55 protein-coding genes (2 of these 55 only partly in view) are annotated in these 57,671 nt (G+C 34.1%); 25 read left to right on the forward strand and 30 right to left on the reverse strand.

Going from position 1 to position 57,671, the window contains the following annotated elements; genetic code table 11:
• From CELAL_RS11310 to pepE, 4 genes are all read right to left on the reverse strand, one after another.
• A protein-coding gene (locus tag CELAL_RS11310; protein ID WP_041557706.1) for a beta strand repeat-containing protein crosses the window boundary here: on the reverse strand, positions 1-4,248 show its 5' portion. The gene continues 2,508 nt to the left of window position 1, outside the view; only the first 4,248 of its 6,756 coding nucleotides appear in the window; the start codon lies at positions 4,246-4,248; the stop codon falls past the left edge of the window.
• Positions 4,249-4,496: 248 nt separating this feature from the next.
• On the reverse strand, positions 4,497-5,654 hold the full coding sequence (locus CELAL_RS11315) for a gliding motility-associated C-terminal domain-containing protein (RefSeq protein WP_013551045.1): 1,158 nt from the start codon (positions 5,652-5,654) through the stop codon (positions 4,497-4,499).
• Between the two features lies 1 nt (position 5,655).
• Positions 5,656-9,252: a beta strand repeat-containing protein gene (locus CELAL_RS11320; RefSeq protein WP_013551046.1), complete on the reverse strand. Its 3,597-nt coding sequence runs from the start codon at positions 9,250-9,252 to the stop codon at positions 5,656-5,658.
• A gap of 157 nt (positions 9,253-9,409) precedes the next feature.
• On the reverse strand, positions 9,410-10,102 hold the full coding sequence (gene pepE / locus CELAL_RS11325) for a dipeptidase PepE (RefSeq protein ID WP_013551047.1): 693 nt from the start codon (positions 10,100-10,102) through the stop codon (positions 9,410-9,412).
• Between the two features lie 178 nt (positions 10,103-10,280).
• Here pepE and CELAL_RS11330 point away from each other — a divergent pair, with 178 nt between their 5' ends.
• The 8 genes from CELAL_RS11330 (at position 10,281) to CELAL_RS11365 (ending at position 17,439) form a co-directional block, all read left to right on the forward strand.
• The gene (locus CELAL_RS11330) at positions 10,281-11,042 is read left to right on the forward strand and encodes a carboxypeptidase-like regulatory domain-containing protein (protein WP_013551048.1); all 762 of its coding nucleotides are present in this window, start codon (positions 10,281-10,283) and stop codon (positions 11,040-11,042) included.
• Between the two features lie 37 nt (positions 11,043-11,079).
• Positions 11,080-11,805: a hypothetical protein gene (locus CELAL_RS11335; protein WP_148229672.1), complete on the forward strand. Its 726-nt coding sequence runs from the start codon at positions 11,080-11,082 to the stop codon at positions 11,803-11,805.
• Between the two features lie 34 nt (positions 11,806-11,839).
• Complete coding sequence (locus tag CELAL_RS11340; protein ID WP_013551050.1) at positions 11,840-12,631, forward strand: carboxypeptidase-like regulatory domain-containing protein; 792 nt, start codon at positions 11,840-11,842, stop codon at positions 12,629-12,631.
• Between the two features lie 20 nt (positions 12,632-12,651).
• Positions 12,652-13,455, forward strand: a complete 804-nt coding sequence (locus CELAL_RS11345) for a carboxypeptidase-like regulatory domain-containing protein (protein WP_013551051.1) — start codon at positions 12,652-12,654, stop codon at positions 13,453-13,455.
• Positions 13,456-13,511: 56 nt separating this feature from the next.
• On the forward strand, positions 13,512-14,021 hold the full coding sequence (locus CELAL_RS11350; protein ID WP_013551052.1) for a DUF6702 family protein: 510 nt from the start codon (positions 13,512-13,514) through the stop codon (positions 14,019-14,021).
• Positions 14,022-14,082: 61 nt separating this feature from the next.
• Positions 14,083-16,389, forward strand: coding sequence for a M1 family metallopeptidase (locus tag CELAL_RS11355; protein ID WP_013551053.1), 2,307 nt, complete (start codon positions 14,083-14,085; stop codon positions 16,387-16,389).
• 196 nt (positions 16,390-16,585) lie between these two features.
• On the forward strand, positions 16,586-16,861 hold the full coding sequence (locus CELAL_RS11360; RefSeq protein ID WP_013551054.1) for a Sec-independent protein translocase subunit TatA/TatB: 276 nt from the start codon (positions 16,586-16,588) through the stop codon (positions 16,859-16,861).
• A gap of 2 nt (positions 16,862-16,863) precedes the next feature.
• Entirely contained in the window at positions 16,864-17,439 is a 576-nt protein-coding gene (locus CELAL_RS11365) for a phosphatase PAP2 family protein (protein ID WP_013551055.1), read from the forward strand.
• Here the strand turns inward: CELAL_RS11365 and CELAL_RS11370 are convergent.
• Entirely contained in the window at positions 17,402-18,043 is a 642-nt protein-coding gene (locus tag CELAL_RS11370; RefSeq protein WP_013551056.1) for an O-methyltransferase, read from the reverse strand. The genes CELAL_RS11365 and CELAL_RS11370 overlap by 38 nt on opposite strands.
• Before the next feature lie 58 nt (positions 18,044-18,101).
• Here CELAL_RS11370 and CELAL_RS11375 point away from each other — a divergent pair, with 58 nt between their 5' ends.
• The 4 genes from CELAL_RS11375 (at position 18,102) to CELAL_RS11390 (ending at position 22,532) form a co-directional block, all read left to right on the forward strand.
• Positions 18,102-18,560 carry a GNAT family N-acetyltransferase gene (locus tag CELAL_RS11375; RefSeq protein ID WP_013551057.1) on the forward strand — a complete coding sequence of 153 codons (459 nt, stop codon included), beginning with the start codon at positions 18,102-18,104 and terminating at the stop codon, positions 18,558-18,560.
• A gap of 67 nt (positions 18,561-18,627) precedes the next feature.
• On the forward strand, positions 18,628-19,896 hold the full coding sequence (kynU, locus tag CELAL_RS11380; protein ID WP_013551058.1) for a kynureninase: 1,269 nt from the start codon (positions 18,628-18,630) through the stop codon (positions 19,894-19,896).
• A 117-nt stretch (positions 19,897-20,013) separates the two neighbouring features.
• On the forward strand, positions 20,014-21,165 hold the full coding sequence (locus CELAL_RS11385; protein WP_013551059.1) for an MFS transporter: 1,152 nt from the start codon (positions 20,014-20,016) through the stop codon (positions 21,163-21,165).
• 335 nt (positions 21,166-21,500) lie between these two features.
• On the forward strand, positions 21,501-22,532 hold the full coding sequence (locus tag CELAL_RS11390) for a M12 family metallopeptidase (protein ID WP_169311404.1): 1,032 nt from the start codon (positions 21,501-21,503) through the stop codon (positions 22,530-22,532).
• Positions 22,533-22,633: 101 nt separating this feature from the next.
• Here CELAL_RS11390 and CELAL_RS11395 read toward each other — a convergent pair whose 3' ends face one another.
• A complete protein-coding gene (locus CELAL_RS11395) occupies positions 22,634-23,797 on the reverse strand; it encodes a carboxypeptidase-like regulatory domain-containing protein (protein WP_013551061.1) in 1,164 nt (387 codons plus the stop codon).
• Between the two features lie 11 nt (positions 23,798-23,808).
• Positions 23,809-24,486 (reverse strand): hypothetical protein, encoded by a 678-nt coding sequence (locus tag CELAL_RS11400; RefSeq protein WP_013551062.1) that lies wholly within the window; start codon positions 24,484-24,486, stop codon positions 23,809-23,811.
• A 121-nt stretch (positions 24,487-24,607) separates the two neighbouring features.
• Here CELAL_RS11400 and CELAL_RS11405 point away from each other — a divergent pair, with 121 nt between their 5' ends.
• Together CELAL_RS11405 and CELAL_RS11410 are read left to right on the forward strand one after the other, a co-directional pair.
• Positions 24,608-25,156 (forward strand): ClpP family protease, encoded by a 549-nt coding sequence (locus tag CELAL_RS11405; protein ID WP_013551063.1) that lies wholly within the window; start codon positions 24,608-24,610, stop codon positions 25,154-25,156.
• Positions 25,157-25,263: 107 nt separating this feature from the next.
• Positions 25,264-26,604, forward strand: coding sequence for an FAD-dependent oxidoreductase (locus tag CELAL_RS11410; protein ID WP_013551064.1), 1,341 nt, complete (start codon positions 25,264-25,266; stop codon positions 26,602-26,604).
• Here CELAL_RS11410 and CELAL_RS21515 read toward each other — a convergent pair.
• The 3 genes from CELAL_RS21515 to CELAL_RS11425 all read right to left on the reverse strand — a co-directional run bounded on the left by CELAL_RS21515 (position 26,596) and on the right by CELAL_RS11425 (position 29,017).
• Positions 26,596-27,036: a DUF4174 domain-containing protein gene (locus CELAL_RS21515; protein ID WP_013551065.1), complete on the reverse strand. Its 441-nt coding sequence runs from the start codon at positions 27,034-27,036 to the stop codon at positions 26,596-26,598. The genes CELAL_RS11410 and CELAL_RS21515 overlap by 9 nt on opposite strands.
• Positions 27,037-27,139: 103 nt before the next feature.
• Positions 27,140-27,919, reverse strand: coding sequence for a zinc ribbon domain-containing protein (locus CELAL_RS11420; protein ID WP_013551066.1), 780 nt, complete (start codon positions 27,917-27,919; stop codon positions 27,140-27,142).
• Positions 27,920-27,922: 3 nt separating this feature from the next.
• Positions 27,923-29,017, reverse strand: coding sequence for a Nif3-like dinuclear metal center hexameric protein (locus CELAL_RS11425; protein WP_013551067.1), 1,095 nt, complete (start codon positions 29,015-29,017; stop codon positions 27,923-27,925).
• Between the two features lie 51 nt (positions 29,018-29,068).
• On the opposite strand from CELAL_RS11425, the gene lpxK reads away from it, so the two are divergent.
• Positions 29,069-30,070 (forward strand): tetraacyldisaccharide 4'-kinase, encoded by a 1,002-nt coding sequence (gene lpxK / locus CELAL_RS11430; protein WP_013551068.1) that lies wholly within the window; start codon positions 29,069-29,071, stop codon positions 30,068-30,070.
• On the opposite strand, the gene CELAL_RS11435 is transcribed toward lpxK, so the two are convergent.
• From CELAL_RS11435 to CELAL_RS11475, 9 genes are all read right to left on the reverse strand, one after another.
• The gene (locus tag CELAL_RS11435; RefSeq protein ID WP_013551069.1) at positions 30,063-32,237 is read right to left on the reverse strand and encodes a tetratricopeptide repeat-containing hybrid sensor histidine kinase/response regulator; all 2,175 of its coding nucleotides are present in this window, start codon (positions 32,235-32,237) and stop codon (positions 30,063-30,065) included. The two genes, lpxK and CELAL_RS11435, sit on opposite strands and share 8 nt — an antisense overlap.
• A gap of 35 nt (positions 32,238-32,272) precedes the next feature.
• Complete coding sequence (gene gap / locus CELAL_RS11440; protein ID WP_013551070.1) at positions 32,273-33,286, reverse strand: type I glyceraldehyde-3-phosphate dehydrogenase; 1,014 nt, start codon at positions 33,284-33,286, stop codon at positions 32,273-32,275.
• 76 nt (positions 33,287-33,362) lie between these two features.
• Positions 33,363-34,238 carry a lipoyl synthase gene (gene lipA, locus CELAL_RS11445; protein WP_013551071.1) on the reverse strand — a complete coding sequence of 292 codons (876 nt, stop codon included), beginning with the start codon at positions 34,236-34,238 and terminating at the stop codon, positions 33,363-33,365.
• Between the two features lie 99 nt (positions 34,239-34,337).
• The gene (locus CELAL_RS11450) at positions 34,338-34,904 is read right to left on the reverse strand and encodes an RNA polymerase sigma factor (RefSeq protein ID WP_013551072.1); all 567 of its coding nucleotides are present in this window, start codon (positions 34,902-34,904) and stop codon (positions 34,338-34,340) included.
• A gap of 27 nt (positions 34,905-34,931) precedes the next feature.
• On the reverse strand, positions 34,932-35,144 hold the full coding sequence (locus CELAL_RS11455; RefSeq protein ID WP_013551073.1) for a hypothetical protein: 213 nt from the start codon (positions 35,142-35,144) through the stop codon (positions 34,932-34,934).
• Positions 35,145-35,215: 71 nt separating this feature from the next.
• Complete coding sequence (locus CELAL_RS11460; protein ID WP_013551074.1) at positions 35,216-35,974, reverse strand: anti-sigma factor; 759 nt, start codon at positions 35,972-35,974, stop codon at positions 35,216-35,218.
• A 4-nt stretch (positions 35,975-35,978) separates the two neighbouring features.
• Positions 35,979-36,545, reverse strand: a complete 567-nt coding sequence (locus CELAL_RS11465; protein WP_013551075.1) for an RNA polymerase sigma factor — start codon at positions 36,543-36,545, stop codon at positions 35,979-35,981.
• A gap of 209 nt (positions 36,546-36,754) precedes the next feature.
• On the reverse strand, positions 36,755-37,768 hold the full coding sequence (gene murB / locus CELAL_RS11470) for a UDP-N-acetylmuramate dehydrogenase (RefSeq protein WP_013551076.1): 1,014 nt from the start codon (positions 37,766-37,768) through the stop codon (positions 36,755-36,757).
• On the reverse strand, positions 37,758-38,957 hold the full coding sequence (locus tag CELAL_RS11475) for a pyridoxal phosphate-dependent aminotransferase (protein ID WP_013551077.1): 1,200 nt from the start codon (positions 38,955-38,957) through the stop codon (positions 37,758-37,760). Before CELAL_RS11475 ends, murB begins: the two co-directional genes overlap by 11 nt.
• Before the next feature lie 149 nt (positions 38,958-39,106).
• Between CELAL_RS11475 and CELAL_RS11480 the strand changes: the two genes are divergently transcribed.
• The gene (locus CELAL_RS11480) at positions 39,107-40,450 is read left to right on the forward strand and encodes an aspartyl protease family protein (RefSeq protein WP_041558110.1); all 1,344 of its coding nucleotides are present in this window, start codon (positions 39,107-39,109) and stop codon (positions 40,448-40,450) included.
• A 50-nt stretch (positions 40,451-40,500) separates the two neighbouring features.
• Here CELAL_RS11480 and CELAL_RS11485 read toward each other — a convergent pair whose 3' ends face one another.
• The gene (locus CELAL_RS11485; protein WP_013551079.1) at positions 40,501-40,890 is read right to left on the reverse strand and encodes a DUF1573 domain-containing protein; all 390 of its coding nucleotides are present in this window, start codon (positions 40,888-40,890) and stop codon (positions 40,501-40,503) included.
• Between the two features lie 181 nt (positions 40,891-41,071).
• On the opposite strand from CELAL_RS11485, the gene CELAL_RS11490 reads away from it, so the two are divergent.
• The 4 genes from CELAL_RS11490 to CELAL_RS11505 all read left to right on the forward strand — a co-directional run bounded on the left by CELAL_RS11490 (position 41,072) and on the right by CELAL_RS11505 (position 46,518).
• Complete coding sequence (locus CELAL_RS11490; RefSeq protein WP_013551080.1) at positions 41,072-43,702, forward strand: valine--tRNA ligase; 2,631 nt, start codon at positions 41,072-41,074, stop codon at positions 43,700-43,702.
• A 19-nt stretch (positions 43,703-43,721) separates the two neighbouring features.
• On the forward strand, positions 43,722-44,333 hold the full coding sequence (locus CELAL_RS11495) for a fumarylacetoacetate hydrolase family protein (RefSeq protein ID WP_013551081.1): 612 nt from the start codon (positions 43,722-43,724) through the stop codon (positions 44,331-44,333).
• Positions 44,334-44,436: 103 nt separating this feature from the next.
• Positions 44,437-44,715: a hypothetical protein gene (locus CELAL_RS11500; RefSeq protein ID WP_013551082.1), complete on the forward strand. Its 279-nt coding sequence runs from the start codon at positions 44,437-44,439 to the stop codon at positions 44,713-44,715.
• 231 nt (positions 44,716-44,946) lie between these two features.
• Positions 44,947-46,518, forward strand: coding sequence for an SDR family NAD(P)-dependent oxidoreductase (locus CELAL_RS11505; RefSeq protein WP_041557709.1), 1,572 nt, complete (start codon positions 44,947-44,949; stop codon positions 46,516-46,518).
• On the opposite strand, the gene CELAL_RS11510 is transcribed toward CELAL_RS11505, so the two are convergent.
• Complete coding sequence (locus tag CELAL_RS11510; RefSeq protein WP_013551084.1) at positions 46,505-46,963, reverse strand: hypothetical protein; 459 nt, start codon at positions 46,961-46,963, stop codon at positions 46,505-46,507. The genes CELAL_RS11505 and CELAL_RS11510 overlap by 14 nt on opposite strands.
• A gap of 219 nt (positions 46,964-47,182) precedes the next feature.
• Here CELAL_RS11510 and CELAL_RS22610 point away from each other — a divergent pair, with 219 nt between their 5' ends.
• Genes CELAL_RS22610 through CELAL_RS11520 form a run of 3 tightly spaced genes read left to right on the forward strand, consistent with a single transcriptional unit; the run spans position 47,183 to position 49,158 of the window.
• The gene (locus CELAL_RS22610) at positions 47,183-47,794 is read left to right on the forward strand and encodes a hypothetical protein (RefSeq protein ID WP_245529619.1); all 612 of its coding nucleotides are present in this window, start codon (positions 47,183-47,185) and stop codon (positions 47,792-47,794) included.
• Positions 47,715-48,458 (forward strand): sensor histidine kinase, encoded by a 744-nt coding sequence (locus CELAL_RS22615; RefSeq protein WP_245529621.1) that lies wholly within the window; start codon positions 47,715-47,717, stop codon positions 48,456-48,458. Before CELAL_RS22610 ends, CELAL_RS22615 begins: the two co-directional genes overlap by 80 nt.
• The gene (locus CELAL_RS11520; RefSeq protein ID WP_013551085.1) at positions 48,451-49,158 is read left to right on the forward strand and encodes a response regulator transcription factor; all 708 of its coding nucleotides are present in this window, start codon (positions 48,451-48,453) and stop codon (positions 49,156-49,158) included. Before CELAL_RS22615 ends, CELAL_RS11520 begins: the two co-directional genes overlap by 8 nt.
• Positions 49,159-49,207: 49 nt before the next feature.
• On the opposite strand, the gene CELAL_RS11525 is transcribed toward CELAL_RS11520, so the two are convergent.
• From CELAL_RS11525 to rsfS, 6 genes are all read right to left on the reverse strand, one after another.
• Positions 49,208-49,471, reverse strand: coding sequence for an acyl-CoA-binding protein (locus tag CELAL_RS11525; protein ID WP_013551086.1), 264 nt, complete (start codon positions 49,469-49,471; stop codon positions 49,208-49,210).
• Positions 49,458-50,129, reverse strand: coding sequence for a phosphatidylserine decarboxylase family protein (locus tag CELAL_RS11530; RefSeq protein WP_013551087.1), 672 nt, complete (start codon positions 50,127-50,129; stop codon positions 49,458-49,460). The genes CELAL_RS11525 and CELAL_RS11530 overlap by 14 nt, the downstream gene beginning before the upstream one ends.
• Positions 50,119-50,934 carry a phosphatidate cytidylyltransferase gene (locus tag CELAL_RS11535; protein WP_013551088.1) on the reverse strand — a complete coding sequence of 272 codons (816 nt, stop codon included), beginning with the start codon at positions 50,932-50,934 and terminating at the stop codon, positions 50,119-50,121. Before CELAL_RS11535 ends, CELAL_RS11530 begins: the two co-directional genes overlap by 11 nt.
• Before the next feature lies 1 nt (position 50,935).
• Positions 50,936-51,547 (reverse strand): LUD domain-containing protein, encoded by a 612-nt coding sequence (locus CELAL_RS11540; RefSeq protein ID WP_013551089.1) that lies wholly within the window; start codon positions 51,545-51,547, stop codon positions 50,936-50,938.
• 83 nt (positions 51,548-51,630) lie between these two features.
• Entirely contained in the window at positions 51,631-53,631 is a 2,001-nt protein-coding gene (gene ftsH / locus CELAL_RS11545; RefSeq protein ID WP_013551090.1) for an ATP-dependent zinc metalloprotease FtsH, read from the reverse strand.
• A gap of 9 nt (positions 53,632-53,640) precedes the next feature.
• Positions 53,641-54,015, reverse strand: a complete 375-nt coding sequence (rsfS, locus tag CELAL_RS11550) for a ribosome silencing factor (protein ID WP_013551091.1) — start codon at positions 54,013-54,015, stop codon at positions 53,641-53,643.
• Positions 54,016-54,109: 94 nt separating this feature from the next.
• Here rsfS and CELAL_RS11555 point away from each other — a divergent pair, with 94 nt between their 5' ends.
• Positions 54,110-54,841 carry a biotin--[acetyl-CoA-carboxylase] ligase gene (locus CELAL_RS11555; protein ID WP_013551092.1) on the forward strand — a complete coding sequence of 244 codons (732 nt, stop codon included), beginning with the start codon at positions 54,110-54,112 and terminating at the stop codon, positions 54,839-54,841.
• On the opposite strand, the gene CELAL_RS11560 is transcribed toward CELAL_RS11555, so the two are convergent.
• Positions 54,838-55,230 carry an orotate phosphoribosyltransferase gene (locus CELAL_RS11560; RefSeq protein ID WP_041557710.1) on the reverse strand — a complete coding sequence of 131 codons (393 nt, stop codon included), beginning with the start codon at positions 55,228-55,230 and terminating at the stop codon, positions 54,838-54,840. The genes CELAL_RS11555 and CELAL_RS11560 overlap by 4 nt on opposite strands.
• A gap of 4 nt (positions 55,231-55,234) precedes the next feature.
• A complete protein-coding gene (gene pyrE, locus CELAL_RS11565) occupies positions 55,235-55,876 on the reverse strand; it encodes an orotate phosphoribosyltransferase (RefSeq protein ID WP_013551094.1) in 642 nt (213 codons plus the stop codon).
• A 7-nt stretch (positions 55,877-55,883) separates the two neighbouring features.
• On the opposite strand from pyrE, the gene CELAL_RS11570 reads away from it, so the two are divergent.
• Entirely contained in the window at positions 55,884-56,471 is a 588-nt protein-coding gene (locus tag CELAL_RS11570) for an NUDIX hydrolase (RefSeq protein ID WP_013551095.1), read from the forward strand.
• Positions 56,472-56,474: 3 nt separating this feature from the next.
• Here CELAL_RS11570 and CELAL_RS11575 read toward each other — a convergent pair whose 3' ends face one another.
• Positions 56,475-57,671, reverse strand: partial view of a M14 family metallopeptidase gene (locus CELAL_RS11575; RefSeq protein WP_013551096.1) — the 3' portion only. It continues 567 nt past the right edge of the window; 1,197 of the gene's 1,764 nt are visible here — the last part of the coding sequence; the start codon falls outside the window, past its right edge; its stop codon occupies positions 56,475-56,477.

The raw sequence follows: 57,671 nt of genomic DNA on the forward strand, positions 1-57,671 counted from the left end.
TTCTTCTAAACTTGAAAGGTTGACATCTATAGAAGTTGCTGTACCTTCTTCAATAGTTAAGATATTTGTTGCAGCATCTAAAGTGGCAGCGGTGATATCATCATCTTGATTGACGCTTCCTATTTGATTGTCTACATAAGTTTTTACGGCCAATTCTGTTGGGAACAATACGTTAGTAGCATCAGCTAAGGTGATGTCAGTAGATTTGTTAGCCGTGTCTTCCTTGTCGTTTTGTAAATCTGTAATATCATCTGCATTAGCTGTTTCTGCTAAGATTGCTCTTGCTTCTTCATCGCTAATGGCTGTTGCATTAGCTGTTTCTGCATTTGTTGCTCTAGTAACTTCGTTAGTTATGAGTGTCGTGTTTGCGGTAATGTCTGCCGATTCTTCTAAACTTGATAGGTTGACATCTATTGAAGTTGCTGTGCCTTCTTCAATAGTTAAGATGTTTGTTGCAGCATCTAAAGTAGCGGCGGTTATATCATCATCTTGATTGACGCTTCCTATTTGATTATCAACATACGTCTTTACAGCTAGTTCTGTTGGGAACAATACGTTGGTAGCATCAGCTAAAGTTATGTCTGTAGATTTATTAGCTGTGTCCTCTTTATCGTTTTGTAAATCTGTAATATCATCTGCATTAGCCGTTTCTGCTAAGATTGCTCTTGCTTCTTCATCATTAATCGCTGTTGCGTTTGCTGTTTCTGCATTCGTTGCTCTAGTAACTTCGTTAGTTATGAGTGTCGTGTTTGCAGTGATGTCTGCTGATTCTTCTAAACTTGAAAGATCTACATCAACACTTGTTGTTCCTTCATTTATAGTTAATAGGTTTGAAGTTGTATTTAGTGTTGCCGCAGTAATATCATCATCTTGATTGACGCTTCCTATTTGATTATCAACATACGTCTTTACAGCTAGTTCTGTTGGGAACAATACGTTGGTCGCATCAGCTAAAGTGATGTCTGTAGATTTGTTGGCCGTGTTCTCTTTATCGTTTTGTAAATCTGTAATGTCGTCTGCGTTTGCAGTTTCTGCAGCAGTCGCTCTAGTCTCTTCATCGCTAATCGCTGTTGCATTTGCAGTTTCTGCATTTGTTGCTCTAGTAACTTCGTTAGTTATGAGTGTCGTGTTTGCGGTAATGTCTGCCGATTCTTCTAAACTTGAAAGGTTGACATCTATAGACGTTGCTGTACCTTCTTCAATAGTTAAGATGTTTGTTGCAGCATCTAAAGTAGCGGCAGTAATATCATCATCTTGATTTACGCTTCCTATTTGATTGTCTACATACGTCTTTACAGCTAGTTCTGTTGGGAACAATACGTTAGTAGCATCAGCTAAGGTGATGTCAGTAGATTTATTAGCCGTATCCTCTTTATCGTTTTGTAAATCTGTAATATCATCTGCATTAGCTGTTTCTGCTAAGATTGCTCTTGCTTCTTCATCGCTAATCGCTGTTGCGTTTGCAGTTTCGGCATTCGTTGCTCTGGTAACTTCGTTAGTTATGAGTGTCGTGTTTGCAGTGATGTCTGCTGATTCTTCTAAACTTGAAAGGTTGACATCTATAGACGTTGCTGTACCTTCTTCAATAGTTAAGATGTTTGTTCCAGCATCTAAAGTAGCGGCGGTGATGTCATCATCTTGATTGACGCTTCCTATTTGGTTGTCTACATACGTCTTTACAGCCAGTTCTGTTGGGAACAATACGTTGGTAGCATCAGCTAGAGTGATGTCAGTAGATTTGTTAGCCGTGTCCTCTTTATCGTTTTGTAAATCTGTAATATCATCTGCATTAGCTGTTTCTGCTAAGATTGCTCTCGCTTCTTCATCGCTAATGGCTGTTGCGTTTGCAGTTTCTGCATTCGTTGCTCTAGTAACTTCATTAGTTATGAGTGTCGTGTTTGCGGTAATGTCTGCTGATTCTTCTAAACTTGATAGGTTGACATCTATAGACGTTGCTGTACCTTCTTCAATAGTTAAGATGTTTGTTGCGGCATCTAAAGTAGCGGCAGTAATATCATCATCTTGATTGACGCTACCTACTTGATTGTCTACATAAGTTTTTACGGCCAATTCTGTAGGGAACAATACGTTGGTAGCATCAGCTAAAGTGATGTCTGTAGATTTGTTGGCGGTATCCTCTTTATCGTTTTGTAAATCTGTAATATCATCTGCATTAGCCGTTTCTGCTAAGATTGCTCTTGCTTCTTCATCGCTAATGGCTGTTGCGTTTGCAGTTTCTGCATTCGTTGCTCTAGTAACTTCGTTAGTTATGAGTGTCGTGTTTGCAGTGATGTCTGCTGATTCTTCTAAACTTGAAAGGTTGACATCTATTGACGTTGCTGTACCTTCTTCAATAGTTAAGATGTTTGTAGCAGCATCTAAAGTAGCGGCAGTGATATCATCATCTTGTTCAATAGCTAATAGTTCTGTATCTACATAATTTTTTGTTGCTGCATCTTGCGCATTTGCTGGATCGCTTAGATTGGTAATGTTGTAGTTACCCATTGCTAAGGGCCCTACCATAGCATCTCCATTAGCATTTACATAACGGGCATCACTGGTAGATAAATCAGTAGTAACCTCTTGCCAGCCATTTACATCATCATAAATAAATGCGACGCCATTCCGGTCTGCATTTGGTGCCACTTCTCCCGATACAATATAGATATCAGAATCTACTGCGGTTGCAGGTCTGTCTAATTCTATACCTGTAGAAGTACTTGAAAGAATTACGGCTACATTACCGTTAGAAGCAGGGCTTACCCCATTAACGCTACGAACAATATTAGGGATGTCATTAAAACCACCAGCTTCATTGGTAAAACGTAAGGTAGATTCGGCTCCTGCCTGAACAGAGAGTGACGTTATGCTTTCATCGATTTCTACAGAGGTACCATTTGTTTCTGTAATCGTTGCAATTCTATTTCCTGCAATAACATCAGTTACTTCTAAAGCATCTACTTCAAGAGCTCCGGTTGTCGCATTTTGAGAAAGACCAGTTCCTGCAACATCAGGATTTAAATTAGCTGCGTTTACTACGTCATCAGAAATAGTAAGGATTCCTGTATTGGCAATAGTAGCATCACCACTTATAATTACCTCTTGTGCTGTGTTGGTCCCATCGCCTAGGTAAATAGCGCCATCTGCTAATGTATTAACTGCCGCTACTTGAGTGTCTACGTATGTTTTTACTGCTAGTTCTGTTGGGAATTCAACATTGGTAGGATCAGATAAGGTTATATCTGTAGATTTGTTAGCCGTGTTTTCTTTGTCAGTTTGTAAATCTGTAATGTCATCTGCGTTTGCTGTTTCTGCCAAGATTGCTCTTGCTTCTTCATCGCTAATCGCTGTTGCATTAGCTGTTTCTGCATTCGTTGCTCTAGTAACTTCGTTAGTTATGAGTGTTGTATTTGCAGTGATGTCTGCTGATTCTTCTAAACTTGATAGGTTGACATCTATTGAAGTTGCTGTACCTTCTTCAATGGTTAAGATATTTGTTGCAGCATCTAAAGTAGCAGCAGTAATATCATCATCTTGACTTACACTACCTACTTGCGCATCTACATAGGTCTTTACGGCTTGTTCCGTTGGGAAGTCTACATCAGAATTATCGGCTAGGGTGCCGTCTGTAGATTTGTTAGCCGTGTCTTCTTTATCATCTAATAAGGTAGTAAAGTTTGTGGTGTTTGCGTTAATATCATTTTGTAATGCAGTAAAAGCGGTATCCGTATCCGCTTTAATAAAATCTATAGCATCCTGTACATTGGTTGCGGTGATTCCTGAAATACTATTGTTGTAACTGTTGCTGTCTGCAGCAGTATCTATTAAAAGTGTGGTAGTGCTATTACTAAAGGTGTAGGTGCCATCACTATTATCTGTTAAGTTCGCCTTTTCTACGACCACATCAATACCAGCTTCATTGGTATAGGTGAATGTACCATTGTTATTATCGGTAATAGTGGTGATGGTTTGACCGCCAGTTACATCAACACATAAGCTAGTCCATGTGTTATTTCTGTATTGATACAGGCAATCTTCATCGGTGTTGTAAGCCAACGCTCCGTTGATAGGGGTTATAGCATTCATCTGCGCGTTTGTGATACGAGTGACTACTAATACTTTAGAATTGCTTTCTAATTCAAGGATAGAATTGGAGTCTATACTATTAATATTATCTCCTACTTTTACTTGGCCGTAAGACATGCCAATGGTGAGTAGCAATACAGCTAGGGGGAATGTGATTTTCATAACAATAATGGTGTGTGTTTCCGTAAAGTTAGAAACCACAGCGCATTAAGTCAAACAAATTGTTGTGAAACTTAGAAAATACACGGTATAGGCGTGAGAATAAAGATTACTTATGTTGTAAGAATAAACTTATATAAATATAGTATTCTCTTTGTTGGAGTGCATTCCGAAGCCTTAAGTGTTCTTTAAAATCAGTAAGAATTTATATGTTAAATTTTCGCAATTAACGGTTTATTCCTTCCAAAATCCTAATAAGTGGGTTGTGCTAAGTATAAAAAGCCTTGAAACTCATATCCTAAATCATACATATTTACAATATAAAAGTAGATGCCTGAAGGTAAACCGGCGTCTCTCTGAATAACATTATTATCTATATTAGAAATTCCGGCAAATTCATTCGTGTAATTTTCTTGTCTAAAGACTAAGAGCCCATTACGATCGTACAATTTTAATTCATTCTGACTAGATAATGCTAACTCTTCAATGACTAATACATCATTAATACCATCACCGTTAGGGGATAAATAAAAATTATCAATGGTCAAACGGTCTTGTGGTACCAGTAAACTACCGATGGTAATAATCTCATAGTCGTCCGGGAGAAATTCTTCAGAAGTAATAATCCCATTTTCAGCATCGCCACTTACGGCACTATTTCCTAAAATATGCCATTTCTGTTCTGCTTTACTCCAGCCCACTACCAATAAATTCTCTGTAACTTCTGTCAAGGCATCAATAGCACTTCTGTTATTCCAAGAAATAGTTACGGTAGAAAGTACACTACCTTCCAAGCGCCAAAATTCGTGGGTATTGATTAAACTTAATTGTCGGTCTTTATCTTCGGTATCAAAAGTTTGAGTGAACGATAAAGGAGCATTTGGGTTTTCAAAGAAATAAGCACATTTAGCCGTTAAGTTTACGCTATTGCTATTTAAAATTAAAGGACGCAATTGAAACTCGTCTCCAATAGGAAACTGATACGTTTGCTGATTGGTCATTAAAGCATACCCATTTACTTTAGACATATTACTTTCGCCATTGTGCATGGCATTGTCTAAAAGTCCAAAATAGATGTCTTCTAATGATTTTTGAGTCATGATATCACCAGCAACAAAATTTACGTTATTGGTGGCGTTTGCTGCAATATTTAAGGTAACGCCACTGCTTGCAAATATTTCAAAATCATAAAAGATAGGAGAGACTGTTCCTTGAATGTTTAAAAAACGGGAACCGTAAAAACCTACCAAACCTAAGTTTTGATCAAAGGGCGCATTATTGATAAAGTTGGTATGAAAACCGACTTCGGCACCGTCATGCAATTGCATGCCACCGGTATGGTTCAATGCCGTTTGTGCATTACTTGCCAGACCAAATAATATAAATAGGATGTAGTGTAGGTACTTCATATTAAAAGTCTGTTACGGTATAGTACCATGATGAATCTACTCTTGCTCCAGCACTGTTCAATGTTTCTACTTCAAATTGTGTTGTTGTAGGTGCAGTTGCTAAACTTGCAGCGTATACTCTAATTGTAGAAGCTGTGCCTGTGGAACCTAATAATGTTAATTGAATGGTATAAAGACGATCTGCTCTTGTGTTTCCAGTAATAAAAGTTACTCTATAATAGCCAGTACTTATTTTAGAAGTTACCGCGCCATTCTCCTTCGTAGGTGAGCTAGCTAAAGGAGGAGTTGTTGAGCCATTAGCAGCTTGGTTCACCATTCCCATAGCAACAACAGCAGGAGCTTTCCACTCTGTTCCTGTAGCGGTAGAGGTTAGTACCTGTCCTGCAGTGCCTACAGATGAATTTGCGTCTTCAAGAGTGCCTTCTAGTTTTAATTTTTCACGAACAATAACACTTGTGTTTCCAGATGTTTCATCAATGTTTAAAGCTTCTATACCACCAACACTAAAACCTATTTCGTCTGCAGCGGGTCTACTCATACCAGTATTGGTGTCATCGCCAAAGCGATAAGAAGGTTCAGTTGTTGATCCATTAGAATTCAAAAAACCTTGAGATCTAATAGCTCCAGTTACTTGAAATTTATTAGTTGGGGCATTAGTTCCAATACCAAATCTATTGTTTGTACTGTCCCAAAAAAGCTCTGTATTATTTTCTACTAATCCACTAGCCCCATCAGAGAAAAAGATAGAACCTGCAGTACCCATAGGTATACTGGTCGCAGGATCTTGCCAAGTAGCAGCGCCTGCGCCATCTGTTGTTAAGATCTGGCCAACTGTACCGTCTACATTGGTAATTGTATTTGCACCAATAGTTGCTGTACCTGTTGTGGATAATGTTCCTGTAGTAGAAACATTATCGGTAAATACTGGGTTAATTTTTGAACCGTCTATTGCAGCTCCTGCATTTACATCAGCATCAACAATAGAATTGTCTTCAATTTTACTAGTTCCAATACTGTTATCGATTACCTGTAATCCATTTGTAGCATCAATTTCAATAGTTGTATTGTCAACTAAAACATTCAAAGCATTTGTCGTAGCATCATTCTCTAGACCAGCTCCAGCAACATCTGCATTTAAATTAGTAGCGGTGATCACGTTGTCTTCAATTTCAAGAAAACCAGTGTTTGTTAATGTAGCATCACCAGTAATGGTATTTGGTTGTGCAATACCTGAGCCATCACCAATAAAAATAGTTGCATCTGCTAAAGCATTAGAACCTGTAATTTGAGTATCTACATATATTTTAGTTGCCGCATCTTGATCTAAAGTTGGGTCAGCAACATCAGTAAGTTTAAAAGTTCCTACAGAAAGGTCAGCCGTTGGAACAGCAAAACCTGTTAAAGATATTCCTGCTTTATTTAGTTTTTCATCTGTTACATTCGCGTCTAGAATTTTAACTGTCGTGATTGCATCATCTTCAATTTCAAGAAAACCAGTGTTTGTTAATGTAGCATCACCAGTAATGGTATTTGGTTGTGCAATACCTGAGCCATCACCAATAAAAATATTGGCATCTGTTAAAGCATTAGAACCTGTAATTTGAGTATCTACATAAATTTTAGTAGCAGCATCTTGGTCTAAGGTTGGGTCAGCTACATCAGTAAGTTTAAAAGATCCTATAGAAAGGTCAGCCGTTGGAACAGCAAAACCTGTTAAAGATATTCCTGCTTTATTTAGTTTTTCATCTGTTACATTCGCGTCTAGAATTTTAACTGTCGTGATTGCATCATCTTCAATTTCAAGAAAACCAGTGTTTGTTAATGTAGCATCACCAGTAATGGTATTTGCTTGTGCAGTACCTGTTGCGTCTCCAATAAAAATAGTAGCATCTGCTAAAGCATTAGAACCTGTAATTTGAGTATCTACATATATTTTAGTTGCCGCATCTTGATCTAAAGTTGGGTCAGCAACATCAGTAAGTTTAAAAGTTCCTACAGAAAGGTCTGCTGTTGGAACAGCAAAACCTGTTAAAGATATTCCTGCTTTATCCAGTTTATCATCTGTTACGTTAGCGTCTAGAATTTTATCTGTGGAAACTGCATTGTCCGCTAATTCATTTTCTGTAATGCCATCGGCAGAGACAGCTAAGGTTAAAGGGTCTACATTGCTTCCTGCGCCACTAAGTGTTAGTGTAGGGTTTGTAACACCAGTAACTTCATTTCCTATAATACCATCTACTTCAGTAATTGCTAGAGTAGATTGGTCTGCAAGTACCCAATCCGTTCCATCATATCTTAATATTTCACCAGCTGTTGTGCCATCGGCTAACTTAGAAGGCGTAATCGTTCTATCTAAAAGATCTGCATCTGCAATAGTGCCATCTAAAATATCTTCAGATTGTACCGTTTCATTTAAAATTTTTGCACTGTTAATTCCATCATCAGCCACTTGTACTCCGTTTACAGCATCAACTTGAAGTGTCGTGCCATCAACATTGACCTCTAAATCCATAGCGACTAAAGCAGCATCAAGAGCAGTACCAGTAATAGATCCGTTTGTAGAAGTAACATCTTCTCCTAAGTTGGCGGCTATAGTAGCAGCATCTTGCCATTCAGGATCTCCAGTAGCACTAGTTCCTAAAATTTTATTTTCATCACCTGCAGTAGTTCCTATCTTTTCTGTAGTTACAGCATCATCTACTATTTCTGCAGTGTTTACGGCGTCATCTGCAAGTTTTGCATTCGTAATAGCATCATCTGCTACGTCTACTTCAGCAATAGTACCATCTAAAATATCTTCTGAAAGTATCGTTTCATTTAAAATTTTATCGGTAGTTACAGCATCCGGACCAAGCTTAACATTGGTTATCCCTGCGTCTGCAACTCTTATCTGTGTATCTTTTAAGGTAGCGCCATCGCCATTGGTCACAATTATAGAGTTATCAGTACCTGTGCCTGCCACTAATTCATTGGAAAGTAATTTTCCGCTAACATTATCCACATTTAAAGGTGCCCACTCAACGAAAGAACTTGCGTTAGTTTGTAAGATGGTATTGGGTAAGCCAGCCGCCATTTTTCCAGGTTGTATGGCTCCATTCTGAATTTTAGCATTGCTTACGGCATTGTCTGCTAATTTATTTTGGGTAACCGCTCCGTCTACTAATTTTGTAGTACCCATAGTTCCATCTTGAATGTTGGAAGCATTTAATAAACCTACTTCAAAATTATAATTGGTATCTGTAGTTTTGGTGATGCTAATAGATTCAAAATTACCAGGGTTCTCTAAGGCTTCACTCGTAAAGCTAAGGTTCTCCCCAAAAGCTTCACAAATATTAATCCATTGGAGTCCGTCATAATAATGCAAACATTGCTCTTCGGTATTATAGACCATAGCACCTTCTAACGGAAGAATGGCATTCATTTGAGCCGTATTTACACGGTTAATTACAAAAGCTTTGTCAATGCTTTCTAATTCTAATAATGATGCTGGATTTATGGTTTGTGGGTTGTTTCCTATTTTAACTTGGGCATTAAGAAATCCTGCTCCAAGTAATAGAAATGCTATAATTACAACTGCTTTGAAATTAAATTTGTGCATAAGTGTAAGAACTTATTAGGGGTTATTTTTGATAAAATTACAATTATATAAAGATTTCACCCCTTTTTTAGGATGAAATGCAATTGCTCTAGTTTAACTGATTGAAAGTTAAGGTTTAGCTCTGTAAATTAACACTATTTTTACTTTCTTATTGTGGCTAGAAGTGTAGGTTTATTCCCTCATACGGGACTTTATTTTGCTCGAAAATTCTTGCTTCAAATGCCCCTTTTAACGTACTAATATCATTTTCAATATATATAAAACTACCTTCTCGTAAGCCTACTACTGGCGTTGTATTAAAACAATGAAATTCTTTAATTCTGGTTTCCCTTGTTTCTCCATTATGGTTACTTTTTGGGTCTGGATCTAGGTAATGTGCATTGATATTAAAATTAACCAAACCTAGAGTATTAAAACTAGGAGGGTAAACAATGGGCATGTCATTGGTAGTTTGCATATTTATGCCCGCAATATTACTTCCTGCACTCGTTCCAAAATAGGGAGTGCCTTTCGTAACTTTATCTTTTAAAGGGATCATTGCCGCAAGTTCATGTAGCTGTTTTACCAATAAAAAAGTGTTGCCGCCACCTGTGAAAAAAGCTTCCGCATTTTGGATTCCTGTTCTGGCATCTTCAAAAGTGTGTAAGCCGATAACCTCTTTGCCTATTTTCGCAAATGCCTTAGCGACAAGAGCAGTATACGCGTCATGAGAAATTCCGCTTGGTCTAGCATAAGGAATAAAAGTGATGGTTTTTACGTCTTTAAAAAAGACTTCCAGTGTTTCTAATAGATAGGCTAAATATGCTTCTCCGTGTAATGTAGAGGTGCTGGCAAGTAGTAATTTTTTCAATTTGTAGTAATTTTTGAGCTGCTAAATTAACAAAAGTTTAATGGTGCATTATTTTTTTTTGAGAGTAACTTGCATTTTCTTTATGCTTAACTTTAACTTGTGATAATACAGTACCTTATAATAGGTATACACAAGTGTAGGTATGAACACTACTTGTTTCTTAGATAAAACTAACCTTATGAAAAAAATTATACTATTGGTACTTTTAGGTACATTCTCAATTGCGCAAAGTTTTGCTCAAGATGAAGAACGTACCTACTTACGCGGTAAAGTTATGTACCGCAATAGCAATGTTCAGAATGAAAATGTAATTAATGTAAATACGGAATTAGGAGTCATAACCAATACCAGTGGGGAGTTTGCCATTAATGTTAAGGTTGGCGATGAATTGGTTTTTACGGCATTAAATTATCAAATGAAACGCGTTATTATTACGCCAGAAATTTTAGCGAATAACAGACTTGTTGTTGAAGTTAATGAAAAAGTTACAGAATTAGATGAGGTAGTGGTAGGGCCAGAAAACCAAGAAGCTTTTTTGATTGTAAAAAATGAAGAGTTTAAAAAATACGAATATGGTATTGATGAAACTTCTAGAGTAGAAAATATAGCCATGTCTGACCAAGAACGTGGTATGCAAAACGGAATCAATTTTGTAAACATTTTTAAAGCCATTAAAAAAGGAATTAAAAATGAAGATGGCACAGCAGCAGAACCGGCACCTAGATTAAAAGTTAGTGATGTGCTTCGTCAAGTTTACGATGATCAATTTTTTGTCTCAGATTTACAATTGCCACAAGATAAAATTACTCAGTTTTTATACTATTGCGATACACGTTTACCAGAACAATCGCTCCTAAAAAAAACCAATGAGTTTGAATTGATTGATTTTCTAGTGAATGCAAGTAAAGATTTTCGTGCGCAATTAGATGATAAAAACTAGTCTTTATATAACGTGTTTTTTTATATGTGCTGCCAACGTGCAGGCACAAAAAACGGTTTATAAAGAACTAGAAGGTAGGGTATCTAGTGCAGATGGGGATGTTGCTGCTACGCATGTCTTAAATATTAGTGCTCAAAAAGCAGCGATTACAGATATTGATGGTTTTTTTACCATTACGGCAGGTTTAAATGATACGTTAGTGTTTTCTGCGGTACAGTTTCAACGAAAAGAAATTGTAGTGACCAAAGAGATTCTAGCTAGCAAATTGCTATATATAACCTTAGATCCTGCGCTAAATGCTTTGAATGAAGTGGTGGTAATGCCCTTTAATTTAAGTGGCGAATTGGGTAGGGATATGAATAGGATGGAAATTGACCCGCCCTTGACGGCTGCAAGTTTAGGATTACCCAATGCTTTTGTGAAGAAAATGTCACAGGCAGAACGTAAAGCTTTTTCTGCGGGAGCAGGCGGACCGTTACTATCCGCATTAAATGCCATAACGGGCGAAACAAAAAGACTGCGTTTAATTCAAGAACGAGAAGCAAAATATACACGAACTGAGTTTATACGTAAAGCATATCATGATTCTCTCTATGTGAAGGAATTGAAAATACCAGTAGACAGAATTAATGACTTTATGTATCTCTGTGAAATAGATTCCTCTTTTACTGCACTTGATAAGAAAGATAACTTACGTATTTGGGAGTTTATGCTACAGAAGAGTGTTGCTTACCGAAAAAATTACGAATTAGAATTGCCATAGTTTTTAAAATCAATTAATATTAATATTTTATTCCTTGCTTTTGATTAGACCTTTAAAACATTTTTTTGTTTTTTTACTGCTCGCTGTTAGCTTTTCTAGCCAAGCGCAAAGTCATTTTTCTAAAGAAATAGAAGGGAAAGTTTCTAGTGCAGATGGCGATGTGGCAGCCACGCATGTACTGAATGTTTCTACAAAGAAAGCGGCCATTACAGATATTGATGGTTTTTTTAGAATCTTGGCAAGTTTGCAGGATACTTTGGTTTTTTCTGCTATTCAATACCAACGAAAAGAGATTGTAGTAACCGCAGAGATTCTTACGAGTAAGACCATTTACATTACCTTAAACCCTGCTTTGAACGAATTAAAAGAGGTGGTGGTGATGCCTTATAATTTAACAGGCAATCTAACTACAGATATGAAAAGTGAGCCTGTAGTCGTAGCGGCTACTTTAGGCTTGCCTAATGCGTATGTTGTAAAGAAAACCCAAAGCGAACGTAAACTAAATGAAGCCACTACGGGTGGTGGTTTGGTACCTATAAACCCCATAATTAATGCGATAACGGGCAGAACCAAAATGCTTAAAGATCGTGTGAAGCGTGATGAGAAATACGCTAGAACAGAACGGGTGAGAGCTTTTTATATGGATACCTTGTATGTAACAGAATTAAAAATTCCTGCGTTAAAGATTGATGATTTTTTATACTTCTGTGAAGTAGATGATTCTTTTTCGAGTGTCGTGGATACCCACGATAAAATTAGAATATGGGAATTTCTTAGGAAGAAAAGTAAAGTGTACCGGGAAAATAATAATATCGAAGCCCCGTAATTTAATCGTATTTAGCTGTGATGAAATTTGCTAATGAACATCTTGTTGTAGTGCTGTTGTTTCTAGCAATAGGAGTAGGAGCACAAGAACATCAAGTGGCTTTAGAGGGGAATGTACAGGTGGTAAATTCAGAATTAGCAGGGATTCATGTGCAAAATGTTTCTACCCAAAAAGCAACCATTACAGATGGGTATGGGTTTTTTTCCATTGTAGTGAGTTTAAAGGATACTTTGCTATTTTCATCCGTGCAATTAAAAAAGAAAGAGCTTGTAATTACTAAAGAAATTTTAGAAAGCAAAAAAATTATAATCCCCTTAGAGGAAGCGGAAAATAAATTAGAAGAAGTGGTAGTCATGCCATTTCATCTAACAGGAGATTTATCTAAAGATGCAGGCAATTTAAAACAAGCAGCAGTATCTTCTACTTCCTTAGGTTTGCCAAATACGCATGTGGTGAAAATGACCTATAATGAACGTAAATTATTGGAGGCAGATCGGGGAACTATGCTAAGAGTTCTTCCGTTAGGTTTTGCTATTAATACACATAAGATATTAAATAGAATTTCGGGTCGTACGAAGATGCTTAAAGAGCGCATTGTCAGAGAGGAAAAGAATAATTCAGTAGAGCAATTATTGGCCTACTATCCAGAGGCTATTATTACTGAAAATCTAAAAATTCCGGACCTGCAACTTCATGAGTTTATATATTTCTGCGAAGTAGATAAGAATTTTAACTTCTTATTAAAATCAGAAAATCAATTAATACTTTGGGAGTTTTTAGAGCGTAAAAGCAAAGTGTTTCTAAAACAGAATAAGCCAGATTAGTTTTACCTTTGGCATAAGCTTTGCTTAATTAATATTGAAAATAAGCACTAAATTTTATGAAATCACTAAAGAAGAGTTTTTTAATTTTATTAGTACCCTTGTTTGCTTTTACTGCCGTGCATAAGTTCTATGTCACGGTAACTAATATCGCCTATTCAGAGAAAGAAGATGCCATACAAATTACCTCGCGTATTTTTATAGATGATTTGGAAAAGGCTTTTAAAGAGCGTTATGCTATTAGATCAAAAATGGCAACCGAGAATGAATTGAAAGATGTAGATGCATATATTGAAAAGTATATTAGGTCAAAGTTCATCGTTACCATTAATCAAAAGCAGCGAGAATACACCTATATCGGTAAAAAATACGATAATGATGTGGTGGTAGTTTATTTAGAGATTCCGAAGGTGAATTACCCTGAAATAAAATCTATTTCTGTTACAAATGAAATTTTGACAGACATGTTTGAAGAGCAACAGAATGTGGTTCATTTTAAACTTTCAGGAAAAAAGAAGAGTTTTGTACTTACGCGAGAAAATAATAAAGGAATGTTAAACTTAGATTAATACGTTAACAATTTCTTAAAAAGCTTTAATTTTCTAGCGACTAAATTAATTAATTCAAGAAATGAGCAAAATCAAGTACTACATTACAGCACTTTTGTTTGTGTTTGCGAGTATTCTAAGCGCACAAGACACAGAAGTTAAAGAGAAAGCAGCGCCTCATGGCAATGTGAACAAATTTAAGCAGATGTATGAAGAGTTCGCAACTCCAAATACATATAGATCTGCATCTGGAGCTCCAGGTCCTAATTACTATCAGCAACAAGCTGATTATAAGATGGATATTACACTAGATGATAAAAATGCAAAGATCTTTGGCGAAGAAACAATTACGTATACCAACAATTCTCCAGACAATTTAGAGTTTTTATGGTTGCAGTTAGATCAAAACGTTCGTACAAAAAATACGAAGTCGGATTTAAGAAATGAATCAGCGGCGCCTTTTGCAAGTACGGTAGAGAATTTCTCAGGTACATTTATGACAGCATCTTTTGATGGTGGTTTTAATATTGAGTACGTTAAAGATGCTAATGGTAAAGCATTGCCATACACGATTAACCAAACTATGATGCGTGTAGATTTACCTACACCTTTGAAAAGTAAAGATCAAATTTCTTTAAAAATTAAATGGAATTATAACATTCCAGATCATACCGTAAGTAGAGCGCGTTCTGGCTATGAGTATTTTCCAGAGGATGGAAACCGTGCCTATGTTATTGCGCAGTTTTTCCCAAGAATGGCGGTTTATAGCGATGTAGAAGGATGGCAAAACCATCAGTTCTGGGGGAATGGCGAGTTTGCACTTCCTTTTGGTGATTACGAAGTGAATATTACAGTTCCTGCAGATCATATTCTAGATGGTACAGGAGAGCTTCAAAATACAAAAGACGTTTTTTCTAAAGAAATGATGAAGCGTTATGAATTGGCTAAAAAGTCATATGATAAGCCTGTAATTATTGTTACGCAAGCAGAAGCAGAAGCGGCCGAAAAAGGTTTTTCTGATAAAACAAAAACTTGGAAGCTGAAAGCTAAAAATGTGCGTGATTTTGGTTTTGCAACTTCAAGAAAGTTTATTTGGGACATGCAAGCAGTGCAATTAGGTGGCAGAACTGTTATGGCAGTTTCAATGTACCCAAAAGAAGGTAATCCTTTATGGGAAGAATATTCTACAAAAGCAGTAGCACATACCTTAAGATCATACTCTTCTCACACGTTTGATTATCCTTATCCTAAAGCAATTTCTGTTCATGCTAAAAATCAAGGAATGGAATATCCAATGATTTGTTGGAATTACGGAAGGCCAGAAAAAGATGGTACTTATTCTGACCGCGTGAAGTACGGAATGATTAGTGTTATTATTCATGAAGTAGGTCATAACTTCTTCCCGATGATTGTAAACTCTGACGAACGTCAGTGGGGTTGGATGGATGAAGGTTTAGATACGTTCATGCAATATATGGCAGAACAAGAGTTTGGTGAAGCATATCCTGCAGCAATTGCACCAAATGATAAATACCCGTCTAGAAGAGGGGAGCCTTCTAAGATTGTACCTTACATGAGTGGTGATCAAGATTATATTTCACCAATTATGTCTAATCCTGAAAATGTTTTTCAATTAGGAAATAATGCGTACGGTAAACCAGCTACAGCCCTTAATATTTTAAGAGAAACGGTAATGGGCAGAGAATTGTTTGACCATGCGTTTAAAACATATTCTCACAGATGGATGTTTAAGCACCCAACTCCAGAAGATTTTTTCCGTACGATGGAAGATGCTTCTGCAGTAGATTTAGATTGGTACTGGAGAGGTTGGTTCTACACAACTAACTTTGTTGATATAGGTGTTGGCAGTGTAAAAAAATATATAGTTACAGATAAGCCAACAGCTAAAATGAAAGAATATGCAGCGGCTAGAAATCAAGATATAAAAGATCTTCCGCCATTAGTATATTTAGCAGAAGAAGGTTCAGAAGATTATGATGAGTCTTTAAAAGGAAAAGTAGCATCAGAAATTTCTAAGCCATTAAAAGAATTTATGATGGATACTATGACACCTGCAGAAAGAGCAGCTGTTAAAGAACCTAAATTCTTCTATGAAGTTACTTTTACTAAACCAGGAGGTATTCCAATGCCATTAATTGTTGAATATACGTATGCAGACGGTACTACAGAGAATGTTACCTATCCTCCAGAAATTTGGAGAAAGAATGACAAGGAAGTAACCCGCATGCTTTCTTTACAAAAAGAATTGACTAGTGTTGTTGTAGATCCAAAAGCAGAAACAGCAGATATTGATACAACAAATAACTCATGGCCTAAGAAAGAAGAGCAATCAGATTTTGATAAGTTTAAAAACGATCAAGAAGATTAATCTTTAATCAAAACAAAGGTTTATTGTAGTAATAAAGCCAAGAATGAAAACACTATGTTTTTGTTCTTGGCTTTATTCATTTTATAACTTTACCTACAGGTGGTTTGCAATATGTTAAATGTTTGAAAAGGAGAATTATGTTTTATTCTTTTTTTTATGCGACTGACAAACTTCTCATTATATTTGTAGTATGTTAATGACACATTTTTTATTTATAAGTGGTGGGGAGATATTCTTCATACTTTTTATAGTGGTGATGGTATTTGGAGCTGATAAAATTCCAGATATTGCCCGTGGTTTAGGAAAAGGGATGCGTCAATTAAAAGATGCTACTGAAGATATTAAACAAGAAATTCAGAAAAGTGCAGATAAGCAAGGTATTAATACCGACTTCACAAAAGACATTAAAAACCAAATAGATAAAGTTAAGGAGAACATTAACGACGTTACGGGCACCATTAAGAGAAAGTAATTATGTTCGATAAATTGTTAACCTGGGATAGGGAAACTTTTATTTATTTAAACAGTCTAGGAATTGAAGAGTACGACCAGTTTTGGAGTATTGCTACAAATATCTCTACTTGGATTCCTCTTTATGTGCTATTCCTCTTTTTAGTGATGTATAAGAAGAGCAAAAAAGAAAAAATTCAAAAAATACTTACGGCTGTTTTAATGTTGCTTTTTGTGTTGCTTCTTACAGGAGTAACAAAAGAATTAGTTGGGAGAATACGCCCAAGTGCAGACGCTGAAATAAACACGTTAATTCGTATTATAAAAGGTTCTGATGGCTTTAGTTTCTTTTCTGGTCATTCTGCTTATTCCTTTGCATTAACCACCATTGTGGTACTCTTTATAAAAGACACCTTTAAATGGAGCTGGGCATTTTATATTTGGCCTATATTCTTAGCATTCAGTCGTATTTATGTGGGAGTGCATTATCCTGTAGATTTAATAACTGGTGCTATTGTAGGTATATTATCTGGTAATTTATTTTACGGAATTTATTTAAAAATTATAGCACCCTACTCAAGGTTAAGCCGTCCCGAATAGGTAATAATACGGTTTCAACTCTTGGGTCTTCTTTTAATTTTTTGTTATACTCTAGTAATATTTTAGTCACTTTATCTTTGGGATTTAGGGGTTCTACCACTTTTCCAGACCATAAGACATTATCAGATAATATGACACTTCCAGATTTTGTTTTCTTAAGGACGGCCTCAAAATAATGGTCATAGCTCGCTTTTTCGGCATCAATAAAAATTAAATCAAATGTTTCGTTTAATTCTGGAATAATTTTAAGCGCATCTCCAGTGTGTTGCCTAATCTGATTACCGAATCCACTTTTATCAAAATATTTACGCTGCATGTCTACCAGCTCTTCATTGACATCAATGGTATGTAGTGTGCCATTTTTTTGTAATCCTTCAGCCAAACAAATCGCAGAGTAGCCCGTGTATGTGCCAATTTCTAAAATAGTTTTAGGATTAATAATTTTAGATAACAAGCTTAATGCTCTTCCTTGAAAATGACCCGTAATCATTCTGGGTTGTATTACTCTTAAATGGGTATCTTTCGTAAGCTCTTGTAAAACCTCGGGTTCTAGTTGCGAGTTGTCAGCAATATAATTTTCAAGTAAAGGAGATAGAAAATGCATGTAAAAAAATTTTCACAAAAGTAGATATTAATAGTATCTTGAAAAAAACTATTTTAAGATGAATACGATTACTATCCGTGATGCAGTAGCGAAAGATTTACCTATTCTGTTAGCGTTTGAACAAGGGATTGTTAAAGCAGAAAGGCCCTTTGATCCAACCTTGGCGGAAGATCCTATTAGCTATTATGATATTGAAAAATTTATTAAAGATGGTAGGAGCAAAGTAGTTGTGGCTTGTATTGGAGGAAAAATAGCAGGCAGCGGTTTTGCAACGATATTAACGGCAAAAAACTATCTAGTGCATGAAGAGTACGTTAACCTACATTTTATGTATACAGCTCCAGATTATAGAGGACAAGGGGTAAATGCATTAATCATGAATACGTTAAAAGAATGGGCACATAGTAAAAATATTAAAGAAGTTAGATTAACGGTGTATCAAGATAATCTACCTGCGATTAAGGCTTACGAAAAAGTAGGGTTTAAAAAACATATCATAGAAATGAGATTAGTGTAAGTGCTACAAATTTTATAGGGGATAATAAATACAATTGGAAGTCGTAATTTTGAAAAAAAAGCTATTTATGAAATTTGAAAATTCTTTGGAGTTCGCTCAAAAATTAGACCAAATAGATCCGTTAAAAAAATATAGAGATGAATTTCATTTTCCTGAAATTAATGGTAAACCTGTAATTTATTTTACAGGGAATTCTTTGGGTTTACAACCAAAAAGAACTAAAGCTATTGTAGATGAGGTTATGTCAGATTGGGCTCAGCTTGCTGTAGAGGGGCATTTTTATGCAGAAAAGCCATGGTGGGACTACCACGAACGCTTGGCGGCGCCATTGGCTAAAGTAGTAGGGGCAAAGACAGCAGAAGTTTCTGTGATGAATACGCTTACGGTAAATCTACATTTGTTAATGGTTTCGTTTTATAGACCAACACAAAAAAGGTTTAAAATTATTTGTGAGGAGAAAGCTTTTCCTTCAGATCAATATATGTTAGCTAGTCAAGTAAAATTTCATGGATTTGATCCTAAGGATGCTATTGTTGAGGTTAAAAAACGCGATGGAGAACATCATTGGCGAACCGAAGATGTTATTGCTAAAATTAATGAAGTAGGAGACGAGCTGGCACTAGTATTAATTGGCGGTGTAAATTATTATAATGGTCAGGTTTTTGACATGGAAAATATTACCAAAGCAGGTAAAGCTACGGGTGCTTTTGTGGGTTGGGATTTGGCGCACGGAGTGGGTAATATTGAGTTAAAATTAAATGAATGGAATGCTGATTTTGCAGCATGGTGTAGTTACAAATACATGAATAGTGGTCCCGGAAACGCTTCTGGAGTTTACATTAATGAAAAACATTTAAACAATCCAGATATTCCACGTTTTGAGGGTTGGTGGGGAACCAAAAAAGAAACACGCTTTTTAATGAAGCCGGAATTTGAGCCTATGGAAAATGCAGATGCATGGCAGATAAGTAATGCGTCAATTTTAGCTGTAGCTCCTTATTTGGCATCATTAACTATGTTTGAAGAAGTAGGGATGCCTGCTTTAATTGAAAAAAGAGATAAAATTGTAGCGTACTTAGAATTTATATTACATGAGATTGATGCTGAGGTGGATAGTAGTTTTGAAATAATTACCCCTAAAGATAGAGGTTGTCAATTATCCGTTCTTCTCCATGGTCAAGGAAAATCATTATTTGATTACTTAATGAAAAATGGCGTAATTACAGACTGGAGAGAACCTAACGTTATTCGTTTAGCACCAGCACCATTTTACTGTTCCTACGAAGACATGTATCGTTTTGGTCAGTTATTGAAAAAAGGAATTTTATCTAAATAAAGGGGGGAATAGTATTCTAAGTGGTTATCTATTAAGTAAAAAAAAGAATTTAGAGTTAAATTTTTTAGAAGATATTTAAGCTTTCTTATTCTTTAAATTAAGACTACTTTTAATGCAATGAAATCACTTAGATTAATTTTATCTAACCCGCGATACTTTGCTCCAGCATGGTCTTTTGCAACACTAAATATTTTGTTTGGTACATGGGCAACCTATATTCCAGTTATCAAAGAAGCTATTGGTTTAGATAAAGCTACTTTGGGTTTTGCTATCTTTTTTTTATCACTTGGTAGTTTTACTATATTTCCATTAGCTTCTAAATTAATTAATAAAATTGGCGTTGGTAGATCTGTTTGGTATGGTTTGGTATTAATTTGCCTAGCATCAGTTTTGCCTTTTCTAGCCGTAAATTACTATACTCTAATAGCAGGTCTCTTTTTTTACGGTGCAGCAAATGGTTTTCTTGATATAGCGATGAATACCCTGGTTACAGAAATGGAAAAAGAAGACCATCAGAATTTTATGTCTGCAGCTCATGGTTTTTTTAGTTTGGGTGGCGTTATAGCAGGGATTGGTAGTTTTTTAATACTGGTACTCGATAATAGAATTTTACACATTTGTAGTACGGCGGTAGTGCTTTTAATTATAAGTTTTGTTTTACGTAAAAATTACATCCATATCATATCGCCCCCAATTGAAAAAGAGTCTTTTAACATAAAGAATTTTAAACCCTTATTCATACTTGGTGTTATCTCCTTTGTGATTATGGGGAGCGAAGGTGCTATTATAGATTGGAGTGGTATTTATTTGCAAGAAGTGAATTTAGCTCCAGAAAAATTAATAGGTTTAGGTTTTTTGGCTTTTTCTGCAATGATGACTTTAGGCAGGTTTTTTGCAGATGGTTTAAGTGCAAAGATTGGCTCCGTTAAAATTGTTATTTTAGGAACATTGCTTGCTATTGTTGGGTATTCTCTAGTGCTTTTTGGAATGTTATATGTAACTATTCTTGGTTTTGCACTAATAGGCCTGGGCTTCTCGGCTATAATACCAGAACTCTTTAGAATAGGAGGTAAGGTAAAAGGAGTAGCATCTTCTCAAGGTATTGCTTTTATTGCAGGAACAGGAGTATCAGGGTTTTTGCTAGGCCCTGTGGTTTTGGGCTTCTTAGCAGAATCCTATTCATTACGGATAAGCTTTATGCTCTTGCTGGTTTGTTCTATAATGGTTTTAGCAGCCTCTTTTATCTTAAAAAGAAAAAGAGGCGTATAAGTAAGGAGCACTACTATGTTTTTTTTCTGCAAGGCACTGGTAGTTTCAAAATTCAAAAGAAAACTTTCGCTATAAATTTAATTTTAGTGAAAATTATCTAATTGTAAATAATCCAAAATATTCATAGAACAAGTGTTTTTAATGTCCTTGTTATCAATTATTTATAGGATATTTTCTTTTTTGTTTGAGCGGTTTTTAGTCTTGATTTTATTTTTAAAACGTGTAGTTCATCGAAAATATGAGCTGTTCGTCGCTGTTTTTCTCGTTCTGCTCGTACATAGTCTTGAGTTTTAACCCCAAAACTTATAATGAACATGAAAACTAAAAGTGAAAAAATGAAACAAACAAAAAGAATGTACCAAGCAGTTATGGCAAGTTTGGTATTTGCATTATGCTTGACTTCTTGTCAAAAAGAAACAGCAACGACAGGAGAAGATCAAGAAGCAGTGATCAATCAAGAAGCAGATTTTACAACGAAGTATTTTTTAGGTACTGAAGTAAAAGTAAGATTAGAAGATGATGGTACCTATAGTTTAGCGGGTAGTGATTTGCGCTTGTTCGAAAATCAACTTTCGGATTCGTCTACTGATTTTAATGAAAACCCAAATCCAGAAGAGGGTCTTACTAATTTAGGTTTAGCGGGTGGCGTTAGAAAATGGACAGGTAGTACCGTTGTGTATACCATCCAAGGTTTAAGTGCATCAGTACAATCTGAATTACAGAAATCTTTTGATGAATGGACGAGTAAGACAAATGTTCGTTTTAAACAACGTACCAATGAATCTAATTATGTGACCATTTCCTCTTCGGGATCTAATAGTAATTCTGGTGTAGCAACATTAGGTATGAACGGTTCTAATGGATTCATTCGTTTAGGAACACGTGCTACTGCAGTAGTGATCATCCATGAGATTGGTCATACGCTAGGTTATATTCACGAGCAGAATAGAAGTGATAGAGATAATTACATCATTATTAATGAGCAAAATATCCAGAATGATGCTATAGATCAGTTTTACAAAAGCAATTCTGCAACTTTGGTTACAAGTCAGTTTGATATTAATTCTACTATGATGTATGGTAGCTATACTTTCTCTAAAAACGGACAACCTACCATTACAGATCTTAACGGTAATGTATTGTCTCAACGTCAAGCAAAAGTTTCTGACCTTGATATTTCAGGAACCAATTCTATTTATCCAGCTGTTGATGGTGGCGATCCTGATGTACCTGCAGTAGATTCATGCGATGGTGTTTCGGCTTGGTCTAGTGCTGGGCGATATGCTGTTGGAGACCGCGTGACGTATGCGGGAGATTTGTATGAAAGAGATTTTACAAGATGGACTTTTATCAAAACTTGTAACTAATTTAAAATGGGGTTAAAGTTTTCTAGGACACAGCTGTGTTTTAAACAGATTAAAAAAACCGCTCGAAAGAGCGGTTTTTTGTATTCTAAAACTAAGTTATGTTAGTCTTTAACATTGCTTTTTACTTTACGTTTTGTATCATCTTGTGTCATTTTTTTGATAAAAGCCTCCATTTCATCAGTTAGTAAAAGCTGATTCTGTTCTTTCCAAAAGTCCTTATTGTACTTCATTTTAATTTTGAAAATATCTTTCTGTTCATTCACGTTGCTTTTTACGTCTTCATTCCCAAAACTTTCTTTGGTGTAAAGAACTATTTCCATTTCAAATTTATGAACCGTCGGATCATCCTTTACTTTCACGTTTAGAGTAGCAGTACGTTTAGCTAAAGTCATGAAGTAACGCTTAAAAGACGGGTCTTCTTTGAAAAATACAGTTATGTCTTGCTGTACTATTGTGCTGTACTTAGGAGTTTTAAATAACTCTTCAGGGTAAAACGGTTTTACAACACTATTAAATGATAAAATAGCATTATCATTAGTATTAATGATGTAATGGCCATAACTTTTGTTTTTCGTATCAGAATTCAAAGAAGTAAATTCAACCTTAGTACTCGTGCTATTTTTATAGGGTTTTTCAATGACTTCAAAATCTGGTCCCATTGCATTTGTACGAACAAATTCACTTAAAATGTTAAATAGCGAAGGAAATTCAAAATAGATGTTATTTTCATCTTTAGTAATACCTATTTGGCGCATATTTTTAACAGCAACACTAAAATCGGTATCCATAAGTGTTAAACCACCTCCATATATGGATGTTTTCCGATGTAGATTTCCTTGCATGTCTTGCAATCTAATAATCGCTCCATTTCTTTTTAAGATAGCTCTTAAAAAGAAAGCTTCAGAATGTGGTTTCAATACATAATTACTAGCTATAGAATCTTTTATTTTTTGATAAATTGTTTTGGCATTAGAAACTACAACTTCGTTCAACTGAAAAACACTTCTGTTTAAAAAAATAGTATCTCTTAAATTAGAAATAATAGTAGTGTAGTTGTCATAACCCACTTTGTGAAAATAAATATAATCTGTAGCTGAGGTAAACCCATATTTGCCATCCTTATTGGTAGTGGTATGGTCTAATTTATTATAAACACTAACAAATTCAAGGGGCTCATTATTTTCTTTATCGTAGACGACTCCCTTTTTTTGATGTTGACTAAAACTAAGGGAACTTACGAATAATGCGATATATACGAGCCTCATGGAAATGGTATTTAATTGATTTGTATCCCAGTAAAATTAAGATTGAAGTTCTGTCCTTCCATTTTATGTGATTTTGCAAATTTTATGCCATTTATGGTTTCATAATCTTCCCATGTAGTTGTCATAGAAGGTTCTTCTTGATTTTCTTTTCTAAAGACCCATTCTTGAAGGATGAAATTAGCTCCAAAATAAAAATCATAAGCATCGCCAGGGGTGTAACCACCTTCGTTCTTATAAACTATGGTTAATTTCTGCATTGGCTTTTTGCTGATGGGTGCTTCGCTTTCTACGGTATGTGTAAATTCAAAACTCTTGGCATCCCAAACCAACTGAAAAGGAGCTAGAAGCCAGTATTTGTCATTTATAAAGCTGGCATCAGTTTTTGTTAGGGTACTATCAAGATTTTTTCTTAGGTAGGTGATGGTAGTATCCGCGGTTATACTGCTTACTTCATTTATTTTTGGTTTCCAAGTCCAAGTGCGTTCAAAATGTGTAGAATCTTTATCTACATTAAAAGTAAATTTTAATTCATTTACGTTTTTCCATTCTTCATAGCCATTAGCTTGAGCTATTTTCTCTAAAAGGGTAAGTTCTGGTTGTGGTGGTGTGGGTAGGATTTCTTTTTTATCTGTTTTACAACTCACTAAAAGAAGTAAAAGAACTGCTGCAATACCTATAGATTTTTTCATTTTTTAAGTTTTTTAACAAAGATAATGGCTTTTGGAGCTACTTATATTAAATCCTTAGGTTTTAGAGTGTAACAATTAGCGATATTTTGATTAATTTTGATATTCAATAAGAAATAAAAAAATGAGTTCAAAAAAAGGAAAAATACAAGAGGCTATAGACGAAAAAATGTTAGAAGAGCGTAAAGTCTTCCTTTGGGGAATGGTTGATGACGATTCTGCGAAGCATGTAATTGATCGCTTATTGTATCTCGATATGCAGAACGATAAAGAAATCCAATTATATATTAACAGTCCAGGTGGTTATGTAACTTCTGGTTTTGCAATGTATGATACTATAAAATCACTAAAAAGTCCGGTTTCAACTATTTGTACTGGTTTGGCGGCATCTATGGGATCTATTTTATTGTCTGTTGGAAAAAAAGGAAGACGTTTTATTCAGCCACATGCTCAGGTGATGATTCACCAACCGAGTGGTGGAGCTAGAGGTCAGGCTTCTAATATTGAAATTCAGGCAAAAGAGATTATCAAAACTAAAGAACTTAGTGCACGTATTTTGGCAGACAACTGTGGTCAAGATTATGACCGCGTAATGAAAGATTTTGATCGTGACTATTGGATGGGAGCAGAAGAGTCTATAGCTTACGGAATAGTTGATGGTATTTTAGAATAAATAATGTTTTATACCTATAATCCTAAAAATCCTTCGCGAGTAAAAGTGGAGGATTTTTTGGTTAATGTTACTTTAGTGTTTAGGCACTTTTCCAGAATTAGGAATACATGATACAAACTCAAAAAAAAATAGCCATTATAGGCTCAGGTTTAGTTGGTTCTTTATTGGCAATATATTTAAAAAAATATGGTCATGATATTACCGTATTTGATCGCAGACCAGATATTCGTAATGTTGAATTTTCAGGCAGATCAATAAACTTAGCGATGAGCAATAGAGGTTGGAATGCACTACATGAGGTAGGTATCGAAGAAGAAATTAAAAAAATTGCAATCCCTTTAGATAAACGTGCCATGCATGTGGTTGGCCAGCCAGAATATTATCAAAAGTATGGCAAAGAAGGAGAAGCTATTTGGTCTATTTCACGTGGTGTTCTAAACCGTAAAATGATTGATCTTGCAGAGGAAGCTGGGGTTGTTTTTAAGTTTGAAGAAAAAGTTTGGGATGTAGACCTTCCCGAAGGAAAGCTATTTACCGGAGAAACAGAAAAAGGGGAGTGGCAAGAGTATCAATACGATTTAATTTTTGGTTGCGATGGTGCTTTCTCTCGTGTGCGCCATAAAATGCAACGTAGAAGTAGGTTTGATTATTCTCAAGACTTTATTGATGTAGGGTATAAAGAGTTGACTATTGCGGCTAATGAAGATGGTACGCATAAATTAGATAGGCATTCATTTCATATTTGGCCAAGAGGTAAGTTTATGCTTATTGCTATGCCAAATCTTGATGGTAGTTTTACGTGTACCTTGTTTATGCCTTTTGAAGGCGAGGTTTCTTTTGAGAACATTAAAACAAATGACGATGCTAAAACCTTTTTTACGACCTATTTCCCGAACGTAATGCAGGATTTAGATAATTTAATGCAAGAGTTTTTTAAGAATCCAACGAGTGCTATGGTAACGATGAAATGTTTTCCATGGACCTATTGGGACAAAGTAGCCTTAATAGGCGATTCTGCACATGCTATAGTGCCATTCTACGGACAAGGAATGAACGCAGGCTTTGAAGATATTTTTGTACTAGATTCTTTGATTAAAGAACACAATGATGATTGGCATGCTATTTTTGAAGCCTATGAAAAAGCACGTAAACCTAATGCAGATGCTATTGCAGAATTGAGTTATCGTAATTTTATGGAAATGAGTAGTAAAACAGCAGATCCAAAGTTTTTACTACAGAAGAAAATAGAAAAGCATTTTGCAGCTCAATATCCAGATAAATGGGTTCCTGTATATTCTAGGGTAACTTTTTCTGATAGGCCCTATGCAGAAGCCTTGGCAGAAGGTGATGCTCAGGAAGCAATTATGAAAGAAGTTATGAAATTACCGAATATTGAAGAAAAATGGAATAGCCAAGAAGTAGAAAATTTAATTCTTAGTTTATTGTAATTTTATTGAACGCGGCGAATTCATTTCACTTTGCCGCATAGGCATGGAGTCTATTAATGAGATGATAGTTTTTGCAGTTACAATAAAAGGAGTTTTTAATTTTATACCGCCATCTTTGCCTAATAAAATTAATCCGCTAAAATCCTTGTGGTAGTATGTTTCAAGTCCTTTGAGATTTAGTAGCTGTTTATCGCTATCGTAGCTGCCTTTTGAGGTGATAATGAAATAGATGATATCTCTTTCTTGAAAAGCATCATGCAGCCCTTCAAAGACTTTAATTTGTTGCTTAATGTTTTCGCTGTTTAATTCCGTATCTACAAGCAGTAGAACTCTATTTTTCCATTTAAAATCTGATATATCTTGAGCCATTGTAATAGGTGAGTAAAAGAAAAAGCAAGTAAGTATCGTTACATATTTAAGTATATGCTTCATTTCTTTTTTTGCTTTAAATTACGAATTTATTTAATGCAATTGTATAAAACACAAAAACCATCTGCAAAGCAGATGGTTTTTTTATGATTAAGGTTTTCTAAGTTTATAGTTTAGAAAACATTGCTTGCATTTTTTCTTGCTCTTCTTCAGCTAAAACAGGATCAACTAAAATACGACCACTGTGCTCATCTGTAATAATTTTTTTACGAGAAGCAATTTCTACTTGTACTTGTGGTGGAATAGTAAAGAAAGAACCTCCAGAAGCACCTCTTTCGATAGGTACAACCGCTAAACCATTTTTTACATTAGCACGAATACGTTTGTAAGCAATAACTAAACGATCTTCAATATCATTTTGATAATTTTCAGATTTAATTAAAAGTGCTTTCTCTTCTTTTTCAGTTTCAGCTAAAATGGCATTCAATTCACCCTTTTTATGCTTCAAGTGAGATTCTCTTTCAGAGTAACGCTCTTTTGTACTTGAAACAACTGTTTTTTTCTGATCTATTTGCGCTTTAAATTCTTTGATGTTCTTTTCAGCTAGTTGAATTTCTAATTCTTGAAATTCAATTTCTTTAGAAATAGAGTTAAACTCTCTACTGTTACGAACATTTTTTTGTTGTTCAGTATATTTTTTCATCAATGTTTTAGCATCGTCAATCATGTTCTTCTTTGCAGTGATCTCATAATTGATTGTCTCAACATCAGTCTTAAGCTTTTCCATTCTAGTTTTCAGGCCTAATACTTCATCTTCTAAATCTTCAACCTCTAAAGGTAATTCACCTCTGATATTGCGTATTTCGTCAACTCTAGAATCAATTAATTGCAAATCATACAACGCTCTTAATTTTTGCTCTACTGTTGTTTCTGTTTTTGTTGCCATATTTTAAAAATACTTGATGGGATTTGTTTTGCTTTCCGATAAACGGACTGCAAAATTAGGAATTTTTTTCGTAAGATAGTCAACTAATAAATTTTTTGTAAACTGCTCAGTTTCATAGTGTCCGATATCTGCTAGAAGTATTTTGCCTTCAGCCTCATAAAATTGATGATATTTTAAGTCAGCAGTGATGAAAACATCAGCGTTTACAGCCTTTGCGGCGCTTATTGCAAAAGAACCGCTACCTCCAAGAACTGCTACAGTTTTTACTGGCTTGCCTAATAAATTTGAATGTCGAATGCATTTTACCTCCATTTTTTCTTTTAAGAAGTCTAAAAATTGGCTCTCAGGCATAGAATTTACAAATGTTCCATACATTCCTATGCCTATATTTTGATTTGTGTTTTCTAAAGTGGTGAGTTCATAAGCGACTTCTTCATAAGGATGATGTTCTAAAAGTACTTTGATTACATTTTGTTCAACTGCTTTTTCAAAAGTAATAGAAATTTGAGTTTCTTCTTCAAAATGTGTTTTTCCTATTTCTCCTTTTATTGGTTTTGCTTTTTCATTAGCTTTGTAGCTCCCAACACCATCAACAGTAAAACTACAATTACTATAATTACCTATATTCCCTGCACCTGCTTTGTACAGTATTTTTTTTAGTTGTTCCGCATCATTCTTTGGAACATAAGTGCTAAGTTTTTTTATAGTTCCTTTTTGAGGAATTAGAATTTTAGAATTTTGCAGTCCTAAAACTTCACAAATTTTAGCATTTACTCCTTGGTCAGAATTATCTAAAGCGGTATGCATGCTGTAAATAGAAATGTTATTTTGTATGGCTTTAATCACAACACGTTGCACGTAATTAGCTCCTGTGATTTTTTTTAGCCCACTAAAAATAATAGGATGAAAACTTACTATTAAATTACAATTGGTAGCTATGGCTTCATCTACCACATTTTCTAATGTATCTAACGTAACAAGAATACCCGAAACTTCACTTTGTTGGTCTCCTACTAGAAGTCCTATATTATCAAAATCTTCTGCATATGCTAATGGGGCTAACTCTTCTAAAATGGCAATTACTTGTTTTACAATCATTTTCTAAGTTTATCTATTATCCAAAGATAAAATATTATATTTTCGTTCTTGATGCGCATACTAAGAATATTAGCTTTTCCAATTTCATTGATATATGCTTGCGTGGTGTATGTTCGTAATTTTTTATTTGACATTGGTTTTTTAAAATCTAGGGAATATAAGACACCTACCGTTTGTGTGGGAAACCTAAGTGTAGGTGGAACAGGAAAAACCCCTATGATTGAATTTTTATTACAGACATTTCAAACTGATTATACTATAGCGGTATTAAGTAGGGGGTATGGTAGAAAATCTGATGGCTACCAAGTAGCTTCAGAAGTTTCTACGGTAGAGGTTTTAGGAGATGAGCCTTATCAAATTGCACAAAAATTTCCTGGGGTAACCGTTGCGGTAGATGCTAGCCGGCAAAATGGAATAACGAAACTTGAGAGTACAGTAGCTCCAGATTTAATCTTATTAGATGATGCTTTTCAACATAGAAAGGTAACATCTAGATTTTCTATGTTGCTAACGGCTTACGATAATCGCTATGTAACCGATTGGTATTTGCCTACAGGAAATCTTCGTGACAGCAAAAAAGAGGCGGGCAGGGCAGATATAATTATTGTAACAAAATGTCCAGAACACTTATCGGTAAAAGAACAAGAAAAAATAATTGGTGAAATTAAACCGATTAAAAAACAAAAGGTTTTGTTTAGCTATTTGCATTATAAAGACCAATTAAATGGTTTAGATAAAGAGTTGCGCATGGCAGATATAAAAACCAAGAGAGTAACTTTAGTTACTGGTATAGCTAACCCAAAACCTTTATTAGCCTATTTGTTGACAAAGGGTATTGTTGTAAAGCAACATCTAAACTTTAGAGATCATCACTTTTTCTCTGCCACTGAAATAGCAAATTTTAATGCTCAAGAATGTATTCTTACAACAGAAAAAGATTATGTTAGATTAAAAGGTAAGGTTGCTAATTTGTATTACATCTCCATAGAACATCAGTTTTTAAATAATGGAGGTGAAGTACTTAAAGAAGCTATTAAAACACTGCTTAAGTGAGTGGTTTTGGATTAAAAATGTTTTCTCCAATTTTTTGATAGAATACTTCAGGTTTAAACGGTTTAGTAACTACATCATTACATCCGGCCGCATAAAAACTCTCTAAACTATCATCAAGAGAAATTGCTGTTAGCGCTATGATAGGAGTGTGTCTGTTAAACTTACGAATTAGAATTGTAGCTTCTTCGCCACTTATTCCAGGCATATGAATATCCATTAATATGGCATCGTATTTGGTTTGTGATACCATTTCTACAGCATCTGTGCCATTACTAGCAATGTCGCACGTCATTCCTTTTTTAATCAACATTTTTTTGGTGATGACTTGATTTATTTTGTTGTCTTCCACGATAAGTAAATGTAGTCCTTCAAAAACATATTCCTGAGGTTCAGCTTCAAGGCTAACGTCTTCAGTTGTACTGTTTTTACTTTTCATTTTCAATTCGAAGAAAAATGAGCTTCCGTTTCCTAACTCACTTTTTAAATCTATTTTGCTATTAAATAACCCTAATAAGCTTTTTACAATTGTTAAACCAAGACCTGTACCTCCGTACTCTCTATTTATTTGTATAGAACCTTGTTCAAAGCTTTCAAAAATATTTGTAATTTGATCTTCAGATATGCCTATACCGGTGTCTTTGACTTCAAAGTAAATAACAACATCATCTTCTACTTTGCTTAATAATTTAGCGATGACAGTTACTTCTCCTTTTTTTGTGAACTTCAATCCGTTTCCAACAAGGTTTATTAAAATTTGAGAAAGTTTCATGGAATCACTCAGAAGACTTTTTGGAATAGTATCATCGTAATCAAGTGAAATTTTAGTTTTATTTTCTTTAGCACTTTGTTGTAGTGAGCTAATTACCTCTGAGAGAACTTTTTTAAGGCTGAACTCTGTATTTACAGCTTCTAGTTTATCTGCGTCAATTTTATTTAATTGTAAGATGTCATTGATAAAACTTAACAGGTAGTCTCCAGAGAATTTTAAGGCCTTTAGATGTTCTTTCTGACTCTCACTCGGGTTCTCTTCAAGAAGTAAGTGGGTTAGGCCTGTTACCGCATATAGTGGTGTGCGTAATTCGTGGCTAACTGTAGATAGGAAATTAGTTTTGGTTTCCATGGCTTTAACAGCAGCATCACGGGAAGCTTCTAATTCATTATTTTTAGTTTGCAGTAAATCGTTGGTTTTTAATTTAATTTGGTTATTTCTATATAATGAAACCGCCAGTAAAGAGATTATGGTTAAGAAAGCAGAGGTTAATATAGCCGTTATTTCTGTTCTACTACTTGACGCTTTTAGCTGCTCATTTTCTCTAGTAAGGTTAGCAATGGTGTTTTTTTGTGTTTCAAAATAAATGTTATCAGCCTTTTTAGCTTCCGTTTTTATTTTAGTTTCGTTGTAAATAGAATCTTTTATTTGTACAAGATTTTTGTTGTAAAGTAAAGCTTTTTCGTATAAGCTAAGTTTTTCACTAGTATCTGCTAGATATTGATTTAATTCTAGTATTTCATAATAAAAATCATTCTTCGTAGCAATCTCTAAACCTTGAAGCGCATATTCAATACCTTTCTCTGGGTTGTTAGTTTTTGAATTTAATAATGCAAGTCCTAAAAATGCTCTTGAAGCAATATAGTCTTTTTCATTAGTGTCATTATTAACAATAAGCGAGTTAAAGTTTTTTTCAGCTTCACTATATTTTGGTAATTCTAGGTATATAAAACCCTTTGCTAATAAAATATGTAATGTTAGATTTCTAACATTAGTAATTTTGTTAGCCTTGTCTAGTTCATGATTTGCTAGATAATATTTTTGGTCTTTTATTAAGTGTAAGGCATCTATATATCTGTGGGTGGCACTACCATAAGGGTATTCGGAATCTTTTAAAAGAACGTCTGCTCTTTGCCAAAGCTGTATGGATTGATCTGTTTTGTCGAGCTTTAAGTATAGCAATGCTAATTCATGATAGCAATCTATGATTGCTTTTATGTCTTCTAGTTTTTCAGCTTTTTTTAATGCTTTGTAGATAGATTCTAATGATAGATCTAGCTTGTCTTGGTTTTTATAAGTTTGTGCTACAATAAAGTAATCTTCTATTTCTTTGTAGGTAGCCGTTGAGTCTTGGGAAAATGTAGTTTGCCAAAAGAATAAGGCAAAAAGGAGTGCCATTTTAGAATTAAGACTGCTATGTAGGTTTTTTATCTTCAAAGGTATGATTTGTCTTGGATCAATTTAATTAAATCTATTAATCTGCTGCTGTATCCTGTTTCGTTATCGTACCAACCAATGATTTTAACCATTTTTCCTAAGACAGATGTCATTAGAGAATCAAACGTACAAGAGTAGCAACTATTGTTTACATCTATAGAAACTATAGGATCTTCAGTGTAAAAAAGTATATTTTTTAGAGAATTTTCAGAAATCTCCTTAAATGTATTATTTATTTCTTCAATACTAGTTTCTTTTTTTACGTTAAAAGTAATATCTGTTAATGATCCGTTTGGTACAGGAACACGTATACCGCAGCCACCAATAAGACCGTCTAATTCAGGAAATATCTTAGTTAATGCTTTAGCCGCACCAGTAGTGGTAGGTACTATAGATTGGCCTGCAGCACGAGCTCTTCTTAAATCTCTATGCGGTTGATCATGTAAGCTTTGATCTGTGGTGTAAGAATGAATCGTAGTTATATACGCTTGTTCTACGCCACAGAGGTCATTAATTACTTTTATCATTGGAGCCGCATTATTTGTAGTGCACGAAGCATTTGAAATAATATGGTCTTCTGCCGTAAGTAGATGATCGTTTACACCAATAACAATCATTTTAATACTGTCATCGTCTGGTGGAACCGATAAGATCACCTTTTTAGCTCCGTTTTTTAGGTGCGCATTTAACTGTTCTCTTGATTTAAATTTCCCTGTAGCTTCTACGACAATATCTACGTTATACTTGCCCCAATCTATATCTTCTGGTGAAGATTGGTTGAGTATCTGTATTGTTTTAGATGTCTCTATCGTAATTGTATCTTCAGTATGGCTTATTTTGTAAGGGAAAATACCATGGATACTATCATATTTTAATAAATGAGCTAAAGTCTCGGTATTTGCTAAATCATTTATAGCAACAACATTTAAGTTAGGATGTGCTTGAAGCAGTCTAAAAAATGTTCTACCAATTCTACCAAAACCATTGATACCGATGTTAATTTGTTTCATAACTACATTAATCTGTCTGTATCATTTTGCAGTTTATAAAAAGACATAAAATGAGACTAGATCTGATAAAATAAATTTAATGGATATGCTTATGTGCTTTATATGAAGATCTAACGAGCGCACCACTTTCTACGTGTCTAAAGCCCATTTCTAATCCTATTTCTTCATATTTTTTGAATTGTTCTGGCGTAATAAACTCTTTTACGGGTAAATGTTTTTTACTGGGTTGTAAATATTGACCAATAGTGATTACATCTACATTAACACCTCTTAAATCTTTCATGGTTTGGATAACCTCTTCTTCAAGTTCTCCTAAGCCAAGCATGATACCAGATTTTGTTCTGTTAATACCATTAGCGCCTAAATAGCGAAGCACTTCAAGACTACGTTCGTATTTAGCTTGTATTCTAACCTCTCTTGTTAGTCTTTTTACCGTTTCCATATTATGAGAAACTACTTCTGGATTAACGGCTATAATACGGTCTAAGTGTGTTTCAATACCTTGAAAATCAGGAATTAATGTTTCAAGTGTTGTTTTGGGGTTCATTCTACGAATAGCTTTTACCGTTTCTGCCCAGATAATAGATCCCATATCTTTAATGTCATCTCTATCTACAGAAGTAATAACAGCATGTTTAATTTCCATTATTTTAATAGAACGAGCAACTTTTTCTGGCTCTTCCCAATCCACATCTTCTGGTCTGCCCGTTTTTACACCACAGAAACCACATGAGCGAGTACAAACATTACCTAAAATCATAAATGTAGCAGTCCCTTCTCCCCAGCATTCACCCATATTTGGGCAACTGCCCGATGTGCAAATGGTGTGTAAATTGTATTTGTCTACTAATCCTCGAAGTTGTGTATATTTCTTTCCTGTAGGTAGTTTTACGCGTAACCATTTCGGTTTTCCTTGTGGTGGTAAAACACTTTTTACTGCGCTATCGCTCATCTTCAATTTTTATGCAAATATACAAAGAATTTTAGGTTCTTATTGTTTTTGAAAAAGGGGATATAACGAGTATTTTGAAAAGATGAAAAATATAAAACTTTAAGATTTAGCACCTTTAATCGCGGATGCTAAAAGTTTTTTTGCTCTTAAAAGTTTGACTTTTACATTGTTAATGGGTTCATTAAGTAACGTCGCTATATCAGCATAGCTTAGCTCATTAAAATATCTGAGATTAATTACTTTTTGATAATGTGGCTTTAGCCCTTTAATATGCTCTAGGAGTGTAGCAAGATTTTGCTGATTTATGAGTTGATCTTCTGCAGAAGGACTGTCATCTAATACTTTTTTTATAGCATCAGCGCTACTGTCGGTTTTTTCTAAAATATTACGCTTACTTTTTCTGATAAGATCTACATGAATATTTTTAGAAATAGTAATCAGCCAAGTTTTAAACTGATAGCTTTCGTCATACGTGTTTATTTTGTCAAAAGCTTTTGAAAATGTTTGAATGGTAATGTCTTCAGCGTCATTTTCATTTTTGGTGCGTTGTAGTTGAAAACTGTACACATCATTCCAAAAAGAATCTAACAACAAACTAAAAGCAATCTGATTTCCTGCTTTAGCTTTTGCTATGGATTCTTGTAATTTGTCTGTGGGTTTGTCCAAATCAAATTGTTAATGAACTTCAGTGATTTATGACTGAAGCTCGGAAGAAGTATCTTTTTTACAATCTTGTTCGTTTGGCAGTTTGCCACAAAAACCACAAGCTTCTCCTTCTTTATTTAAAAACGGACTCTGACTAGCGCAAGTTCCTGCAAATTCCCCATCTTTTTTTGACCATATTTTAATTGCAATACCTGCAAATGCAAGTGCTAACAATCCTATGGTTAATAAAACTAACTTCATGATAAAATATTTGTACAAAGGTACAAATATTTTATCTTTTGAATGTTTTAATGTAAAAAAAACAGTGTTCTTTAAAAAGCGATATTCGCTACTATATTGTCTACTGTAGGGGTTTCATTACCGCCTTCTTGTTCTATCGTAATATAGCCTACTGCATCTTTAGAGTAAGGAATGGCTAATAAATTATCTTTGGCTCCAGCTTCTCCAATAACACCAAGATTTAGCATTTTGCCATTTACTTCTGCCCACATTTGTAAACATTGACCCTCCTCTAGATGGGGAAGATTTTGTACATTAATGTAAGATAATTTTTTAACAGGGTTTACATAAGCTACAGCTTTTAAATCTTTAGCTTTTTTGTTTCCCGTAAGTTTGTATTGTTTAGTATCTGGATTGTTTAATACAATAAATTGATTTCTGACATCTTCTAAGCGCTCCTTCATATCAGCTTCTAAAAGCTTAATCTGATTGGTAACCATAGAATTCTCTTCTTGTAAATTTAAATTCTGATTGTAAAAGAAATAAGAAGCTGAAGCAAATAATAATGCGACAACGCTAGCAGCAACCGCATAACTCATAAACTTTCTTCTGGTTGAGTTTTGTGCTTTAATTCTGTTTAAAATTTGTTCTTTTAAACCTTCTGGTGTTTTCACAGCATAAGATTTAGCAAACTCTTCTAAGTTATCTTGTAACTCAGTGTAGATTTTTCTAACCTCTGGGTACATGGCAATATAGCGCTCTACTTGTAGCGTTTCTAAATCTGTTGTTGTACCTAATAAATACTTTTCAAGAAGATCAGTATCTAAAAATAATTTGATTTTTTCTTTCATAATCTTATGCTATTAAGGTTAATAAAAATAGCAGTATCACAGGCTCTATATAAATTTTTCGCAATTCACGTAGACCGATTTTCAATCGAGATTTAATAGTGCCAAGCGGAATGTCTAATTCGTCACTTGCTTCTTGCTGCGTCATGCCATCAAAAAACAAGGCTTCAAGAACAATTTTATATTTAGAATCTATTTTTAAAAGATTCTCTCGCATGTCTATGAAATCAGGATTTATACCTTCAATACCTACCTTATATACGTCAGAAACATCTAATTGGATTTCTTTATCGGTTTTAGTTTTACTGCTTCTTAATTTATCTATAGCAGTATTTCTTGTAATACGAAACAACCAGGTAAATAATTTTGCTTTGCTAGGATCATAACTGTCTGCTTTCTTCCAGATTTTTACAAAGCTTTCTTGTAATACATCTTGTGCAAGCATCTCATCTTTTACAACTTTATAGGCTACCCCATAAAGCGTATCGCTATAATTTTCATAAAGTAGCGAAATGGCTTTTTCATTGCGTTCATGCAGTAATTCAACAATATGGTTTTCGAGTAGTGCGCTCATGAAAAAGTTAAGGTTAAAAAAAATATAGTTTCAAAAAATCTAAATTCAGTTTTACTACGTAATTAATATGTAACGAAAAATTTTACAATTGATTGTTACGCAATAAATTTTGAATAATAGAATAAGTTTACGACTGGTTATCGTAAGCTTAATTTTTGGTTAGTTTGGTTTGGTATAACCCTGGTATTTATTACCAGGGTTATTTTTTTTTATATCACATTAACTTCTGGCAAGATACGAATATTGAATTTTGCATAAACAGTATCTATAATTTTGTGCGCCAAATCTACTATTTCTTTTCCGGTTGCTGTGCCATAATTTACTAAAACTAAAGCTTGATTCTTGTGAACACCAGCATCACCGTACCTTTTGCCTTTAAATCCACTTTGTTCAATAAGCCAACCTGCAGGTATTTTGTAGTTTTCTTCTGACAGCTTGTAGAATGGAGCTTCTGGGTGCTTCTCCGAAAAACGAAGAAAATCAATTTTATGGATAATCGGATTTTTGAAAAAACTACCGCTATTTCCTAATTCAGCAGGATCGGGTAATTTACTTTTTCTAATTGCAATTACAGCATTGGATACATCTTTAATGGTGGGTGCTGTAATACCCATGTGCTGTAATTCTTGATCTATAGCACCATAAGAGGTATTTAGCACATGATCTTTCTTAGATAATTTTAAATTTACGGATGTTATAATGTATTTTCCTTTGCCTTCATTTTTAAAAAAAGATTCTCGATACCCAAAGCAACAATCTTCCTTACTGAAGCTTTTAATCTCCTGAGTAGCTATTTCCATTGCTTCACAAGATTCAAACGTATCTTTTAATTCAACACCATAGGCGCCAATATTTTGAATAGGAGATGTTCCTGTGTTACCAGGGATCAAAGACATGTTTTCTAAGCCACCATAATCCTGTTCTAAGGTCCAGAGTACTAGTTGATGCCAGTTTTCGCCTGCCATAACATTAATGACAACTTCGGTGTCAGATTCTGAAACCATTGTAATTCCCTTTAAGTTTAAATACAGGACCAAAGCATCAATATCTTTAGTTAGCAACATATTGCTACCTCCGCTAATAACAAATTTATTAGGATATTCCTCAAGTTTTAAAACTAACTCAAGTTCTTCTATCGTAGTAATTTCACAAAAAAAACGTGCCTTGGCATTAATACCGAACGTATTATACGTTAATAAAGATACATTGTTGTTAATTTTCATTTAAGCTATACTCTTTTAGTGCTTGTTCTAAAATATGGATTGCTTTTTTTAGAATAGTACGTTCTAACACATAGGCAATCCTAATTTGATTTTTTCCCAATCCTTTTGTGGCATAAAAACCAGCAGCAGGAGCTACCATAATAGTTTCGTTGTTTACGTTAAAATGTTCTAACAACCATTGTGCAAAAGTATCAGAATCTTTAATAGGAAGCTCCACAATACAATAAAAAGCTCCTTGAGGCGAGGTTACTTTTACACCGTCTATTTTATTTAGGCCTTCAATAAGGGTGTTTCTACGGATTTCATACTCGGCAATTACTTCATCAAAATACTGTTGTGGAGTGTCTAAAGCAGCTTCACCAGCAATTTGGGCATATGATGGGGGGGAAAGCCGTGCTTGCATAAATTTAAGAATGGTTTTTCTTAAGATTTCATTCTTTGTAATAATGCAGCCTATCCGAGCTCCACACATACTATATCTTTTAGAAACAGAATCAATTACAATTACATGCTCTTCTAAATTCTCTTCTTTTAATGCAGAATAGTGCTGCTTGCCATCGTATACAAATTCACGATAAACTTCATCAACAATAAGGAATAAATCGTTTTTTTTAACTAGGAGAGCTAGTTGTTTAATTTCTTCTTTACTATATAGGTAACCGGTTGGATTATTAGGATTACAAATTAAGATTGCTTTAGTTTTTGGCGTAATAGATTTTTCAAAATCTGCAATACTTGGGAGTGCAAAACCAGTTTCAATTTTTGATACAATTGGTACAACCTTGACTCCGAAAACCACAGAGAAACTATTGTAATTAGCGTAAAAAGGCTCGGGTATAATAATTTCATTATCAGTATCCGCAATACTTCCTATAACAAAAGCAAGGGCTTCAGATGCACCTATGGTTACTAATATGTTTTCTGCACTAACGTCAATACCATGTTTTTGGTAATACAAAGCTAATTTAGATCTATAGCGCTCACTTCCTTCTGTTTTACTATAACTTAAGGTGGTAATCGTGTTATTTTTTACAGCATCTAAGGCTATCTGTGGAGTCTTAATATCTGGTTGCCCTATGTTTAAATGAATTACTTCAATACCTCTTTTTTTGGCGGCATCTGCGAATGGAACCAATTTACGTATTGGAGACTCGGGCATTGATAATCCTTTATTTGATATACTAGGCATTGTTGTTTTTTTTACAAAAGTGAGAAATCAAAACGGACAAAGCAATAGTAAAATTTTTAATATACAAAGTGCTAGGTAATTGTTAATATATTATGCTGTACGTGCTTAAAAGTGTAAATTATAGCTATATAATTATTGAATCATTAAAAATGGAGCATTTTTTTAAATATTTCTTAGTGGTAATTAGTTGTCTTCCGTTATTTTCTTTCGCGCAAAATTTTCAATTAAAAGAAGGGGAGTCTGTCCAGAAAATAAAGTTTCAATTAATTAATAATGTTGTAATTATTCCGATTGAAGTAAATGGTAGTGAACTTTCTTTTATATTAGATACAGGAGTAACTACACCTATTCTCTTCAATTTATCGGGTCAAGACTCTATACAAATTAATGATGTGTCAGAAGTTAAATTAAAGGGCTTGGGAGCAGAAAAATCTATTGTAGCCTTGAGTTCTTCAGGGAATACGTTTAAAATAAAAAACATTAAAAATGTAAAACAAAAGCTTTTTGTTGTCATAGATAAGGATATTAATTTTTCAACCACATTCGGAATACCTGTTCATGGTATTATTGGCTATGATTTATTTAGAGCTTTTGTAATAGATATCAACTATGCTAAGCAAACTATAAAATTCTATGATCCTAAACAGTACACTTCAAAAATTAGTAAGCGACACCAAGTATTACCTCTTGATATTGAAAACAAAAGAGGATATGTAAAGGGAGATGTGTTTTTTAATGACACGATTCAAGTACCTGTAAGATTGTTGGTAGATACAGGGAGTTCTGATGCGATATGGCTTTTTGAAGACAGAGAAAAAGGAATAGATGTTCCGCTTTTAAACTATGATGATTTTCTAGGCAAAGGTCTAAATGGGGATGTTTTTGGAAAAAGAACTAAAGTTAATGGCTTTCGGCTTGGAACAAGTGAATTGCATGGTGCTAAAGTTGCCTTCCCAGAAATGGAAACATTCAATTCTATTCGTGATTTGGGAGACAGAAATGGTAGCATAGGAGGAGAGGCCTTAAGAAGATTTAATATTGTATTTAATTATCCAGAAGAAGAAATAATCCTAAAGCAAAATGCCTATTTTAAAAAACCTTTTAAATATAATATGAGTGGTATTGATTTAATTCATACCGGTATACGGTACGTAGCAGACAAGATTTCTGATGGCAAAGGGGTCGTTTCAAATGGAAAAGAAGGTGCTAACTCATTTGGCGACGTTCAGTTGTTATTTGAGGATGCAACACGGCTAAGTTTAGTTCCTGAAATTGTTATTTCGGCTATACGAATAGGAAGTCCTGCGCATGAAGCAGGATTGCAAAAAGGAGATTTACTGCTTTCTGTTAATGGAAAAAGCGTTCATAGCTATAAAATACAGGAGGTACTTGGGTTCTTGAATGAGCGAGAAGAGAAAAAAATTAAATTAGTCATTGAGCGTGCTAATCGCGATATGCAACTATCATTTGTTCTTAAAAAAAATTTTAAATAAAAAAAGCCTAACACAAAGTGTTAGGCTTAAATTTTATAAGGGTAAAAAAACTATTGAACAACAGTCTCTTTAACTTCTCCTTTTATTTTTAAAACTACAGTAGGAGTGGCAGCGTTTGAAATAACGGTAACCGCTTTTCTAATAGCTCCAACTCTGTTCGTGTCATATTTTACTTGAATTTCACCTGTTTTACCTGGTAAAATAGGATCTTTTGGAGTTTTTGGGATCGTACATCCACAGCTAGAACTTACTTTACTAATAATTAATGGCGCATCTCCTGTATTTGTAAATAAAAATACACGATTTCCGTCTGAACCTTTTTCAATAGTACCGTAATCTACAGTATCTGATTTAAATTCAATTTTTGCAGCTTTGTCCTGTGCGTTTAGGCTAATTCCTAATAGACCAATAAATAAAATTAGTACAATTTTTTTCATCATTTTTAGTTTTGGGTGAGATTCAAATGTAACTATTTTGATATGAACCTCAAAATTCTTTCGTTATCTGATAACGTTACTTATTTTTGTTTCGTATTTCAAGAAGTCTAAAAACTTAATTTTTAACATTTAGAGGGTTCTTCAAGAAGATACATATCATTTAAAACAATAATTATACCAAAATATGGAAATAGCATCAAAATATGAATCTCAGAAAGTAGAAAAACATTGGTATGAATACTGGATGAGTAATGGTTATTTTCATTCTACCCCAGATGAAAGAGAGCCATATACCATTGTAATACCTCCGCCAAATGTAACGGGAGTATTGCATATGGGGCATATGCTTAACAATACTATTCAAGATGTATTGATTAGAAGAGCACGATTAATGGGTAAAAATGCCTGTTGGGTGCCAGGTACAGATCACGCTTCTATCGCTACGGAAGCTAAAGTAGTTGCAAAATTAAAAGAACAAGGTATTGATAAAGCCGATTTAACTCGGGAAGAATTTTTAAAACACGCTTGGGATTGGACCGATGAATATGGTGGGGTTATTTTAGAACAGCTTAAAAAATTAGGATGTTCTTGTGATTGGGATCGAACAAAATTTACCTTAGATGACAACATGTCTGCATCTGTGATTAAAGTTTTTGTAGATTTATTTGAAAAAGGACTTATTTACCGTGGGTTTAGAATGGTAAACTGGGATCCAGAAGCGCAAACAACACTTTCTGATGAAGAAGTAATTCACGAGGAGAAGCAAGGCTTACTTTATTATTTAGAATATCAAATAGAAGGTTCTGATGAAAAAGTGACAATTGCTACCACAAGACCAGAAACTATTTTAGGAGATACCGCTATTTGTATTAACCCTAATGATGAACGATATACACACTTAAAAGGTAAAAAAGCCATTGTTCCTCTAAGTGGTAGAGCTATTCCTATTATCGAAGATGACTATGTTGATATAGAATTTGGAACAGGGTGTTTAAAAGTTACTCCTGCTCATGATATTAATGATAAGGCGCTAGGAGAAAAACATAATTTAGAGGTAATAGATATTTTAAATGCTGATGCCAGTTTAAACCATCATGGATTGCATTACGAGGGTAAAGACCGTTTTGTAGTGCGAAAAGAAATTTCAAAAGAATTAGAAGAAAAAGGCTTTTTAGTAAAAACTGAAACCCACTTAAATAAAGTAGGAACCTCAGAAAGAACAAAAGCAGTAATAGAGCCAAGATTATCAGATCAATGGTTTTTAAAGATGGAAGAACTTGCTGAACCAGCGATAAAAGCCGTTTTAGAAACAGGAGATGTTAAGTTGTTTCCAAAAAAGTTCGAAAATACGTACCGTCATTGGATGGAGAATATTCGGGATTGGAATATTTCTAGGCAGCTTTGGTGGGGACAACAAATACCTGCCTATTATTACGGAGAAGGCGCAGAAGATTTTGTAGTAGCAGAAAGTAAGGATGAAGCGCTTGAAAAAGCAATAGTAAAAACAGGAAATTCTACTTTAAAAATTTCTGATTTAAAACAAGATGAAGATGCCCTAGATACGTGGTTCTCTTCTTGGTTGTGGCCTATAAGTGTTTTTAACGGAATCTTAGAGCCGGAGAATAAAGAGATAGAGTATTATTACCCTACAAATGATTTAGTTACGGGTCCAGATATTTTATTCTTCTGGGTAGCACGTATGATTATTTCAGGTTATGAATACCGTGATAAGCCACCTTTTGAAAATGTTTATTTAACAGGTTTAGTCCGTGATAAGCAAAGAAGGAAAATGTCTAAATCGTTAGGTAATTCTCCTGATGCATTAGGGTTAATTGAAGAATACGGAGCAGATGGTGTACGTGTAGGTTTATTGCTAAGCGCAGCAGCAGGTAATGATCTAATGTTTGATGAATCACTTTGTCAACAAGGAAAAAACTTTGCTAATAAAATTTGGAATGGTTTCCGCTTAGTGCAAGGTTGGGAAGTGGCAGATTTGCCGCAGCCAGAAGCTTCAAAATTAGGGTTAGAATGGTACAATGCTAAATTTAATCAAACGCTCTTAGAAATTGAAGATCATTTTAGTAAGTATCGAATTTCAGATGCTTTAATGGCTATTTACAAACTAGTTTGGGATGATTATAGTTCTTGGTTGCTAGAGATTGTGAAACCAGCATACCAACAGCCAATTGATAAAACAACATTTGATGCGGTTCTAGCAATCTTTGAAAATAATTTAAAATTATTGCATCCATTTATGCCATTCTTAACGGAAGAAATTTGGCAGCATATTGCAGAAAGAACTCCGGAAGAAGCATTGGTCATTGCAAAGTGGCCAGAAGCGAATAAGGTTGATGAAGTATTAATTTCAGGATTTGATTTTGCAGCAGAGGTTATTGCTGGGGTAAGAACTATTAGAAAGCAAAAGAATATTCCGATGAAGGAATATTTAGAGCTTTCTGTTTTAAATGAAGCAGATATTGCAAAAGATTGGGATACTGTTATTACAAAATTGACTAATGTTTCTGAGATTTCTTATGTGTCTGAAGCTGTAGATGGTGCTTTATCTTTTAGAGTAAAAAGCAATGAATATTTTATTCCTATAAGTGGTGCTATTGATGTTGATGCAGAAATTAAAAAGATAGAAGAAGAATTAAAGTATACAAAAGGCTTTTTAATGTCTGTAGAAAAGAAATTGTCTAATGAACGTTTTGTAAGCAATGCACCAGACCAGGTAATTGAAATTGAACGTAAGAAGAAGTCAGATGCAGAAGCAAAAATTGAGACATTACAAAAAAGTCTAGCAAGTTTAAAATAACTAATCCATAGAATATATAATGAAAATAGTAGCGGTAGGGAAAAATTATGTAAATGAGTTGAGTGAAATGCCTTCAGGAAAGGTAGTGCCAATTGTTTTTACTAAACCAGATACCACACTTTTAGAAAACAATGAAGATCTTGTGCTTCCTAGTTTTTCAAATGATGTTTGGTTTGAAGCGGAATTAGCTTTTAGAATTGGAAAAACATGTAAAGGTGCTACAGAAGATAATGCCTTAAGTTTTGTAGATGCGGTAACATTGTCTAATGACTTAACGGCTAAAGATGTGTTGGCAAGTAGTAGAGAAACAAAAGGGCCTTGGGCTTTAGCTAAAGGTTTTGATGGCGCAACACCGATTGCTCCTTTTTATCCAATAGCTGATTTTCCTGATGTTACAAATATTAATTTTTCTTATGAAGTAAATGGTGTAGAAGTGCAGAAAGGAAATAGTTCTCATATGATTACTAATTTGGTAGACTTTGTTGTGTATGTTTCTTCAGTAATGACGCTAAACCCAGGAGATATCTTATTAACTGGAACACCACCAAAAGGGGTAGGAAAAGTTAATTCAGGAGATGTAATGATTGGTTATTTAGAAGGGAAGAAAGTTTTAGAAACTAAGGTGAAATAATAGCGCTTTGTCGTAAAACGGTATGATATATTGGGGTTTATTGTAGTTAATATACTACAATAGTAATAAGAGCGTTAGCTTTTTACCAACCAAATTTTATCATATGGATTTACCACAGCGTCTCGCTTTTTGTAAAAAGTGCGAAAAAAGAACTTTTGACCCTAATTTAGGAATCGTTTGTTCTTTAACTCAAAGAAAGCCTGATTTCATTTCAAATTGTAATGATTTTATCATTGATCCGAAAGAAGCTTCAAAAATAGCGGCAAAATCATATGCGGCTCAGTCTGCTCCTCCAGAAGAATCTGGTTCATTTTCAATTTGGGGTGTTATAGGCCTGATTTTAATAGTAATTAGATTGATTTTCTTTTTTGGAAGACTTTAGTAGCTTTAAAAAAATATAAAACTCCATTTGTATCTAAATAGGTATAAATGGAGTTTTTTTTTGTGGCATAACATGGTATTTTATTTTCTAGTATGCAGCTCTTTTTTTTGCATTAGCTATATTATGTTTTTTTTTAGTGTTCATACTACAGCATTCAGATGTATCTTTTTTTTAAGGTTGTTTGTTTTTAACTGTACATTTGCAGCGTTAAAATCATTGAATAGTAGTTGTATGGATTCTGAAAATGAAAAGGAAATTGGAGCGAAGAAAACTAATTATGTTAGTCTTGAAGAAGTAGATGCCTGTATTTCCATTTTAGATAAGTTGGGAGAAAATGCTTTTCAAATATTAGAGCTTCCTGAAGAGAAACGGGTAGCCTTGCTTAAGGCGGCAGGTCTGTTGTCTAGACCAAATCGTCATGAATTTAAGCAACGCAAGAAAGATGCTGCAAAAGCTGCAAAGCGTAAAATGATTGAGCGCGATAAGCATGCGCGTAAAGAAACAGGAATACGTAGTGCTCGAGAATCTGTAATATTTAAAGCACCAATATTATTAGAAGCTGCTAAGCTTAATGATTTAGAAGGAAAAGAATTAGAATCTCCTCGCAATTGTTATGTTTGTAAAACAGTGTATACAAAACTGCATCATTTTTATGATACCATGTGTCAAGATTGTGGAGATTTTAATTATGCTAAACGCTATCAAACCGCAGACCTTACAGGTCAGGTAGCAATCGTTACAGGGTCTCGTTTAAAAATAGGCTATCATATTACTTTAATTTTATTACGTGCAGGGGCAACTGTTGTAGCTACCACACGTTTCCCAGTAGATTCTGCCTTACGGTTTGCTAAGGAGGACGACTTTTCTAAATGGGGGCATCGCCTTAAAATACACGGATTAGATTTACGTCATATTCCTAGTGTAGAAATCTTCTGTAATTTTATAGAACAACAGTATGATCGTTTAGATATTTTAATTAATAATGCAGCGCAAACGGTTAGAAGGCCAGCAGGTTTTTATCAACATTTGATGAAAAATGAAGAGATGCCAGTTGCAGCTTTGCCCAAAGCAGCAAAAGAAGTATTAGCAGATCATTTATACTGTTTAGATGAGTTGAATGCTTTAGGTAAAAATATTTCTAGTCAAGAAAATGATACCTTACCTGTAAATTGGCATGCTCCTGAGCCTGGAATTGGTATACGTGCTTCGGCTAAATTATCTCAAATACCTTATAGCTTTGATAATTCTTTGGCTACAAAAGAAGTGTTCCCGGAAGGGGAGTTAGATGCTGATTTACAACAAGTAGATTTGCGTAAAACAAATAGTTGGCGCTTGAAACTGGGAGAGATTGAAACTCCTGAAATGATAGAAGTTCAGTTAGTGAATGCAGTAGCACCCTTTGTATTGTGTAATAGGTTGTCTAGGCTTATGCGTCAAGAAAATACAGGTAAAAAACATATTATCAATGTTTCTGCGATGGAAGGTAAGTTTCACCGTTTCTATAAAGAAGATAGGCACCCACATACCAATATGGCAAAAGCAGCTTTAAACATGATGACCCATACTTCTGCATTAGATTTTGCTACAGATGGTGTTTTTATGAATGCTGTTGATACAGGTTGGGTAACCGATGAAGATCCGGCAGAATTATCAAAAAAGAAACAAGAAGTTCACGACTTTCAGCCACCATTAGATATTGTAGATGGAGCAGCGCGAGTATTAGATCCATTAATAGATGGTATTAATACAGGGAAGCATTGGTGTGGTAAATTTTTAAAGGATTATAATCCTATTGATTGGTAGCCATACTCAGTTTTCTTTTCATATTCTCGTTTTTTAGAAGGGTGGCTAATGCCGCAACAATAACTACATTTTTAAAAATGTATTGCCCTAATAATGTAGGAGCAAAGCTTGCATCGCTAAACGTAATTTCAGGAGCTAGAAACAAGGGTGTGAAAGTAAAAAACATGTGAACCAAAGCTAAAATTAAGATGGCTTTTTTGTGAAAGTTAAAAAGTAAACAAGCACCAACAAATGTTTCCCATATAGCAAGGAGCCATATGGAAGTTTTTTCAGGGATGACATTAAATGTAAGACTATTGATGGTTTGTATCGCAAGATCTTCCGCAGGGCTTAGCGATGAAAAAAACTTTAGTATTCCGAAAAAAAGATAGACCAATCCAATTGAAATAGCTAGAAAGTTTAATGCACTGATCTTATCAGCTACATTATTAAAAAAAGATTTCATAGTAGAGATGGTTTGGTTGTGCTAAAATTAAAAGCCAACCATAAAAGAGGTTGGCTTAGTAAAATTGTTTTTTGAAATAAATTAACTCGGTTACTAAGGTAGCTATTATTTGAATATAACAAGATTAACGATAAGTCAAAAAGATTAATGAAAAGTTAATTCGATAAATAATTTAGAAACTAGTCTGTTTAATTTTAGTTTTTACCTTAATTTGTTGTCGTGCTATTTAGAAGAAAACTTTATCTCATTGTATTTGTAATCTCTGTACTTGGTTTATTCGTTGTACAGTATCAATATTTAAAAATCGGATTAAATCTCGCAAAAGTTCAATTTAATAAGAATATGGTGGCTGTCAGTAGCCATATTAAAAATGACCTTAGAACAGAAAATGAACTTACTTTTTTAATTGGTAAATCTATTACTAAAGATGGCTCTTATTTTAGTCTTAGTTTAGATAGTGTTCAGGATGCTTCAAGTCATTTTTTAAATGATTTTTTGAGGGATAGATTAGCGGCTGTCGGAATAACTTCCGATTTCACTTATCAATTAATTTCAAGAGATTCTACCTATTATTTGCACTCTCCTAAACGTTTTAAAAAAGAAGATAATATAGTAGTTTTCCCATTAGAATTGGAAGGGTATTTGCCTAAATTAATAGGAGAAAGTCTTTTTTTTGGAATTACATTTTACGGATATGAATGCCTTTTTCTTATATCAATTAAACGGTCTCACGATTCCAAGCCTTATTTTTATGTTGGCAATTATTCTCGTAGTTGTTTGGGTGTTAAAATCATTTTATTGGCAACGCAAGGTTATCACAACAACCAATGAGTTTATTAATAACCTTACTCATGAGCTAAAAACACCTGTGTTTTCCATTGGTTTAGCTACAAAGTTATTAGAGCAGGAAGATGTAGCGACTCAGAAACCAGTTATTAAGCTTATTAGAGCGCAGGTAGACCGACTAAAGAACCATATTGATAAAGTGTTAGACTTGGCTAGCTTAGAGGGTGGGAAACATGTTTTTACATTGACAACACTAGATTTTTACCCAAATTTGAAAAATATTTGTAGAGAATTTGAAGCAATTACACATTTAGAGGATGTTCACTTTGAATATGATTTAAAAGGGGAACATTATAGGATAAAAGCAGAAGCTTCTCATTTAGAGAATGCTATAATTAATGTTCTTGATAATGCTAAGAAATATTCTGATAATTCTAAAATACTTTTAAATACTACAGTGCGTAATAAGAAGCTTTTAATTTGTATAACAGACAATGGAACAGGTATCGCTCAAAAAGAACAACGATTAATTTTTCAGAAATATTACCGTGTTGTTGATGGTAATTTGCATAAAGTAAAAGGATATGGATTAGGGCTTAGTTATGTAAAGAATGTAGTTAAAAACCATAGGGGTAAAATTTCTTTGGATAGTGAACTAGGAAAAGGAACATCAGTTGTAATTGAATTACCTTTGGTATCTCATGGTTAATACAGGTAAACATTCTATATTATTAGTGGAAGACGATGAATCTCTAGGTTATCTTCTTTCTGAATATTTGAAAATGAAAGGTTTCGAAATAACTAGGGTCAAGTCTGGTTCAGAAGCATTAACAAGTATGGAGTCTTCTATTTTTCAACTTGCTATTTTGGATGTTATGATGCCCGAAATGGATGGCTTTACTTTGGCCTCAAAAATTAAAAGCCATTTTCCTGAGTTACCTTTTATATTTCTAACTGCAAAATCATTAAAGATTGATGTTTTAAAAGGATTTTCGTTAGGTGCTGTAGATTATCTAAAGAAGCCAATAGATGAAGAAGAGCTAGTCGTACGGATTACTATTTTATTGTCACGCTTAGCGCCTAAAGAACTCTTAGATTCTAGATCATTGGCGTCATGTACTATAGGAGCTTATTTTTTTGATGTGATTAATCAGCAATTAAAGTGCCGAGATAGTGTTGTAAAATTAACGAGTAGAGAGACGGAATTGCTTCAACTATTAGTAGAAAACAAGAATCAATTATGTTCTCATAAAGATATTCTTGTCACCATTTGGGGTAAGAATGATTATTTTAATCGCAAAAGCTTAAATGTCTTTATTTCACATTTACGTAAACATTTAAGTCAAGATTCTTCCATAAAAATTGAAAATATCCATAGAAAAGGTTTTGTGTTATTCGTGAATAAGTAGTTGTAAATGCAGAGGTATTTAGAACCTTAATAATGAGATTTTAAGGGGCTCAAAAATCGCCTAAATCTTTTCTTACTAGCGCTATGTATTTTCTCATAGCATCCTTTTTAGATAGATTTTTTGCTTGAAACAAAGCATTTGCTTTGAATGCATTGATAAGCGGAGTACTGCTGCCTGGATTATCAAAATTGTTATTCGCAATTTTATAATAAGCATAGAGCTTAAGCAGGAAATCTGCGGGCATAGGATTTGTGTATTCATTTACAAACGAAACTGCATTTGTAAATTCAGTCTGAAGTTTATCTTTCTTCATCTTTTATTGGTAAGCTAGCTATACAGGTTTTTGCACCAATAACTTTCTGATTAAGTTTTACACTAATGGCTGAATCTAAAGGTAAGAATAAATCTACTCTTGAACCAAATTTTATAAACCCAGCATCCTCTCCTTGGTGAGCACTATCTCCAACCTTTGCGTAATTAACAATACGTTTGGCTAATGCACCAGCGATTTGGCGGTATAATATTTCGCCAAATTTAGGGGTTTTAATGACAATAGTAGTCCTCTCGTTCTCTTCACTTGCCTTTGGGTGCCAAGCAACTAAAAATTTGCCTGGGTGGTATTTTGAGTAGGTGATAGCACCACTCGCAGGATACCGAGTAACATGTACGTTAATAGGCGACATGAATATTGATACTTGAATACGTTTGCCTTTAAAGTATTCTTTTTCTTCCACTTCTTCAATTACGACAACTTTACCATCTACAGGGGCTAAAATTTCATCGAAACTTTTTAAGACTTTACGTTTTGGGTTTCTAAAAAACTGAAGGATTATAATTAAAAAGACTAATGCTGTAATTTGAATAAGCAATTTCAACCAATTAATATCAATATAATAATGAGCTGCAAGAACGATAATGGCAACTAAAAAAAATGAAATTAAAATAAGTTTTTGCCCTTCTTTATGAAACATGGTTGAAAATATTTAAGGTTAGATATGCGAAAGGTGCTGCGAAAATTAAACTATCTAAACGATCTAGCATACCTCCGTGCCCTGGTAAAATGGCTCCACTGTCTTTTACTCCAGCGGCTCTTTTAAATTTTGATTCAATTAAATCTCCTAAACTGCCAGTTACAACTATAACGAATGCTAAGATAAACCATTGTGTAAGGTTGATATTAGTTTCATATTTAGATAAAAAATAGGCAGCTATTAATGCAAATACTAAACCACCGATAGTACCTTCCCATGTTTTTTTAGGAGATACACTAGGAAAGAGTTTATTTTTTCCAAAAGATTTCCCTACTAAGTATGCAAATGAATCATTCACCCAAATGAGTATAAAAATACCCATGATTAGAAATTTCGCAAAATTATTTTGCTGATAAGGTATCATCGTCAAAAAGATACAACCTCCTCCAATGTAAAATAATCCTATTAAAAATTTTTGAATGTTTTTAAACTTTTTCTCTTTAGGTGAAAATAAGTAAAATAAGAGGCCAATGTTTATTGTAATCGTTACAAACATCAAGATATTTATAAATAATCTTGCATTAGAATAATCATTTATAAGATAGATAAAAGCCCACCAAAGAGTTAAGTAAGCAGCAAAAATATGGTATCCTGGTAATTTGGTCATTCGCTTAAACTCGTAGAGACAAGCAAGCCCAAAAGCCATAAATAGAAAGTCAAATGCGTCTGAACTTAAAAATATTGCAGATAGCAATATGACCACGTAAACGATCCCTGTAAGTAATCTTCTGAAAATTTCTCCCATATTATAAATCTTCCAGAAGGATAAGATACAAATTTTTAGAGCTACTCCCGTAAGTTAGGAAATCTTTTTTGTCTTCTGATATAGCCTGAAAGTGTTTGATAGTCGTAATGTTAGTAGGGATGCTGTTTAAGTGTTTTTTCTTAATTTTTTTTAATCCTTCCCCAATAGAATTTACTAATTGACTAGTGGTTGCAAAAACTATAAAGTTTTCTGGCAAATCATTTAATTTCCGGTCTCTTAGTTGGTTGGAACAAATTAGGATAGATCCATTCTGTGCTACCAAATGTTCGCAGGTTGTAAAAAATATTTCGCTTTTGTTCGGATTATCGGTAAAGGTAAGTCCTTCTCGCGTAAATTTTTCTTCTAACGCTGTATCCATCGAAAAAAAATTGGTGTTATTCCAACTGTTTTCTAAGCGAATATTTGCTAAAGCTTCACTAACATCTTGGTCACTATCGCAATAAATAAATTTACCACCATTTTTCTTAAAGTAAATTGTGAATTTTTCATCTATAGGAATGTCTAAATCGGGCATATGCATGCCTCTGGTTTCTTCTTTTTCCATAGAAACCTTTCTTTTGCCACCTCCAAATAGTTTCTCAAAAAAACCCATTCTTATCTTTAAAACTTCTACTACTTATTTAATACAAAAATAACCAGAAGTTTATTAAAATATAACTTCTGGTTAAAATTAATCTATTCTTTTTTGGTATCTGCCTCTTTTGTAGCTTCTACTTCTTTGGCAGCTTCCTGTTCTCTTTCTGCAGCTTCTTCAGCAACATCTTTCTCGAAAGGTCTCTTACCAAATATTTTTTCTAAATCGTCCTTAAAGATAACTTCCTTCTCTAGTAAACGGGTTGCTAGTTCTGTAAGTTTATCTTTATTATTAGATAGAAGTTCAATCGCTCTTTGGTATTGCTCTTCAATTAAGATAGAAATTTCGCGATCTATGGTCTGTGCAGTCTCTTCACTGTAAGGTTTAGAGAAACCGTATGAATCTTGTCCTGAAGAATCATAATATGTTAAGTTACCTATCTTGTCATTAAGTCCGTAAATAGTAACCATAGCTCTTGCTTGTTTAGTTACTTTTTCTAAATCACTTAATGCTCCGGTAGAAATAATATCGAATATTACTTTTTCTGCAGCTCTACCTCCTAAGGTAGCACACATTTCGTCTTTCATTTGATCAGGACGAACGATTGATCTTTCTTCTGGTAGGTACCAAGCCGCCCCTAAGGATTGACCTCTAGGTACAATAGTAACTTTTACTAATGGAGCTGCATGTTCTAGCATCCAACTTACCGTAGCATGGCCAGCTTCGTGGTATGCTATCGTTTCTTTCTCACGTGGAGTAATGATTTTATTTTTCTTTTCTAAACCACCAACAATACGATCTACAGCGTCTAAGAAATCTTGTTTTGTTACCGCTTTCTTTTCTTTACGTGCAGCAATAAGCGCAGCTTCATTACAAACATTGGCAATATCTGCTCCAGAAAAACCAGGAGTTTGTTTTGCTAAAAATTCGGTATCTAATGTTTCAGCAGTTTTAATTGGCTTAAGATGTACTTCAAAAATTTCCTTACGTTCTCTAATGTCTGGTAAATCTACATAGATCTGTCTGTCAAAACGGCCAGCTCTCATTAAAGCTTTATCTAAAACATCTGCTCTGTTCGTAGCGGCTAAAACAATTACATTGGTATTTGTTCCAAAACCATCCATTTCAGTAAGCAATTGGTTTAAGGTGTTTTCGCGTTCATCATTAGAACCCGTCATATTATTTTTACCTCTAGCTCTACCGATAGCATCAATTTCGTCAATAAAAATTATCGCGGGAGACTTCTCTTTTGCTTGTTTGAATAAATCACGTACTCTAGAAGCTCCGACCCCTACGAACATTTCAACAAAATCTGAACCTGATAATGAAAAGAAAGGAACTTTAGCCTCGCCTGCAACCGCTTTTGCTAATAAGGTTTTACCTGTTCCAGGAGGTCCTACAAGAAGTGCTCCTTTTGGTATTTTACCACCTAAAGAGGTGTATTTGTCTGGGTTTCTTAAAAAATCTACAATCTCTTCTACTTCTTCTTTTGCACCTTCTAAGCCAGCAACATCTTTAAAAGATGTTCTTGTATCTGTTTTTTCGTCAAATAATTTGGCTTTAGATTTTCCAATATTAAAAATCTGACCTCCAGCGCCTCCGCCTCCGCCTCCAGACATTCTTCTCATAAGATAAATCCAAATTCCTATAATAAGAATAAAGGGTAATACGCTTAATAGAATGTCAAGAATAACGTTGTTTTCTGTCGTATAATCTATAACAGTATCTAAGTTGTATTCAACTTTAGTGTTCTTAATGTCATTCTCAAAATTTTGAGGATCACCATAATCTAAAACATACTGTGGAGATTCTCCACCAGATAATCCGAATGGCTTTTTTGCAACATCCTTATGAACATCTTTTTCTAACGCTTCTTTGGTTAAGAAAACTTTAGCTTGTCTGGTGTTTGTTACAATTAATATTTTAGAAACATCACCATTTCTTAAATATTCCTGTAATTCTGAGGTAGTCGTTTTTTTCTGACTAGATAAACTAGCGCTATTGAAAAACTGGAATCCAATTAATAATACTGCTATTATTCCATAGATCCACCATGAGCTAAACTTAGGTTTCTTGGGGCCTGTATTGTTTTCTTTTGCCATTTTCTTTTTTTATTTAATACTATTTTCGATCACGGTTACTTTTGCGTCGCCCCAAAGTCCTTCAATATCGTAATATTCGCGTACTTGCTTTTGGAATACGTGTACAACTACATTAACATAATCCATTAAAATCCACTCAGAGTTGTCTGAACCTTCAACGTGCCAAGGTTTGTCTTTTAATTTTTTGCTAACTGTTTTTTGGATTGAACCTACTATCGCATTTACATGCGTGTTTGAAGTACCGTTACAGATTATGAAATAGTCGCAAACCGTATTTTCAATTTCTCTTAGGTCAAGTAAGCTTATGTTATTTCCTTTAACTTCTTCTATTCCCTCTAGAATAAAACTGATGAGCTCATCTACGCTTGTTTGCTTTTTCTGCATTAAAAAAATTTAATTTTCGCAAAGTTATTATTTTTTTGTTTTCTTAGCTATTGTTTTTAGTAATAAGATTTAACTTTTACATAATAGTTAACATATGCAAATTATCAAACTTGATGCCATAGACTCAACAAATCTTTACCTGAAAAAATTGATGTTCAATACTCAGGCTTTAGATTATACGATTGTTGTCGCAGATAAGCAGACAAGTGGGAGAGGTCAAATGGGGACTACTTGGGTTTCTGAGGGTGGTAAAAATCTGACGTTCAGTATTTTGAAAAAATTTAATAATTTAGAAGTTAGTGATCAGTTTGAATTAAATATCTGTATTTCTTTGGCAATTTTTCGCAGTTTAAATGAACTAAAAATACCTGATTTAAAGATTAAATGGCCAAACGACATTTTGTCAGGGAGCAATAAAATTTGTGGTGTTTTAATTGAAAATATACTTTCTGGATCTAAAATTCAGGCTTCGATTATAGGAATTGGTTTAAATGTGAACCAAATTTCATTTAATAATTTGCCAAATGTATCTTCTTTAAAATTAATTACGGGTATTCAATATGATCTGGATGAGTTATTAAAAATAATGGCCAAAAACATTTCAGCTGTTTTTGACCATTATTTTGCCGGTAATCAGCAAAATTTAAAAACTCAGTATTTAGAACATCTTTTTAGAAAAGACAAAGCATCTACTTTTTTAAATAACTCAAATACCATGTTTACAGGAATCATTAGAAATGTAACTAATGAAGGTAAATTATTGGTAGAAGAGGAAGATGAAATCTTTAAACAGTATGACCTAAAAGAGTTGAAGTTATTGTATTAAATTTTTTGTAAATTATCTGATAAAGTGCCAATGAAATTAGTGATAGGATTTTTTATCATCATTGCCATCATTGCGTTAAATTTCCCTTCAAAACTTAAAATTACCTCTGTTTCATTAGCACCTAGTGCCACAATGTTTGCTGTTAATGTAAATGGTAGTTTTTCGCTAGCAGCACCTAAAACAACCTTACTTGTAGGTATAGTTTCTTTACGTTGTAATACAATCTCAGGCATTCCTTTTAATGCAAATAAGAAACGTTCTTCGTTTATTAACTCGAACTTACTTATGTTTTCGGGCATTAATTGTTCAAAATTTTTGATATCGATTAAGAAATCATAAACCTCTTGACTACTTTTTTGGATTGTCTTTTTTGGAGTTTCTAAATGCATAATATTATTGTTGCCATTCTGATGGATTTTTCTTCCACTCAATTAATGTGTTATTTTGATCTTCTTTGATGTACTTTGTTTCTGTTGCTTGTTCTATTAAATGGTCGTAATCACTTAAAGTGTGTAGTTCTAAATTGTGTTTTTCGAAATTTAATTTTGCAACCTCAAAACCATACGTAAATATAGCTAACATTCCTTTTACCTTCGCTCCAGACTCTTCAAGTGCCTTTACAGCGTTTAAGCTGCTTTTTCCTGTACTTATTAAATCTTCAATAACAACCACAGTTTGGTTTTTTTCTAAGGAGCCTTCTATTTGGTTTTGTCTACCGTGAGATTTTGCTTCTGGACGCACATAAATAAATGGGAGCCCTAAATAATCTGCGACTAACATCCCTATTCCAATAGCTCCAGTAGCTACACCAGCAATAACATCTGGCTTGCCATATAGGTGTTCTACCTGCTTAGCAATTTCCTCACGTACATAATTGCGTATGGGAGGATAAGATAAAATTATTCTATTGTCACAATAGATTGGAGATTTCCATCCTGAAGCCCATGAAAAAGGATTTTCAGGATTCAACTTAATTGCATTAATTTGCAACAAAAGTTCTGCTGTCTTTTTAGCGGTGTCTTTATTTAAAACCATATTGCAAATGTATAAAGTTTTTGTTAATGAGTCTCAGTTGATTTTGACAAATAAACTGTCTGATATTGCTAATAATAAATATTTTTTATTGAATCAGAAATCAATAAATGAAGCTATAGCGCTGTTATCTACGGGTAATATCAACATTGCGTATATTTATCATCCAAATGTCGATGAAATATTAAACAAATTTACAGCTAAAATTCCTTTGGTAGTTGCTGCAGGTGGTGTGGTTACTAATAAGGCGGGTAAAGTATTGTTTATTTATAGAAATGATAAATGGGACCTACCAAAAGGTAAATTAGATAAAGGAGAAACTTTAGAGGAATGTGCTGTAAGAGAAGTAGAAGAGGAGACAGGAGTTCAAGGTTTGAAAATTGAAAATATTTTAAAAACAACTTATCATGTTTTTAAAAGAAATGGAAAATACAAACTGAAACAAGTACATTGGTTTGCTATGAATACTTCATATAAAGGTGAGCTTGTTGGTCAATTAGATGAGGGAATTGTAAAAGTAAAATGGAAAGGACCTAAGAAAATAGCTAAGGCCCTTCAAAATTCTTATACTAATATTAAAATTCTTTTTGAAGATTAATAATTATTCAGATACCACTTCAAAATTATTAAACACTCTGTAAACAGGGTATTGGTTGTGTGCTTTTTCGTAATACTCAGATCGTTGGTATATGTATTCTAATTGTGCATACCAATCTTTTGCAAACGCCTCATCAGTAGCCTTTTTTAGTCGAAATGCTTCATCTAATAAGCTATTGGTTTTAAGTAATTCTGCAGCTATGTCTTCAAATACATAAGGAGAGAAACCTTCTTTTTGTTGTAGAATAGGGTCAAAAAAGTTCCAGTTAAAAAAGGAATCTGTAGCAGCAGGCTCTAGTGTTTCTATAAGGTATCGAATTCCTTTTTGCTTTAAAGGAATATAGATGTCACCCTGTTGAAATTGTACTTTTTGGTTGCTCTTAGCTATTTTTGTATCGTAATGAGGATAATGTCCTTCGTAGCTGTTGGTGTATGTTTTGTACTCTTTAATTTTATACGATTCTACTTCTACTACAGTATCTTTTTTAATTCGCGTAAATGCAATTTCATTTTTTGTTAAAAGAGTTATAATCTTAAAATTACTTTTTTTGAGGATATAAGCCTTTGGGATTTTTATACTTTCAGAGCCTTTATAGTAATTATAATATTTTGTAGGTTTTGTAAAGGGTTTATTCTCATTATATTTTAGTCTAGGGAAACCGGTTACTTCGCTTATTAAGGTGTCAGCTTCAAAACCTTTAAAATTTAAGGTGGTTGTTTGTGTAGAATCAATTTCCCATTTTAAAGGATAATATTCTAAATTTTGAACATTTTCTGAATAGTTTTCTCGGAGTTCTTTTATTTTTTGACCATCAGTTTCTGAAATTTCTATCATTTTTCTCATAAGCTCATAGGTCCCTTCAACCCTTTTTTTATAAGGTTTAAGCATGTGGGTTTCGACCATTAAACCCAATGTGTTCCACAGTGAGGTGTAGCCTGTAGAATATCTTGGGTGGTCTATAAATTGAGAGAATCCATTTTCAGGAACAGTATTATGTACATTAACATATGGCGTAATGTCCCATTTGTCTTTAACTAGACTAGCCTCTAATTTAGGCATTAAATTCTTGTTTAAATAATCGCCTAATTCTAAACCAAGTTTATTGTGTTGCGTAAATAAGTGGGTTAGTGTATATTGATAATCTGCACCGTTACTTACGTGATTATCTATAAAAATATCAGGTTTTACTAAATGATAAAT

This window comes from Cellulophaga algicola DSM 14237 (assembly GCF_000186265.1).
In the GTDB taxonomy this organism is placed as follows: domain Bacteria; phylum Bacteroidota; class Bacteroidia; order Flavobacteriales; family Flavobacteriaceae; genus Cellulophaga; species Cellulophaga algicola.

What these genes read in the sequence shown, in the direction of transcription:
- CELAL_RS22615 (WP_245529621.1), top strand. Translation starts at nt 47,715, where the DNA reads ATGTTGGCAATTATTCTCGTAGTTGTTTGGGTGTTAAAATCATTTTAT.
- CELAL_RS11455 (WP_013551073.1), bottom strand. Translation starts at nt 35,144, where the DNA reads ATGAAGTTAGTTTTATTAACCATAGGATTGTTAGCACTTGCATTTGCA.
- CELAL_RS11510 (WP_013551084.1), bottom strand. Translation starts at nt 46,963, where the DNA reads ATGAAATCTTTTTTTAATAATGTAGCTGATAAGATCAGTGCATTAAAC.
- CELAL_RS11320 (WP_013551046.1), bottom strand. Translation starts at nt 9,252, where the DNA reads ATGCACAAATTTAATTTCAAAGCAGTTGTAATTATAGCATTTCTATTA.
- CELAL_RS11420 (WP_013551066.1), bottom strand. Translation starts at nt 27,919, where the DNA reads ATGGCAACAAAAACAGAAACAACAGTAGAGCAAAAATTAAGAGCGTTG.
- lpxK (WP_013551068.1), top strand. Translation starts at nt 29,069, where the DNA reads ATGCGCATACTAAGAATATTAGCTTTTCCAATTTCATTGATATATGCT.
- CELAL_RS11460 (WP_013551074.1), bottom strand. Translation starts at nt 35,974, where the DNA reads ATGAAAGAAAAAATCAAATTATTTTTAGATACTGATCTTCTTGAAAAG.
- CELAL_RS11530 (WP_013551087.1), bottom strand. Translation starts at nt 50,129, where the DNA reads ATGTTTCATAAAGAAGGGCAAAAACTTATTTTAATTTCATTTTTTTTA.
- CELAL_RS11505 (WP_041557709.1), top strand. Translation starts at nt 44,947, where the DNA reads ATGGATTCTGAAAATGAAAAGGAAATTGGAGCGAAGAAAACTAATTAT.
- CELAL_RS11490 (WP_013551080.1), top strand. Translation starts at nt 41,072, where the DNA reads ATGGAAATAGCATCAAAATATGAATCTCAGAAAGTAGAAAAACATTGG.
- murB (WP_013551076.1), bottom strand. Translation starts at nt 37,768, where the DNA reads ATGAAAATTAACAACAATGTATCTTTATTAACGTATAATACGTTCGGT.
- CELAL_RS11330 (WP_013551048.1), top strand. Translation starts at nt 10,281, where the DNA reads ATGAAAAAAATTATACTATTGGTACTTTTAGGTACATTCTCAATTGCG.
- CELAL_RS11370 (WP_013551056.1), bottom strand. Translation starts at nt 18,043, where the DNA reads ATGCATTTTCTATCTCCTTTACTTGAAAATTATATTGCTGACAACTCG.
- CELAL_RS11435 (WP_013551069.1), bottom strand. Translation starts at nt 32,237, where the DNA reads ATGGCACTCCTTTTTGCCTTATTCTTTTGGCAAACTACATTTTCCCAA.
- CELAL_RS11535 (WP_013551088.1), bottom strand. Translation starts at nt 50,934, where the DNA reads ATGGGAGAAATTTTCAGAAGATTACTTACAGGGATCGTTTACGTGGTC.
- CELAL_RS11555 (WP_013551092.1), top strand. Translation starts at nt 54,110, where the DNA reads ATGCAAATTATCAAACTTGATGCCATAGACTCAACAAATCTTTACCTG.
- lipA (WP_013551071.1), bottom strand. Translation starts at nt 34,238, where the DNA reads ATGAGCGATAGCGCAGTAAAAAGTGTTTTACCACCACAAGGAAAACCG.
- CELAL_RS11520 (WP_013551085.1), top strand. Translation starts at nt 48,451, where the DNA reads ATGGTTAATACAGGTAAACATTCTATATTATTAGTGGAAGACGATGAA.
- CELAL_RS11350 (WP_013551052.1), top strand. Translation starts at nt 13,512, where the DNA reads ATGAAATCACTAAAGAAGAGTTTTTTAATTTTATTAGTACCCTTGTTT.
- pyrE (WP_013551094.1), bottom strand. Translation starts at nt 55,876, where the DNA reads ATGGTTTTAAATAAAGACACCGCTAAAAAGACAGCAGAACTTTTGTTG.
- CELAL_RS11495 (WP_013551081.1), top strand. Translation starts at nt 43,722, where the DNA reads ATGAAAATAGTAGCGGTAGGGAAAAATTATGTAAATGAGTTGAGTGAA.
- CELAL_RS11560 (WP_041557710.1), bottom strand. Translation starts at nt 55,230, where the DNA reads ATGCATTTAGAAACTCCAAAAAAGACAATCCAAAAAAGTAGTCAAGAG.
- CELAL_RS11405 (WP_013551063.1), top strand. Translation starts at nt 24,608, where the DNA reads ATGAGTTCAAAAAAAGGAAAAATACAAGAGGCTATAGACGAAAAAATG.
- CELAL_RS11360 (WP_013551054.1), top strand. Translation starts at nt 16,586, where the DNA reads ATGACACATTTTTTATTTATAAGTGGTGGGGAGATATTCTTCATACTT.
- CELAL_RS11485 (WP_013551079.1), bottom strand. Translation starts at nt 40,890, where the DNA reads ATGATGAAAAAAATTGTACTAATTTTATTTATTGGTCTATTAGGAATT.
- CELAL_RS11465 (WP_013551075.1), bottom strand. Translation starts at nt 36,545, where the DNA reads ATGAGCGCACTACTCGAAAACCATATTGTTGAATTACTGCATGAACGC.
- CELAL_RS11475 (WP_013551077.1), bottom strand. Translation starts at nt 38,957, where the DNA reads ATGCCTAGTATATCAAATAAAGGATTATCAATGCCCGAGTCTCCAATA.
- CELAL_RS11570 (WP_013551095.1), top strand. Translation starts at nt 55,884, where the DNA reads ATGTATAAAGTTTTTGTTAATGAGTCTCAGTTGATTTTGACAAATAAA.
- CELAL_RS21515 (WP_013551065.1), bottom strand. Translation starts at nt 27,036, where the DNA reads ATGAAGCATATACTTAAATATGTAACGATACTTACTTGCTTTTTCTTT.
- CELAL_RS11400 (WP_013551062.1), bottom strand. Translation starts at nt 24,486, where the DNA reads ATGAAAAAATCTATAGGTATTGCAGCAGTTCTTTTACTTCTTTTAGTG.
- CELAL_RS11375 (WP_013551057.1), top strand. Translation starts at nt 18,102, where the DNA reads ATGAATACGATTACTATCCGTGATGCAGTAGCGAAAGATTTACCTATT.
- gap (WP_013551070.1), bottom strand. Translation starts at nt 33,286, where the DNA reads ATGAAACAAATTAACATCGGTATCAATGGTTTTGGTAGAATTGGTAGA.
- CELAL_RS11355 (WP_013551053.1), top strand. Translation starts at nt 14,083, where the DNA reads ATGAGCAAAATCAAGTACTACATTACAGCACTTTTGTTTGTGTTTGCG.
- CELAL_RS11525 (WP_013551086.1), bottom strand. Translation starts at nt 49,471, where the DNA reads ATGAAGAAAGATAAACTTCAGACTGAATTTACAAATGCAGTTTCGTTT.
- kynU (WP_013551058.1), top strand. Translation starts at nt 18,628, where the DNA reads ATGAAATTTGAAAATTCTTTGGAGTTCGCTCAAAAATTAGACCAAATA.
- ftsH (WP_013551090.1), bottom strand. Translation starts at nt 53,631, where the DNA reads ATGGCAAAAGAAAACAATACAGGCCCCAAGAAACCTAAGTTTAGCTCA.
- CELAL_RS11480 (WP_041558110.1), top strand. Translation starts at nt 39,107, where the DNA reads ATGGAGCATTTTTTTAAATATTTCTTAGTGGTAATTAGTTGTCTTCCG.
- CELAL_RS11500 (WP_013551082.1), top strand. Translation starts at nt 44,437, where the DNA reads ATGGATTTACCACAGCGTCTCGCTTTTTGTAAAAAGTGCGAAAAAAGA.
- CELAL_RS11395 (WP_013551061.1), bottom strand. Translation starts at nt 23,797, where the DNA reads ATGAGGCTCGTATATATCGCATTATTCGTAAGTTCCCTTAGTTTTAGT.
- CELAL_RS11385 (WP_013551059.1), top strand. Translation starts at nt 20,014, where the DNA reads ATGAAATCACTTAGATTAATTTTATCTAACCCGCGATACTTTGCTCCA.
- rsfS (WP_013551091.1), bottom strand. Translation starts at nt 54,015, where the DNA reads ATGCAGAAAAAGCAAACAAGCGTAGATGAGCTCATCAGTTTTATTCTA.
- CELAL_RS11540 (WP_013551089.1), bottom strand. Translation starts at nt 51,547, where the DNA reads ATGGGTTTTTTTGAGAAACTATTTGGAGGTGGCAAAAGAAAGGTTTCT.
- CELAL_RS11365 (WP_013551055.1), top strand. Translation starts at nt 16,864, where the DNA reads ATGTTCGATAAATTGTTAACCTGGGATAGGGAAACTTTTATTTATTTA.
- CELAL_RS11315 (WP_013551045.1), bottom strand. Translation starts at nt 5,654, where the DNA reads ATGAAGTACCTACACTACATCCTATTTATATTATTTGGTCTGGCAAGT.
- CELAL_RS11390 (WP_169311404.1), top strand. Translation starts at nt 21,501, where the DNA reads ATGAAACAAACAAAAAGAATGTACCAAGCAGTTATGGCAAGTTTGGTA.
- CELAL_RS11410 (WP_013551064.1), top strand. Translation starts at nt 25,264, where the DNA reads ATGATACAAACTCAAAAAAAAATAGCCATTATAGGCTCAGGTTTAGTT.
- CELAL_RS11425 (WP_013551067.1), bottom strand. Translation starts at nt 29,017, where the DNA reads ATGATTGTAAAACAAGTAATTGCCATTTTAGAAGAGTTAGCCCCATTA.
- CELAL_RS11345 (WP_013551051.1), top strand. Translation starts at nt 12,652, where the DNA reads ATGAAATTTGCTAATGAACATCTTGTTGTAGTGCTGTTGTTTCTAGCA.